The organism is Pseudomonas sp. GD04158 (assembly GCF_029834875.1).
In the GTDB taxonomy this organism is placed as follows: domain Bacteria; phylum Pseudomonadota; class Gammaproteobacteria; order Pseudomonadales; family Pseudomonadaceae; genus Aquipseudomonas; species Aquipseudomonas hydrolytica.
Window position 1 is genome coordinate 1 of the sequence record NZ_JAODYT010000022.1, and the last position, 57446, is coordinate 57446.

The window sequence follows — 57446 nt, forward strand, 5'->3', positions numbered from 1 at the left end:
TATTGAGCACGGCCATCAGCATGGGTTTGCCGGGGAACGCCAGGGCATCGAACGCACGCGCCAGCGACTGTCCGGCCGCCACCCGCGGCGCCAGGTTGGCGAAATCCCGCCGCAGGCGGGCATTGCTCTGCGCCGCGCAGGCACGCGGCAGCGCGTCGAGCACCGGCATGCCGGCCTCCAGCAACAGGCCCAGGCTGTCGCAGAAATTGCGCAGGTCGGCCCGCCGCTGCAGGCTGCCCAGCAGCGGCATGGCCAGGATCAGATCATCCAGCGCAGTGGGCTGCGCCGCGGCACGCAGCTGCCAACGGCGCCACAGCCAGCGCACACCGAAATACAGGCCGAGCAGCCAGAGTACCGGCAACGCCACCTGCGCCAGATAGCCGCCCAGGCCGAGGGCACCGCCCACCAATGCCGGCAGAGGCTTGACCGCCAGCGCCAGCAGCAGAATGCCGGCGGGCAGAAGCAGGCGGGACTTCAGGGCAGCGGCATGGTTGGCCTGCTCGGCGTAACGCTGGGCCAACTGTTCATGAATATGCGCCAGTCCGCCGGCCTCCTGCGCGGCCCGTACCAGGGTGCTCTCCAATGGCGTGAATACGCCACTGAGCTGGCCGGAACTCGCCAGGTCGCGCCCGCCGCCGACCATCTGCCGCAGGCGCCTGACGGCCGGCTCATGGCGGGCGCCAAGCATCAGCCCGGCCAGTGCCTGGTCGATCGGCACACCGGCCCGCTCCATCGCCGCCAGGTGGGCAAATAGCTGGGCGCGGCTGTTCAGGTCGAGAGGCTTGGAAGTACGGGGCATCAGTGCGCTCGTCACAGGGGAAAGTCACAGGTTAACCAGCCTGCCGCGCGCACCTCCAGTCCGAGGTCAGCAAGGCGCGATTCAATCGACACGCAACAGCTCGGCCAGCGCCTCGTCATCGGCGCTGGGAAACCACTGCCGGTAGATGCGCTCCAGGCTGCCGTCCCGGCGCATCTCGTCCAGGGCACGCTGCCAACGCGCCACGCGTTCGAGATCGGTCTGCCGCGAGAAGGCGATGTAGGAGTCGTTGGGCATCAGGTCGAACTGTTCCTGCAACTGGCTGGCGTGCATGCCCTGCTCGGCCAACATGCCATCGAGGGTGAGGTTGTTGGCGAGCAGCAGCTTGACCCGGCCATGGCGGAACATGCGCAACATGTCCTGCGGGGTCGGCACCCCGTAGAGATTCTCCATCTGCTGTTCGCGCAACAGCTCGTAGCTGTACCACTGCTTGGGCACGGCAAGGGTGCCGAGCTGACGCACATCGTCCAGGTTGGCCACGCGCACGCCGGACTCCTTGAGGCTGTAGAAGCGCGTATGACCGCGGGCAATCGGCCCGACCCAGTGGAACAGGGGCTCGCGCGCCGGCGTGCGCACGGTGGAGAACAGGGCGGTATCGGCCTGCTGCCGAACCTGGTGGTAGCCGCGGGTCCAGGGCACCAGCTCGATGCGCGCCACCTCGCCGGTACGGCGGATCAGCTCTTCGACCACCGCCACCGCCATGCCGCTCGGCCGCCCCTCTTCGAGATAGCTGAACGGCCGGTAATCCTCGGTGTACAGCCTCAGCTCGGCAGCCGCCGCGCTCAGGCAGCAGAGCAGCACAAGAACACCGGCCATGCAATTCCGAATCATCGTTCGCCACCGTCTAGGGCGCGCCCTACAGCCAATTCAGGGCGACCAGGCGAAGGATGATAAACGCCCGTCTCGTGCATCACCAAGGCTGTTCTGGCGAGGCCATCTCGGCCAGCTTGTCGGCGGTGAGTACGCGGGGCTCGAGCAGCAGACGCAGACGCGCGGCAGCCGGTTCGCCACGCAAGGCGCGCTGCACCAGGCGCACCGCATGATCGCCGATGGCCTGCGGCTGTTGCAGCAACAATGCCTGGATCTCGCCCTGGCGCACGGCATCGAACAGCAGATCGCCGCCATCGAAACCGACGAAGCGCACCTGCCCGGCCTTGCCCAGCTGGCGCAGGGCCGCCAGGGTCGCGCGAGTGCTGCTGCCATTGGGGCTGAACAGGCCATCGAGCCGGGGCAGGTGTTCGCTCAGGGCGGCGACGATGCCTTCCCGGTCGTCGCCCAGATAGGCGTCAAAGGCCACCTCCAGACCGGCCGCCTGCGCCGCCAGCAGGAAGCCGCGTTCGCGCTCGCGGGTCGACTGCAAATCCTGACGCAGGCGCAGCAGGGCGACCCGGCCACGACCGCCCAGCAGTTCGGCCAGCTGTTGCCCGGCCAGCTGCCCAGCGAGGAAGTTGTCGGTGGCGACCAGGCCGTAGGCACCCTCTCCGGCGATATCACGATCGATGTACACCGTGGGGATGCCCTGCGCGCGCAGGGCCGCGACGCGCGACTCGATGGCCTGCCCGGTCGGGGCGATGATCAGCCCCCTGCAGCCGCGCGCCACCACCCGCTCGATGAGCTGCAACTGCACCTCCACATCGCCATCGTGACTGAGGCCACGGGTGTACAAGTCCAGCTCAAGCTCGTCGGCACTTTGCCGTGCACCGGCCTCCACCGCGCTCCAGAAGGTGGAGCTGCCGGCTGGCACCATGCCGATGCAGTCACGCGCCCAGCTGGCGCCGGGCAACAGAACGGCAGCACTGATCAGCAGATGGCATAGGCAGGCGATTCTCGGCATGACGTGAACTCCCAGGCTGTGCCATCACTTTAGCATCGCAAGGCGCCTGTTCTCGCCTGTCGGCAGGCTGTCGACTCATACTTTTTCACACTCCAAACCGACAGTCGGGCTGGCCCTGGCGCGCCGGGCAGGCGATCATCGGGCCTCCTAAGCAGACTCCAGCTACCATGACCGCAACTACCGACAGCCGTACCCCGACACACAAGCCCCGTCCGCTGATCGATCTGGCCATCAGTATCCTGATTCCCTCCTTCATCCTGATGAAGCTGAGCGGCGAGCATCGCCTGGGAGCCGACGGTGCGCTGCTGCTGGCACTGGCCTTCCCGCTGGGCTGGGGCGCGTTCGAGCTGATCAAGTACCGCAAATTCAACTTCATCGCCCTGCTCGGTCTGATCAGCGTCGCGTTGACCGGCGGTATCGGCCTGCTCAAGCTCGACACCCAGTGGCTGGCGGTCAAGGAAGCGCTGATTCCCGGGCTGATCGGCATCGCCGTGCTGGTTTCCACCCGCACCCGCTACCCGCTGATCCGCACCCTGCTGTTCAACAAGACGGTGCTCAACGTCGACAAGATCCACGAGCGCCTGGAACAGGGCGGCCACGTCGAGCATTTCGAAACGCGGCTGATGCGCGCCACCTACTGGCTCAGCGGCACCTTCTTCTTCTCCTCGTTCATGAACTACGTGCTGGCCAAGTGGATCGTCAACAGCCCGGCCGGCACCGAGGCGTTCAACGACGAACTGGGGCGCATGACTCTGCTCAGCTATCCGATGATCGCCATCCCCTCGATGATCATGCTGATGGCCATCTTCTACTACCTGTGGAAGACCATCCATGGCCTGACCGGCCTGAGCCTGGAAGAGATCATGGCCAACAGCGGCCAGGAATCGCAGTCCTGAACCTCGCCGGCCCAGCGGCCGGCGCGCTCCTGCCATGCTGACGCTGTCCGTCTATCCGGCGCTGTTTCTCTCGGCCTTCGGCGCGGCGACGTTGCTGCCGCTGCAGTCCGAAGCCGTTCTGGTCGCCCTGCTGCTGGCCGGCCAGCACCCGCTCTGGGCCCTGCTGCTGGTGGCCACCCTGGGCAACGTGCTGGGCTCCTGGGTCAACTGGCTGCTGGGCCGCTCCCTCGAACGCTATCGCGAGCGCCGCTGGTTTCCGGTCAGCCCGGCGCGGCTGCAGCAGGCGCAGGCCTGGTACGCACGCTATGGTCGCTGGTCGCTGCTGCTGAGCTGGATGCCGGTGATCGGCGACCCGCTGACCCTGGTCGCCGGGGTGATGCGCGAGCGCCTGTGGGTATTTCTGGCTATCGTCACCCTGGCCAAGGCCGGTCGTTATGCGGTGCTGGCCGCCCTTACCCTGGCCTGGATCTGAAGACGCCGACACGGCGATACGCGCTTGCCTGTTGAGCGAAAGCAGTGCCTCCCTGATACTGCGCAGCGCGCCGCGAAGGGCACCATCTGCCCGCGGCCATCGCGAGCCGACCTACAAGGTCGCTGAACATTAGCCTCGACAGCCCCCTGGCCGGCAAGATCGCCTGACGGGGCTGCCGAGCGAGGAGTCGCAGTGTCCGTTGTCGAAGCCAAACCCAAGCTGAAACGCAGCGATCTGATCTGGACGCTGATCGGTCTGAGCGCCGTGGTCGCCTCCTGCTTCCTGCTCTACCGCGAGCTGCGCACCATCTCCCTCGACGAGATCGCCGACAGCCTGCGCGCCATCAGCCACCTGAACTGGCTCATGGCCGCCGGCGCCACACTCGGTGCCTACTGGGCGCTGGCCTGGTACGACCGCATCGCCATCGCCCACCTGGGCAAGCAGATTCCCTGGCGCTTCATCACCCTGTGCTCCTTCACCACCTACGCCCTGGCTCACAACATCGGCGCCTCGGTGTTCTCCGGCGCGGTGGTGCGCTATCGCGCCTATCGCAGCAAGGGCCTGACGCCGCAGGAAATCGGCATCCTCATCGTCTTCTGCTCCTTCACCTTCGCCCTCGGCACCCTGCTGGCCAGCGGCTGCGTGCTGATCGCCCAGCCCGACCTGATCCACCGCGTCGCCGACATCACGCCGCTGGTCTCGGTGGGCATCGGCACGCTGCTGCTGACGCTGGTCGGCCTCTACGTACTCGGCGCCTGGCGCCAGTTCAAGCCCTGGACGCTGGGCAAGCTGCACGTGGAGTACCCGCGTCTGCCCATCGTCGCTCGCCAGTTGCTGGCCGGCCCGCTGGAGCTGTTGTGCGCGGCGGCGATCATCTATTTCGCCCTGCCGGCCGACAATCACCCCGGTTACCTGGTGGTGCTCGGCGTGTTCCTCGCGTCCTTCTCCCTGGCCCTGCTGTCCCACGCGCCGGGCGGCCTGGGCGTGCTGGAGGTCACCTTCCTCGCCGCCATGCCGGAAATCCGCCCGGCCGACGTACTGGCGGCGCTGATCGTGTTCCGCGTGTTCTACCTGCTGCTGCCGTTCGCCCTGTCGCTGCTGGTGGTGCTGGGCTTCGAGTGGAGCCAGTGGCAGAGCAGGCGGCACAGCGCCAACCTGCCGTCCTGACAGGCGGCTCGCCGTCGCCGCGCCCCTGACATAGAATGCGCGGCCATTTTTTCGGCCCTGCGTTTCCATGTCCTTCTCCACGCCTGCCCGCGCCTGCGGCATCGACTTCGGCACCTCCAACTCCACCGTCGGCTGGCTGCGCCCCGGCCAGGACAGCCTGCTGCTCCTGGAAGACGGCAAGATCACCCTGCCCTCGGTGATTTTCTTCAACACCGAGGAGCGCCGCCCGGTCTATGGCCGCCTGGCCCTGCACGAGTACCTGGAAGGCTACGAAGGGCGCCTGATGCGCTCGCTGAAGAGCCTGCTGGGCTCCAAGCTGCTGAAAAGCGAAACCACCGTGCTGGGCAGTGCCCTGCCGTTCAAGGACCTGCTCGGCTTCTTTATCGGCGAGCTGAAAAAACGTGCCGAAGCCCAGGCCGGGCGTGCCTTCGAGGAAGTGGTGCTGGGCCGCCCAGTATTCTTCGTCGACGACGACCCGGGCGCCGACCAGGAGGCGCAGAACACCCTGGTGAGCGTGGCGCACAAGCTCGGCTTCAGGGAGGTGTCGTTCCAGTACGAACCCATCGCCGCGGCCTTCGACTACGAGTCGAGCCTGGCGCGCGAGGAGCTGGTGCTGATCGTCGATATCGGCGGCGGCACCTCGGACTTCTCCCTAGTGCGTCTGGCCCCTGAGCGCCACCACCTGGCCGAGCGTCAGGACGACATCCTAGCCACTGGCGGCGTGCATATCGGCGGCACCGACTTCGACAAGCAGCTGTCGCTGGCCGGGGTGATGCCGCTGTTCGGCTACGGCAGCCGGATGAAGAGCGACGCCTTCATGCCCACCAGCTACCACCTCAACCTGGCCACCTGGCACACCATCAACGCGCTGTACGCGCAGAAGACCCAGCTGGCCCTGCAGAACATGCGTTACGACATCGTCGACGCCACCGGTATCGACCGCCTGTTCGGCCTGATCGAACAGCGCGCCGGGCACTGGCTGGCGATGCAGGTGGAAGAGAGCAAGATCGCCCTCAGCGAGCAGGATGCACGCCCTATCGACCTGTCGCGCGTCGAGCCGGGCCTGGTCGCCGAGCTGACCCGGCCGCTGTTCGAGAACGCCATCGAGCCGCTGCTCGAGCGCATTCGCGCCAGCCTCACGCAGCTGCTGGCCGATGCCGGCATCACTGCTGAGCAGGTCGACACGCTGTTCTTCACCGGTGGTTCCAGCGGCGTACCGGCGCTGCGCCAGAGCGTGGCGGCGATGCTGCCCAATGCGCGCAGCGTGGAAGGCAACACCTTCGGCAGCATCGGCAGCGGCCTGGCCATCGAAGCGAAGAAGCGCTACGGCTGAGGCAGCGGCGCGCGCCCATTCTGTTTCCAAATGTGCCCATGCGCCGCAGCGCCGGTCAGAGGGTCTAGGTTTACCCGGTGTTCAACCAGCCCACCGGGTGACCCGTCATGCTGAAGAAACTGCTGCTTCTCACCGCCACGCTTGGCTTGCTGCTCAGCGCCGCCCTTGCCCAGGCTCATCACGGCTGGAGCTCCTACGACGCGGACCAGCTCCTGACCCTGGAAGTGCCGCTGCAGAGCGTCAACTATCGCAACCCCCACGCCGATGTGAGCATCGAACACGACGGGCGCACCTGGCAGGTGATCCTCGCCCCGATCAGTCGCCTGCAAGCGCGTGGCCTGCCGGAGGCCGACCTCACAGCGGGCAAGACCGTGACCATAGTCGGCTACCCGCGCAAGGACGGCACCGCGGAAATCCGTGCCGAGCGCATCATCGTCGACGGTCGCACCATCGAACTGCGCTAGATGGACAGCCTGATCGCCTGGGCCGCCTGGCTGGAAGCCTCGGCGCTGGGCGAGCAGATGCGCAGCTCGGCACTGCTCTACCCGGCGTTCAACCTGCTGCATCTGCTGGGCTTGGTGCTGCTGCTTGGGCCCATGCTGCTGCTCGATGCGCGCCTGCTGGGCGCCGGCCGCGGCTTCCCGCTGACAGCGGTGTCGCGCACGCTGACGCCGCTGGCGGTAGCCGGCCTGTTGCTCCTGCTGGGCAGCGGCATCTGTCTGTTCGCCGCCGACGCCGGGCCGCTGGCAGTCGACCGTCTGCTGCAGCTCAAGCTGCTGCTGATCATGCTGGGCGTCGCCAATGCTCTGCTGTTTCGTCATCTGTGGAGTGCCCGGTTGAGCGACTGGGATACGCATGCGCCACTGTTCGGTCGACTACAGGCGGCGCTGTCGCTGCTGGCGTGGATACTGGTGATGAGCCTCGGCCGCCTCCTGGCTTACTTCTAGCGCGGCGTGCTTTGCCTTATCCTGCGCGCCTTCGCCCTCGAACAGGAATGCCCCGATGAAAGCCCAGCTGGAAGAACTGATCGCCAAGATAAGCTCCGGGTGCCTGGCCGAGGACGAGATCGCGCGTATCGCCGACGAGGCCGCGCAAGCCTATGCCGACCCGGCCGCCTTCCTCGCCGCCAATCCGGACGTCAACTACGACGATGAATTCCCCATCCCGCTGGGCGAGTGGGTGGTGGTCGGCAGCCTGCCGGATACCGTGCTGTTTCAGGCCGACAGCTATGAAGAGCTGTTCCAGCGCATCACCGAGTCCTTCGGCCCGCAGGTGCAGTTCGTGCTCAAGCCCAAGCAACTGGCCAAGACCGAGCCGCTCAAGGCGCTCAACCGCATTCAGGTGCAGCTCTCGGCGCTGTCGCCGGAAACCGGCGGCTATGTGCTGGTGGACTTCAGCGAACCGCTGGACGACGAGCTGCAGGCGGTACTGGTGTACGCCAGCGACCTGCCGCGGGTGATGGAGCTGGCGGTGGAAGTGGGCATCTATGCCGCGCCGGCGCTGGAAGCTCTGCAGGCAGAGCAGGCTGGAGAATAAGCCCGCATAACCTGTAGGAGCCCGCTTGCGGGCGATCCGCGATGATCGCCGGCAAGCCGGCTCCTACAAGATCTACGGCAAAGCAGGTCGACAGCTCGCGGATTGCATCCGGGCTACAAGGCCCCGCGCAGCGCTTTCTCGAACAAGGCGCTGTACTGCGCGGCGCTGAAGGCGATGGGGTTGGTGCCCGCCGAAGGGTCCACCTCGGCCATGCGCCCGACCTGCTCGATGCGTGCATCGTCGATGCCGATCTCGCCCAGGCTGTGGGCGATACCCACTTCGCTGCGCAGCGCCAGCACCCAGTCCAGTACCGCCTCGAAGCCGCTGCCCGGCAGCGCCAGATAGCGCGCCATCTTCTCCATCTGCGGCTCGATGGCGCCGCGGTTGGCCACCAGCACGTAAGGCATCAGCACTGCGTTGAGCAGGCCGTGATGGGCGTCGTACAGCGCCCCCAGCGGATGGGCCAGCGCGTGCATGGCGCCGAGGCCGCGCTGGAAGGCGGTGGCGCCCATGCTCGAGGCCACCAGCATCTGCAACCGCGCCTCGACGTCGGTGCCCTGACTGACCGCACGCGGCAGGTACTGCTGCACCAGGCGCATGCCCTCCAGCGCGATGCCCTCGGCCATGGGATGGAAGAGCGGCGAGCAGAAGGCCTCCAGGCTGTGCGACAGCGCGTCCATGCCGGTGGCGGCGGTGAGCTTCGCCGGCAGGCCGACCGTCAGCTCCGGGTCGAGAATCACCAGCGCCGGCAGCATCCGCGCGTGGAAGATGATGCGTTTGATATGCGCCGCGTCGTCGGTGATCACCGAGGCGCGGCCGACTTCCGAGCCGGTGCCGGCGGTGGTCGGCACCGCCACCACCGGCGCCATGCCGGCGACATTGACCCGGCTGGCGTTATCGCCGACGTCCTCGAAATCCCACAGCGGTCGATCCTGGCCGACCATCAGGGCGATGGCCTTGCCGGCATCCAGCGCCGAGCCGCCGCCAAAGGCGATCACCCCGTCATGCCCGCCGGCCTTGAACGCCGCCACACCGTCCATCACGTTGGCGCCGGTGGGGTTGCCCTTGATCGCCGAGAACAGTCCTGCGTTCAAGCCTGCATCGCGACACTGGCGCAGCGCCGCGTCGATCATCGGTAGCGCGGCCAGGCCGGGGTCGGTACACAGCAGCGGCGCGCGCATGCCGAGCTGGCGGCAGGCCTCGGCCAGCTCGCTGATGCGGCCGACGCCGACGCGCATCGAGGTGGGGTAATTCCAGTTCATGCGGTACTGATCGAGAATCATTGCGCGCCTCACAGCTGAGTCTTGAAGTGGAAGGATTTCGGCCGGGTCAGCTGCTCGTAGCCGACCCTTGAGAGGGTGCAGCCACGTCCGGAGTGCTTCACCCCGGTCCAGGCCAGCCCAGGGTCGAGGTAGTCGCAGCGGTTGAGAAACACCGTGCCGGCCTCCACCCGATCGGCCAGGGCCATGGCGGCATCGACGTCGCGGCTGAAGATCGCCGCGGTCAGGCCAAACTCGCTGTCGTTCATCAGCGCCAGCGCCTCCTCGTCGCTGGCGACCTTCTGGATACCCACCACCGGGCCGAAGGATTCCTCGGTCATCACGCGCATTTCATGGTTGACGTTGGTCAGCACCTGCGGCGCCAGGTAGGGCGTACCCGGCGCATCCAGGGGAAACTCGGCCGGGTCGATATGCGCCCTGGCGCCCTGCGCGACCGCCTCGGCGATCTGCGCGCGGACGAAATCGGCGGCGTCGGCCCGCACCAAGGGGCCCAGGGTGATCTGCGGGTCATCCGAGCGCCCCAGCTTGTACTGGCGCACCAGCGCCACCGCCTGCTCGACGAAGGCGTCGTACAGCGACTCGTGCACGTAGATGCGCTCGATACCGCAGCACGATTGGCCGGAGTTGAAGAAGGCGCCGTCGATGGCGGTTTCCACCGCATGGGCCAGGTCGGCGTCGGCGCGCACATAGGCCGGATCCTTGCCGCCCAGCTCCAGGCCGACGCTGATGAAGCGCCCGGCCGCCGCCCGCTCGACCATGGCCCCGCCCGGCACCGAACCGGTGAAGGCGACGTGGTTGATGGTCGGCGCGCGAATCAGCGCTTCGGTCTCGCCGTGGCTCAGGTGCAGGTACTGGAACACGCCTTCGGGCAGGCCGGCCTCGGCAAAGGCCTCGACCATGCGCTCGGCGCACAGCGGGGTCTGCGCCGAGTGTTTGAGCAATACCGCGTTGCCCGCCAGCAGTGCCGGCATCACCGCATTCACGGCGGTCAGGTAGGGGTAGTTCCAGGGCGCGATGACCAGTGCCACACCCAACGGCTCGCGGCGGATGAAGCGGGTGAAGCCGGGCTTGTCCGGCAGGCGGATATCGGCCAGCGAACCCTCGGCGATATCGGCCATATGCGTGGCGCGCTCGACGAAGCCGCGGATCTCGCCGGCGGCGTAGCGGATCGGCCGGCCCATCATCCAGCACAGCTCCTCGGCCAGCTGGCTTTCGCGTGCGGCGAAGGCGTCGATGGCGCGCCGACCGATGGCGATGCGCTCACGCAGCGGTGTGCGTTTCCAGGTCTGCTGCGCCAGCTCGGCACGGGCAAGCGCGGCCTGGATCTCGGGGTTGGAGGCCAGGTGACGTTCGACGTAGACCGAACCGTCGATGGGGGAAATGCATTGCAGTTTGCTCATTAGGTGCTCCACGAATCTTGCCTTCGTAGCCCGGATGCACTCCGGGGACACTCGACGAAAAGCCGCCCCGGATTGCATCCGGGCTACGGGAATGGGGAATCAGATGATTTCGAAGTAGCGATCCAGCTCCCAGTCGCTGACATGGCGGCGGTACTCGCGCTCTTCCCATTCGCGGCTGGCGGCGAAGTGCTCGACGAAGGCGTCGCCGAACAGCTCGCGCGCCGCCTGCGAGCCCTTCAGGCGCTGCGCCGCATCCCACAGCGTGCGCGGCAGCGCCAGCTCCTCGGGGTGCTTGACCGCATAGGCGTTGCCGCTGACCGGCGCGGTCGGCTCCCACTGCTGCATGATTCCGTACAGCCCCGAGCCGATGGCCACCGACAAGGCCAGGAAGGGATTGCCGTCGGCGGCGCCGAGGCGGTACTCCTGGCGCTGCGACTTGTCGCTGCCGGGGATCACCCGCAGCGCCGCGGTGCGGTTCTCCACGCCCCAGGTGGCGTCGGTGGGTGCCCAGAAGCCGGGAATCAGACGCCGGTAGCTGTTCAGGGTCGGCGCCACCATGCACAGGAATTCCGGCATCAGGCGCTGCTGGCCGGCGAGGAAATGCCGCTGCAGCTTGCTCATGTTGTGCGCCTGATCGGGATCAAAGAAGGCCGACTTGTCGCTCGCACGGTCGCGCAGGGACACGTGGATATGCCCGCTCTGCCCGGGGTACTTGCCCGACCACTTGGCCATGAAGGTGGCCATCAGGCCGTTGCGCTGGGCCAGCACCTTCATGAAGGTCTTGAACAGCGCGCCCTTGTCCGCCGCCGCCTCGGCGCGGTCATAGGCGATGGCCGCCTCCAGCACACCGGGGCCGGTCTCGGTATGCAGGCCCTCGATGGGAAAATCCATCGCCTCGCCCATCTCGAGGATCTGGTGATAGAGCTCGGCGTGCACCGAGTTGCGGATCATCGAGTAGCCGAACCAGTCCGGGGTGAACGGCTTGAGATCGCGAAAGCCCTTGGCCCGCGCCGACTCCGGCGTTTCGTCGAACATGAAGAATTCGTACTCCAGCGCCGCATAGGGCTCGAAGCCCATGGCCTGGCAGCGCTCGATCACCCGGCGCAGGGTGCCGCGCGGGCACACCGCCTCGGCCTGCTGATCGAACTCGGCGAGAAACAGCAACATGCCGTTTTCGAAGGGAATCTCGCGACAGGTGTGCGGCAGGATGCGCACCGGCGCATCGGGGTAGCCGCTGTGCCAGCCGGTGTACTGGGCGTTGTCGTAGAGCTGGTCCTTGACGTCCCAGCCGAGCACCACGTCGCAGAAGGCGAAGCCGTGCTCCAGGGCGGAGAAGAACTTGCTGCGGCTCATGTACTTGCCGCGCATCACCCCATCGTTGTCGAACAGACCGACCTTCACGTGGCTCAGGCCACGTTCCTCGACGATGCGCCGGGCATCGCCCAGGGTCTTTACATCCCGTGGTTTGAACATGCTAACCCCTGTGTCTTGTTGTTATCGCGGGCGGGTTCGGCGCACGGCTGGGCATTCATGACCGGCCTGGCAGGGCCGACAGCGCATGGGCACAGCACGACGCCTATGACAGCGTCCGTTTCAGGCCCATTGAGTGTGGTACAGGATTGCCGGGATGGCAGGTCGAGGCGGGAAAAATCTGCCTGCGCGGCGCCAGGCCGGCAGGACTAACCGTAGGGTGCGCCGTGCGCACCAGACAACCGAGGCCGGCCGCGCACCAAACAGACCTGGGGCCTCGCCAATAGAACCGCGCCCGTACCTAGGGGTACGGGCGCATGGTTTCGCCTGACGCTGCGCAGGCTCAACCGCGATAAGGCGCCCCCGCCTTGGCCATCAGCGCGTTGTACTTCTTGAAGATGTCCACCACCTTGGCGCAGCGCGGGCTGGTCTTGGCGATCTCGTCCCAGAACTTCAGCGCCTCGGCTTCCACCGTGGCCCACTCCTCGGCGGGGATGGAGGTCAGCTGCAGCTTGCCGCCCTCCACGCGCAGCTGCGCCTCGCCGCCCCAGTACCAGTGCTGGCGGTAGTAGTTGGAGCTGTCCATGCACAGCTTGAACAGGGTCTTGAGGTGTTCGGGCACCTCGGCCCATTTGTCCGAGTTGGCGAAGTAGGAGCCGATCCAGGCGCCGGAGATGTTGTTGGTGAGGAAGTACTTGGTGACGTTGGCCCAGCCCACCGTGTAGTCCTCGGTGATGCCGGACCAGGCGATGCCGTCCAGCTCGCCGGTCTGCACCGCCACCTCGACGTCTTCCCAGGGCAGGGTCACCGGAATCACGCCGAAGCGGGCGAGGAACTTGCCGGCAGTAGGAAAGGTAAAGATGCGCTTGCCCTTGAGGTCAGCCAGTTTGGTGATCGGCTGCACCGTGGCGAAGTGGCAGGGGTCCCATGCGCCGGCGCCGAGCCAGGTGACGCCCTTGACCTCGCCGTAGGCCTCGGCCCAGATCTCGTTGAGGCCGTACTGCTCGAACAGCACCGGCACGTCGAGGCTGTAGCGGGTGGCGAAGGGGAAGTAACCGCCGAACACCGAGACGTCCACCGGTGCGGCGATGGAGTCGTCGTCGCTCTGCACCGCGTCGATGGTGCCGCGCTGCATGGCGCGAAACAGCTCGCCGGTGGGCACCAGCTGGTCGGCGAAGTACAGCTGGATCTCCATCTGGCCGTTGGCCGCCTTGTTGAAGGCATCGATGGACGGCTTGATCACGTGCTCGGCCAGCGCTGGGCCGGCGTAGGTCTGCAGGCGCCAGGTGATCTTCTTCGGCTCGGCGGCGTAGATGTGCGCCGAGCCAAGGGCAGCGGTGCCGACCGCGGCGGTTTTCAGGAAATCGCGTCTCGTACTCATGCTGGTCTCTCCAATAGTGTCGATGCAGATGCAATACAACCGCTCATTGCCGCCGCGTGCACCGCGGCGGCCTTGCCAGTGACCGGCGGGCGCCGGCTCGACTGTTGGCGCGCCAGGCGCGCCGATTTCCGTGAATCAGCCGCCGTAGTGCAGTTGCGGCAGCCACAGCGCCAGCTGCGGGAAGGCCATCACCAGCACCAGGGCCAGCGCCATGATCAGCACGAAGGGGGTGACCGAGACATAGATGTCGCGCAGGCTCACCTCGGGCGGGGCCATGGCGCGCATGAGGAACAGGTTGTAGCCGAACGGCGGGGTCATGTAGGCGATCTGGCAGGTGATGGTGTAGAGCACGCCGTACCAGATCAGGTCGAAGCCCAGCGCCCCCACCAGCGGCACGTAGAGCGGCGCGACGATGACCAGCATGGCGGTGTCGTCGAGGAACATGCCCATCAGGATGAACGACAGCTGCATGATGATCAGGATCTGCCAGGGCCCCAGGTGCAGGCTGTCGACGAAGAACTGCTCGATCGCCCTGACCGCACCGAGGCCGTCGAACACCGCGCCGAAGCACAACGCGGCGAGGATGATCCACATGAACATGCAGCTGATGGCCAGCGTCTTGCGCAACGTTTCCTCCATCACCTTGCCGTTCAGCCGGCCCTTGAACAGCGCCGCCAGGGTGGCTGCGCAGGCGCCCACCGCCGAGCTTTCCACCAGGCTGGTGTAGCCCAGCAGGAACAAGCCGGTCATGGAGAAGAAGATGAACAGCGGCACCAGCCCGGCGCTGAGCAGGCGCAGCTTCTCGCTCCAGGAGATCTGCTCGCGCTCGGCCTTGGCCAGCGGCGGGCCCATGTGCGGCTGCAGGCGGCAGCGAATGGCGATATAGAGCATGAACATGCCGGCCATCATCAGCCCGGGAATGGCCCCGGCCAGCCACAGCTGGCCCACCGGCTGGCGCGCGATCATGCCGTAGAGCACCAGCACCACGCTGGGCGGAATCAGAATCCCCAGCGAGCTGCCGGCCTGGATCACCCCGGTGATCATGATCTTGTCGTAGCCACGCCTGAGCAGCTCGGGCAAGGCGATGCTGGCGCCGATGGCCATGCCGGCCACGCTCAGGCCGTTCATCGCCGAGATCGCCACCATCAGGAAGATGGTGCCCACCGCCAGGCCCCCCGGCAGCGGGCCCATCCACACGTGGAACATGCGGTAGAGGTCTTCGGCGATGCCCGACTCGGAGAGCATGTAGCCCATGAACACGAACATCGGCAGGGTCAGCAGCGGGTACCACTTCATCAGTTTCATCGCCGCGCTGAAGGCCATCTCCGAGCCACCGTCGCCCCACAGCAGCAGCGCTGCCGCTGCGGCGACGAAGCCGATGGCGCCGAACACGCGCTTGCCGGTGAGCAGCAGCAGCATCATCGAGGAGAACATCAACAGCGCGATCAGCTCGTAGCTCATCACAGGGTCTCCCCACGGGCGGCGTAGAAATCCTTGAAGAAGGTGGCGATGGCCTGCAGCAGCATCAGGGCGATGCCGAAGCACATGACGATCTTGATCGGCGCCATGTAGGGCGACCAGGCCGAATAGCTGGTCTCCTTGTATTCGATGGCGTATTCGGTGGAGGAGATGCCGCCGATCAGCAGCATCACCAGATAGAAGATCAGCATGAACACGGTGATGGCATCGACGACGGCGCGGGTGCGCGGCGACCAGTGGCTGTAGGCCAGGTCCATGCGCACATGGGCGTCGAGCTGCATCGAGTAGGCGCCGCCGAGCAGGAAGTAGGCGACCATGAGGAACTGGGCGCTTTCCAGGGTCCAGATCGACGGGGTGAAGAAGGTCTTGCTGATCGAGGAGTACAGGAGCACCGCCAGCATGGCGAAGATCAGGTACATGGCGAAACGCCCGACCCTCCGGTTGAACGCGTCCACGACCCGGACGAAAACTCGAATGCCCTTGCGCATGCAGTTTCCTGCTGTTCTTGTTCGTTATCCCGTCAGCCTAGACGAAGATTCGCCAAAGCCAACCGCCCCGCGAGGCCATAGCAGGAAACGCGCCAGCCGCCGCCGAAGGATGTCTCCCCGAACAAAATCAATGGCTTGGAAAGTACCGCGCTAGAGCCCTAGCGAGCCAGGAAGGCGAGCAGCACCGCAACGGTGCGCTGCGGGTCCTCTTCCTGGGGCACGTGGCCGAGGTCGTCGAACAGCACCAGCTGGCTGCCGGCGATGTCGGCGGCGAAATGTTCGGCATTGTCCGGCGGAATCAGGCGATCACGCCCGCCCCAGATGATCAGCGTCGGCAATTGCAGTTCGCCGATGCGCTCGTGCAGCTCGCCGCTGGGCGCCTGGGCGAAGCGCTGACGCAGCGCCTGGCGGTTGCCCTCGCGCAGCGTCAGCTGGTAGTAGCGCTCGACCAGTTCGTCATCGACTTTGTCTGGATCGCCATAAACGTTGCGCAGGCTCGACTCGATCATCGCGCGCGGCAACAAACGGCTCATCACCGGCGCCAGGGCCGGGACGCCCGCCAGGCGAAAGCCGATCGGCACCGATTCGGCGTTGCGCGGATAGCCGGCGGCGTGCACCAGCACCAGCCGCGCGCTGCGCTCGGGATGGGCCAGAGCGAAGCGCCAGGCCAGCTGGCCGCCGAAGCTGTTGCCCACCAGCACCGCACGGGGCACCTGCAGCCTGTCCAGCAGGGTGAGGAGAAAGCCGGTATAGCGCTCGAGGCGATAATCGCAATCGGGGAATGGCCCGGTCAGACCGAAGCCGGGCAGATCCAGGCTGATCACCCGGCGCTGCTTGGCCAGCTCCGTCACCCAACCTTCCCAGGTGTGCAGACTGGCCGAGGTGCCGTGCAGCAGGACGATGGGCTCGGGATCGTCGCGCCGGCCCTGGTCACGCAGGTGCACGGACAGGCCATCGAGCTCGACGAACTGCGAAGGCGGTGGCGCCCAGCGCGCCTTGAGCTCGTCCAGAGGACGATCCGGCGCCCAGTTGAGCGCGACGAAGCCGGCAAGGGTCAGCCCGAACACCAGCAACAGGCCGAGCAGCACGTGGGCGAGTCGTTTCATCGATGCAGTCCTCAGCGGAGCGAGAGGCGCGATGCTAGCCAGACACCGCAAACACGCCTATCGCCCGGAAGAGGGAATCGCCTGGCGCAGCGCTCAGAACCCCACCAGCAGCATCCACGCCGGCAGGGAAACCGCCGCCAGCAGTGTGGACAGGGAAATCGCCGCGCTGACGCTGCGGCTGTCTTCGGCGCTACGGGCAAAGGCCATCACGTTGACCCCGCTGGGACAGGCCGCGAGCAGCACCAGCACGCTGCGCGCGGTGTCGTTCAGGCCAGGCAGCTGGCCGCTGAGCCACCAGACCAGCGCCGGGAACAGCAGCAGCTTGGCCAACGCCACGCCCCAGGCCTCGCCGGTCGGGCGCAGGCGGTAACGCGACAGGCTGGCGCCAAGCACGATCAGCGCGCAGGGCAAGGCGGCCTGGCCGAGCCAGGTCACCGCCCGCCACAGGCTCTCCGGCACGACCAGCCCGGACAGATTGAGCAACGCCCCCAATGCCAGGCCGATGATCATCGGGTTGGCCAGGTTCTTCAGCAGCGCGCGCGTATCGACCCGCTCCTGGCTGCCGAAAGCGGCGTAGAAGCTGTGCAGGGAAAACAGCGTGAGGCTGTGAAACACCAGGATGGCGAAGACGTAGAGCAGGCCGTCGTTGCCCATCAGGCTGGCGATCAGCGGAATGCCCACCAGCACGTTGTTGGAGAAGGCCGCCACCAGGCCCAGCGGCGTCGCCGTACCGCGCCGCCAGTGCGCCAGCGCATTGACCGCGGCGAACACCAGCAGCACCGGCAGGTAATAGGCCAGCAGCAGCATCGGCGACAGGCCTTCGGCCAGCGACGCCTTGGCGATACCGGCGAACAGCAGCGTGGGCATGAACAGCTTGAAGGTGATATTGGCCAGGCCAGCGGCCGACTCGCTGGTGAGCCACTGGCGCCAGCCAAGCAGGTAGCCGAGAACGATCAGGGCGAAGATCGGCAAAATTGCCTGTACCGCAAGCATGGCTGCACCCGCCTCTAGAGAACTGCAGAAGGGGCCGATTCGACCGTGCCCCGCAAAAGTCGCCAAGCATACGCGTGCCCGACGGCCAGCGCGATGCCTTGCGAAGCATCCGCCAAGCGCCCTGACGCCAGGCCATAAGTGCCGAGATAGAGCCTCCCAATCAAGTATTGAGGGGATCGATGTTCACTATCAGGTCAGTCAAGTTCTTATCCGTGTCCATGTTCCCAACAATTGACTCCGACGCCACTTATTACTCCCCTACGGAGACATCGACATGAAAACTCAACTGACTCTCGCCGCACTGGCCCTTAGCCTGATAACCACCAGCACATTCGCCGCGCCGAGCAGCGCGCCCTTCCCTCTGGTGGGCGAAGCCAAGGACAGCCAGGTACAACAGCAACCCCTCGCACCGCTGGCCGAGAACGGCTCGGAGCGCACCCCGGGCGTACAACGCATTCAACTGGCCGAAGACGGTTCCGACCGCACTCCGGGCAGCCAGCGCATCCAGCTGGTAGAAGGCGGCTATGAACGTACTCCGGGCGCTCAGCGCGTTCAGCTGGCCGAAGGCGGTTATGACCGCACTCCCGGCGCGCAACGCCTGCAGCTGGCCGAAGACGGCTCCGACCGTACCCCGGGTGCTCAGCGCATCCAGCTGGTAGAAGGCGGCTATGAACGTACTCCGGGCGCTCAGCGCGTTCAGCTGGCCGAAGGCGGTTATGACCGCACTCCCGGCGCGCAGCGCATCCAGCTGGCCGAAGACGGCTCCGAGCGCACCCCTGGTGCCCAGCGCATTCAACTGGCCGAGGGCGGTTCCGATCGCCTGATCAAGCAGCGTGGCCACACGGCCTGAACCCTTGGCGTCCCCCCAAAGCCCGGCGCATGCCGGGCTTTTTTATGCCTTTCACGCGAGTCACGCCGTTCCTGTCGCGGGCAAGCGGTAGATCCAGATGCGCCGCAGCACGGTCGCGAACTGCCCCCACAGGGTGCCGCAGTTGTAATGCTGGCCATAGCGCTGGGCAATCAGGCGCACCTCACGCGCCAGCTCGGCATAGCGCCGCGCCGGTAGATCGGGGAACAGGTGATGCTCGATCTGGTGGCTGAGGTTGCCGGTGAGGATATGCAGCAGCGACCCACCGGACAGGTTGCTGGAACCGCGCAGCTGACGCAGGTACCAGTGCCCACGGGTCTCCCCCTCCAGTATTTCGGGTGCAAATACCGCCGCCTTCTCGGTGAAGTGACCGCAGAAGATCACCAGAAAGGTCCACAGATTGCGCAGCAGATTGGCCGCCAGGTTGCCGCTCAGTACGGCCAGTACGTTGGCGCCGAGCAACAGCGCCAGCAGCGGAAACGCCAGATAGTCCTTGCCCCATTGCCGCACCAGCTTGGCGCCGAACCGACGTGCCAGCGGCTTCACTTCCTCCTTGCTGATACGCCCCTTGACCAGCTTGTCCAGGCGCAGGTGCTGAATGGCCACGGCGTACTGGAACAGCAGCGCCTGAATCGTTACCCACAGCGGCTGCCAGCGATAGAACGGCTTCCAGCGCTGCTCCGGGAACAGGCGCACCACGCCGTAGCCGACGTCATCGTCCATACCCAGCACGTTGGTGTAGGTGTGGTGCACGTGGTTGTGGGTGTGCCGCCAGAAATCGGCCGGCCCGACGATGTCCCACTCGTACTGGCGACCGGCGAATTCCGGGTCGTTCATCCAGTCGTACTGGCCGTGCATCACGTTGTGGCCCAGCTCCATGTTCTCCAGGATCTTGCCCAGGCCCAGCAGCAGGGTGCCGAGCAGCCAGGTCGGCGGGAACCAACCGAGCACCAGCAGCGCGCGACCAGTCCAGCAGCACCCGCGCACGGCCGCGCGTACACGGCGAATGTAGCGCGCATCGGCCTCGCCCAGATCGGCCAGGGTGCGTTGGCGCAGGGCATCCAGTTCCTGGCCGAAGGCTTCGAGTTCGGCGAGGCTCAGTTCACGGTCCAGGCGGGTCGTCACAGGTCGATCTCCACATCCCCATGCGGGGCGCTGACGCACAAGCGAATGGGTTGATTGGGTTCGGCGAACAGCTCGCCGCTGCGCAGATCGCGCACCGTGCCGGCCAGCAGAAGACAGGTGCAGCTGGTGCAGATGCCCTGACGACAGCCATGAGCCGGGCGCAGCCCGCTGGCCTCGGCCTGCTCCAGCAGACTGGCATTGCCGTTGCCCGAAACCTGCTGGCCGCTGCGCGCGAAGCGCAGACGAACCTCGCCGGTATCGGCCTCGGCCAGCACTGGCAGCGGGCTGAAGCTTTCCGCCTGCAGGCTGCCCCCGCGCCCGGCGTCGCACCACCAGCCGCACGCCTGCTCGACGAAACCACGCGGGCCGCATAGCAACAGGTGCTCGCCCGGCAGCGCCGCCAGCTGTGCGGCCGTCAGGCGGCCACCCACCTCACCACTGAAGGCCCAGCGCACCTGCAAGTTGGCATGACGCGCCGCCAGCGCCTGCAACTCCTCGGCAAAGGCCTGCTGCCCCTGGCGACGCACCTGATGCAGCAGCGTCACCGGTGCGGCGAAGCCCCGCGCCAGCGCGTCACGCAGCAGGCCGAGCAAGGGCGTGAGGCCGCTGCCGGCCGCCAGCAACAGCACGGCGCCCTGCTCCTGCGGCCAGGCGAAATCGCCGAAGGCCTGGCCCAGCTCGATCACCTCGCCAACCGCCAGGCGATCGAGCAGCCGATTGGACAGGCGCCCGCCCGGCTGGCGCTTGATCGCCAGTTCGATGCGCCCGTCGGTTGTCACCCTGGTCAGGCTGTAACTGCGCCCGTGGCGCACGCCGTCCTGCTCCAGATAGAGCTGAACGTGTTGCCCGGCTCGCCAGTCTCGGGCATTGCCGTTGCAGCGCAACTCGATTGCCAGCATGTCGTCGGCCACCCAACGACGCGCCTCGACCTGGGCGAACACGCGATTGAGGCGCAGCGCCGGGTGCAGCAGACGCAGGCACAGGTCGACGTCCGCCTCGCGCAGCCAGCCGGATGCACAGAGCCGGCGCAGCGGTTGCAGGCCGCGCGCGACATGCCGCGCCAGCGCCAGGGAAAGCAGAGCCATAAATCGATTCCAGTGAACACTTGTGCACAAGGCTGACAGACCACCTTATTTCAGTCAACAGTTGTTCACTGAAAGCTGCCGACCATGGTTCGACGCTGGCGCCGCGCATTTGCTAGAGTGCGGCATCGCTCAATGACCCGATCTCGCATGACGCCACGCGCCGAACAGAAGCAGCAGACCCGCCAGGCCCTGATGGAAGCCGCCCTCACCCTGATGGAGAGCGGCCGCGGCTTTGGCAGCCTGAGCCTGCGCGAGGTGACCCGCGTCGCCGGCATCGTCCCCACCGGTTTCTATCGCCATTTCACCGACATGGACGAGCTGGGCCTGGCGCTGGTGGCGGAGGTGGGCGAAACCTTCCGCGCGGCGATCCGCCAGGTGCGCCGTCACGAGTTCGAGATGCGCGGCATGATCGACGCCTCGGTGCGCATCTTCCTCGCCGAAGTGGCCGCCAACCATGGCCAGTTCCTGTTTCTCGCCCGCGAGCAGTACGGCGGTTCGCAGCCGGTGCGCCAGGCCATCGCCGCCCTGCGCGAACGCATCACCAGCGATCTGGCCGCCGACCTCAAGCTGATGAACCGCATGCCGCAGCTCGACGATGCCGGCCTCGACGTGGTGTCGGATCTGGTGGTGAAGACGGTGTTCGCCACCCTGCCCGAACTGATCGACCCGCCGGCGGAGAATCTGCCGGCGCACCTCAGCGCCGAAGCCAAGATCATCCAGCAGCTGCGCTTCATCATGATCGGCGGCAAGCACTGGCTGGGCCTGGGCAAGCCCTCCGAGTAGCGCGCACCACAAGCGTGCGCACGCAGCGAAAACGCACCAAATAAATCCTGACCGCTTCGCCAAGTTATCCACAGAGCGCCTGAACGCCCCGTCCAGCGCCGCTTCTCGGCCTTGGCAAGCCACTTGCACTATTTCCGGGCACATTGCCCCGGAATAGATACGCATGCTGGTGATCCACACCCGAATCGCGCCGCAGGCTGCTGCGGACGCCGAACTGGAACTGACCTTCGAAGCCCGCAGCAAAAGTCGCCTGCGCTGCTTCACCACCGCGGGCGAGGAAGTCGGCCTGTTCCTCGAACGCGGCCAACCGGCACTGGCCGATGGTGAGTTTCTGCAGGCCAAGGACGGACGCATCGTGCGCGTGCGCGCCAAACCCGAGCCGCTGCTGCACGTCACCTGCGCCAGCCCCTTCGAGCTGATGCGCGCCGCCTATCACCTGGGTAACCGCCATGTCGCCCTGCAACTGGGCGACGGCTGGCTGCGCCTGCCCGACGACTACGTGCTCAAGGCCATGCTGGAGCAGCTCGGCGCCACGGTCGAGGCCGTCCAGGCGCCCTATCAGCCCGAGCAGGGCGCCTACGGTGGCGGTCATCATCACTCCCATCATGGCGACGAAGAGTTCAACTACGGCCCGCGCCTGCACCAGTTCGGTGTGCGCAAGTGAGCCAAGCGACATCGCCCACGCATATCGGGGTCAGCTTATGAAACCGGCCTGGGCCCTATTGCGCTTGGCCAGCCCGCAGCTACCCATCGGCGGTTACAGCTACTCGCAAGGCCTGGAGTGGGCCATCGACAGCGGCCTGATCCAGGATGCCGACGCCGCCGAACGCTGGCTGGCCGATCAGTTGACGCTCAACCTCGCCCGCTTCGAAGCGCCGCTGCTGCTGGCACATTGTCGCGCCGCGCACGAGGGCGACTGGCCGCGCCTGCAGGAACTGGCCGAACGGCACCGCGCCAGCCGCGAAACCCGCGAGCTGGCTCTGGAAAGCCGGCAGATGGGCTACTCGCTGCGACAACTGCTCGAAGGCCTGCCCGAGCTGGACGAAGCCGCGCGCGAACTTCTCGCAAGCCATCACGAACCGGGCCTGGCCCTGGCCTGGGCGCTGGCTGCCCGTGCCTGGCAGATCACCCCGGACGATGCCCTGGCCGCCTGGCTCTGGGGCTGGCTGGAAAATCAGCTGGCCGTACTGATGAAGGTGCTGCCGCTGGGCCAGCAGGCCGCCCAGCGCCTGACCAGCCGCCTGCTGCCAACGCTCGAGGCCGCCCAGCAGCAGACCGCCAGCCTTTCCCCCGAACACTGGGGCAGCGCCGCCTTCGGCCTGGCCCTGGCGAGCATGGCGCACGAGCGCCAGTACTCGCGTCTCTTCCGCTCCTGACGAGGAACATCAGCACATGAACAGCCAACCTCTGCGTGTCGGTATCGGCGGCCCGGTCGGTTCCGGCAAGACCGCCCTCACCCTGGCCCTGTGCCGCGCCCTGCGCGAGCGCTACAACATCGCCGTGGTCACCAACGACATCTACACCCAGGAAGACGCCCAGTTCCTGGTGCGCAACGAGGCCCTGGAGCCCGAGCGCATCATCGGCGTGGAAACCGGCGGCTGCCCGCACACCGCCATCCGCGAAGACGCCTCGATCAACCTGGAAGCGGTCGAGCAGCTCAACCGCCGATTCCCGGGCCTGGACCTGATCATCGTCGAGTCCGGCGGCGACAACCTGTCGGCCACCTTCAGCCCCGAGCTGTCCGACCTGACCCTCTACGTGATCGACGTGTCGGCCGGCGACAAGCTGCCGCGCAAGGGCGGTCCGGGCATCTGCAAATCCGACCTGCTGGTGATCAACAAGGTCGACTTGGCGCCCATGGTCGGCGCCTCGCTGGAGGTGATGGAGCGCGACACCCTGAAGATGCGCGGCGACAAGCCCTTCGTCTTCAGCAATCAGAAAATCGGCCAGGGTCTCGACGAGATCATCGCCTTCATCGAACGCCAGGGCATGCTCACGGCGGCCTGATTCCACTTCAAGGAGATCCACATGAATCTGCGCAAAACCCTCTACGCCATCGCCCTGTTCTGCACCCCGGCGCTGGCATTCGCCCATCCCGGGCATGGCGACTCGGGCATCATGGCCGGCCTGGCCCACCCGGTGTTCGGCCTCGATCACCTGCTGGCGATGTTCGCCGTCGGCCTGTGGGCCGCGCAGCAAAGCGGCGCGGCGCGCTGGGCGCTGCCGCTGACCTTCGTCGGCAGCATGCTGATCGGCGGCCTGCTGGGTTTCGCCGGCGTGGAAATCCCGCTGATGGAAACCGGTATCGCCGGTTCGGTGCTGGCTTTCGGTCTGCTGGTGGCCGTGGCGGCGCGCCTGCCGGTGGCCGTCTCCATGACCCTGACCGCAGTATTCGCCCTGACCCACGGCGTCGCCCACGGCCTGGAGCTGCCGGACCTGGCCAGCCCCTTTGGCTACGCCATCGGATTCGTCGTCGCCACGGCCGCGCTGCACGCCGTCGGCTTCGCCCTGGTGCGCTTCCTGCCGCAAGCCGCGGCACCGCTGGTACGCATCGCCGGCGCTGCGTCGGCCGCCACCGGTGTCTGGCTGCTGGCCAGTTAAGCGCCGATAGCTCCTGAGGTACAGATCACCCATGGCGGGTGCCCGCGGTGCGCACAGCGCACCCTACCGGCCGCGGCATTGGCGCTTGCCAATGCCGCTGCGCTGGGGCACAAAGTCCCGAACCCTTGTCGAGACCCGGCCCATGTTGCGCTTCGCCCGCTTCCTGCTCGCCCCCCTGCTGCTGCTCGCCATCGCCCTGCTGGTGCTGGCGCTGACCAGCCGCCCGGCCACGGTGCCCGAAGTGCTGGCCGACCTGGGCGAGCGCCCGCTGGTGATCGCCCATCGCGGCGGCAAGGGGCTGTGGCCGGAGAACACCCTGTTCGCCTTCGAGCGCGCGGTGGCACTCGGCGTCGACATGCTGGAAATGGACCTGCACCTGAGCCAGGACGCCGAGCTGGTGGTCATCCATGACGATACCCTCGAGCGCACCACCAATGGCCGAGGCCCGGTGGCCCATTACAGCCTGGCCGAACTGCAGGCGCTCGACGCCGGCTACCACTGGACGGCCGATGGCGGCCAGAGCTATCCCTACCGCGGCCAGGGCACCCGCATCGCCAGCCTGCGCGAGGTGCTGGAACGGTTTCCCCTGATACCCAAGGTGGTCGAGATCAAGGTCCCCGATGTGGGCATGGAAGCGTTGCTGTGCGAAACCCTGGCCAGCTACGACCAGCTCGACCGGGTGCTGGTCGGCAGCTTTCACGAACGCAGCCTGAAACGCTTCCGCGAACTCTGTCCGGAAGTCGCCACCTCCGCCGGACCGGTTTCGGTGCGCCTGCTGCTGGCACTGAACTGGCTGGGCCTGAGCGATCTGCTGTCGCCCTCCTACCCGGTGCTGCAGATTCCGCCCCAACACAGCGGCCTGACCCTGGCCACCCCGCGCCTGGTGCGCAATGCCCAGGCGCGCGGCCTGCACGTGCAGCTGTGGACGATCAACGAGCAGCCCGACATGCGACGGCTGCTGGAAATGGGCGCCAACGGCCTGATCACCGACTATCCGGACCGCGCCCTGCAACTGCTCGGCCGCTCCACGCAGCTTGGCGCGCTGGAGCCACGATGAAGGCGATGAACTCATCGCCTGCCTCATGAGCAAGCCCGACACGGGCCTCAAGGCTTTGCCACCAGCTTATCCACAAAACTGCCAACAGAATCCGGGGATAACCCTGTCTTGTGCAGAGAATCCCCTGCGAAAACGCTGGACATCCTGCCCCGTTTCCGCCCTCGCCCGATGCCTACGAGGCGCTGATCAAAAAACCGGCAAAGTGCTGAAGACCTCGAAAATCATCGCCTGCGGCAATGCTTACAGGCCTTACCAACAAAATTATCCACAGCTATCGTGGACAATCCTGAGATACCTGGAAAACACCCTGAGAGATTGTCAAGCCCCTGTGCACAAAGGAAAAATTGCCTTGCTCAAATATTCGTCAGCTTGCGCTGAACGGCGCATAACGAGGCCGTCAGACAAAGGCCACCAGCTTGTGCACAGAGATACACACAGAGCCCGTGGAAAACTTTCTGTAATTCGCTGGCACGCCATCTGCTAAGAACCTCTGACTTTTTTGCCTGCCGTGTAAGGACACTCCATGTTCAGCTTCTTCCTCGCCGCCATGCTCCTGGGCTTCGTGTTCAACGCCGCGCCGGGTGCCGTGTTCAGCGAAACCCTGCGCCGCGGCTTGCGTGACGGCTACAAACCCGCCCTGCTGGTACAGATCGGCTCACTGGTCGGCGACGCCACCTGGGCCGCTCTCGGTCTCACCGGCCTGGCCCTGCTGCTCGACAGCGCGCAGATCCGTTATCCCCTGACCCTGGCCAGCGCTTTGTATCTGGCCTGGCTCGGCTACCAGTCGCTGCGCGACGCCCATCGTCCGCCGCAACCCAGCGACGACGGCCAGATCGCGGCCGGAGGCGCATTCGCCGCCGGCGCGGCGTTGTCGCTGACCAACCCGCAGAACATCGTCTACTGGGCCGCCATGGGCGGGGCGATGGCGGCCATCGGCGTTGCCCAGCCAACGCCGACGCACCTGGCGGTGTTCTTCGCCGGCTTCATGGTGTCCTCACTGCTCTGGTGCTTCATCTGCGCCGGTCTGGTGGACTGGTTCCGCCGCACCGCCTCGCTGCTCTGGCACCGCCTGACCTACGCGGCCTGTGGCGTGGTGCTGCTGGGCCTGGCCGGCATGAGCGCGATGGAGCTGATGTGATGGAGTGACGGCTATCGCCCTCATCGAAACAATCTAACGGCGCGGCGCCAGCAGCGGGACTAGCCTGAATGACATGTCCCCGCGTCAGGAAGCCGCGTCATGCACCTCAACGACCTGCTCAAGCAACTGCTCGCCAGCTACGCCTGCGCCACCTGCGGCATTGATACGCGGCACTGACCCTTGGTGGCAGCGCAGCGGCTGGTTACCCTTGGCACATTCAGCCAAGGAGCCCGTACATGTCCCTGCGTAGCGTCTGTGTCTTCTGTGGTGCCAGCCCCGGCGCCAGTCCCGTCTATCGTCAGGCTGCCGAAGCGCTTGGCCAGCACCTGGCCCAACGCGGCCTGCGCCTGATCTACGGCGGCGGCGCCGTCGGCCTGATGGGTGTGGTCGCCGACGCGGCGCTGAATGCCGGCGGCGAGGTGATCGGCATCATCCCGCAGAGCCTGGAGCGCGCCGAGATTGGCCACCGCGGCCTGACCTGCCTGGAGGTGGTGGACGGCATGCACGCACGCAAGGCGCGCATGGCCGAACTGGCCGACGCCTTCATCGCCCTGCCCGGCGGCCTCGGCACCCTGGAAGAGCTGTTCGAGGTGTGGACCTGGGGCCAGCTCGGCTACCACGCCAAACCGCTGGGGCTGCTGGAAGTGAACGGTTTCTACAGCAAGCTGGGGGATTTTCTCGATCATCTGGTGGCCGAGCGCTTCGTGCGTCCGCAGCACCGCGAGATGCTGCAGATCGCAGACAGCCCGCAGGACCTGCTCGACGCCCTGAGCGAATGGCGCCCCAGCGTAGCGCCGAAGTGGGTGGATCGCTCGCCCATCTGAGCCTGTACGCAGACATGTAACACGATGCTACGATCTGCGGCCTCTTTTCTCATGGAAGCCGCAACATGGCCGGAAGCAGCCTGCTCGCCCTGATCGACGATATCAGCAGCGTCCTCGACGACGTCGCCACCATGACCAAGATCGCCGCGCGCAAGACCGCCGGCGTGCTGGGCGACGACCTCGCCCTCAATGCCCAGCAGGTCACCGGGGTCAAGGCGGATCGCGAACTGCCGGTGGTCTGGGCGGTGGCCAAGGGCTCGCTGGTGAACAAGGCGATCCTGGTGCCGGCCGCGCTGCTGATCAGCGCCGTGGCGCCCTGGCTGGTGGTGCCCTTGTTGATGCTCGGCGGTCTGTTCCTCTGCTACGAAGGGGCCGAGAAACTGATCCATAAGTTGCTGCACCGGCATGAGGGCGACGAGCAGCAGCCGCTGCTGGAGGCCATCGCCGATCCGCAGGTGGACCTGGTGGCCTTCGAGCGCGACAAGATCCGCGGCGCGGTGCGTACCGACTTCGTGCTGTCGGCCGAGATCATCGCCATCACCCTGGGCACCGTCGCCACTGCCAGTTTCCTCAATCAGGTGCTGGTGCTCAGCGGTATCGCCCTGCTGATGACCGTCGGCGTCTACGGCCTGGTGGCCGGCATCGTCAAACTGGACGACGCCGGGCTCTACCTCAGCCAGCGCGCCAGCGCCTTCGCCCGGGCCTGCGGCCGCGGCATCCTGCGCCTGGCCCCCTGGCTGATGAAGTCGTTGTCGGTGATCGGCACCGCGGCCATGTTCATGGTTGGCGGCGGCATTCTCAGCCATGGCCTGCCGCCGGTGGAAAGCGCCGTGCATCATGCCGCCGAATGGGTCGCCCGCGATGCCGGGCAGCTGCTCTCGGCGCTGGTACCGACCCTGCTCAATGCCTTGCTGGGCGTGGTCGCCGGGGTGCTCAGCGTCCCCCTGGTGAGCCTCGCGGCGCGTCTGTGGCAGGCGCTGCGCAAACCCCACAGTCGTTAACCGCGGCGATTTTCTGGCCAGTTCCCTGCGCCCCTTGCCGGGCGCAGTCGCGAGCGGCTTTCCCCAAGCTTATCCACAGCTTGCTCCACCGCTTTCGGGGATAACCGGCAAACCATTCTCGAGCCGCATGGACAAGTGCCAGCTCTCGCCTCAAGCAATTCATTACAAAGCATTTTTTGTTGCAAACCGGTGATCTGCGCAAAAGCTGACCAGCTACCCAGAAAGCCCGCAGGCACAGGGCCTGGAGAACCCGCTGCAGAGCTTCCTCACAGAGTTATCCACAGATTTGCTGAATAACCAGACGTGGCGTTCGGTCGCATGCATAAGCGCAGGCAGCTGTGCCAGTCTCTACTGACCTGACCGGGTTATCAGAAACTGGAGGAATCAAGATGTTGCGTAACGCTGCTCTAATCGCTCTGCTCGGCCTGGCCAGCACCCCGCTCCTGGCTGCCGAATGCGCAGTGGATGTCGAGTCGACCGACCAGATGACCTTCAACACCCAGGCCATCTCCGTCAGCAAGAGCTGCAAGACCTTCACCGTCAACCTCAAGCACACAGGCAGCCTGCCCAAGACCGCCATGGGCCACAACTGGGTGCTGAGCAAGACTGCCGACATGCCCGGCATCGCCACCGACGGCATTCCCGCCGGCCCAGACGCCAGCTACCTCAAGGCCGGTGACGAGCGCGTCATCGCTCATACCGACCTGATCGGCGGTGGCGAGAGCACCTCGGTGACCTTCGATGTCAGCAAACTGGCCGCTGGCGAGGACTACAGCTTCTTCTGCTCCTTCCCCGGCCACTACTCGCTGATGAAAGGCAGCCTGACCCTGGCCGACTGAGTCACCCCAAGGGCCTCAGGCGAGGCCCTTCATCCCGCCTATCCCAGCGGCAGCACCGTGACCTGCACTTCCGGGTCGTGGCTGCCGCCTCCCAGAATCACTCCACGCAGCGGCGACACATCGGAGAAATCCCGGCCCCAGGCCAGGGTGATGTGCTCCAGCGCCGGGCGCACGTTGTTGGTCGGGTCGAAATCCACCCAGCCCTGCCGCGGACAGTACAGCGATACCCAGGCATGCGACGCGTCGGCGCCGATCAGCCGCGGCTGGCCGGGCGGCGGCTGGGTCAGCAGGTAGCCGCTGACGTAGCGCGCCGCCAGACCGCGCGAACGCAGGCAGGCCAACATCAGGTGGGCGAAGTCCTGGCAGACGCCGCGCTTTTCCTCCAGCACCTGCAGCAAGGGTGTGGCCACCTGGGTGGCGCCGGCATCGAAGCTGAACTCCTCGAAGATCTTCTGCATCAGCGCCTGACCGGCCTGCAACAGGGGACGGCCCGGCGTGAAACAGTCATCGGCGTACTCGGCGAAGACCTGCTTGAGGCGCACGTAGGGCGATTCGAAGCGGTAGCGCGCCGCCTCCAGCAGGGCCGGCGCCATGGGCCGGCCGCCATAGCTGAGCGCCGCGCAGGCCGCCTCCCAGCTCGGCGAATCATCCAGATCCAGCGGCGCGCGCGCCAGCACCTCGACGCGCAAGCGCGCGCTGACGCTGAGCTGCTCGTGCGGGCGCTCGAACACCAGGCGCGTCAGCGGGTTGCCGAACACGTCCAGGCCGTCGCGGCGCTGGCAGGGCTGCGGGTCGATGCGCAGCTCCTGCTCGTGACAGCGCTGCCAAGGGCATTCGCGCGGCCACAGGTGCGCCAGCTGCTGCGCCAGGGAAACCGGCGCCGAGTAGCGGTAGTGAGTATCGTGGAGAACCTGATACAGCGCGCTGCTCATGAGGATTGCGTCCGCTGGCTGACATCGACATGGGCGAAGAAACGCAGCCCGAGGTGATCGGAAACCGCACCTGCGGCTTCACTGATGGCCACCAGCAGGTCGGCCAGGCCTTCGAGCACCGCGCGGGTACTGCCGGGGCCGAACAGCGGGTTCTCCAGGCTGGCCAGGCTGAAGGCGCTCAACTGTTGTTCCAGATAGACCAGGTAGCGCTCGGCCGGTAGCTCGAAGCGCTCGTTGAGCCCCTCCAGCGAGCGCAGCAGGGTGCGCATCTGGAAGATCACCGCATGCGGGTTCTGCTCGTCCAGCAGCAGCAGGTCCAGCACCGGGATCAACTGCGCCGAGGCCAGGTAACGGGTGCGGTAGGTGATGCTGCTGTTGCCCAGCTCCAGCAGCCACTCCAGCGCCGACTGGTCGGTGGCCGAGCCGCTGCGCAGGAAGCCGGCGAAGCTGTCGCAGAGAAACTGCAGGCGCTCGATATAGCGGCCGAGCATGAGAAAGCGCCAGCCGTCGTCGCGGGTCATGTCGTCGAGGGCAAAACCCGACAGCGCCGCCAGCGACATCAGCAGGCGGTTGAGAAAGTCCAGCAGTTCGCCGAAGTCGGCCGGCTGGCCTTCAAGCAGTTGCGCCTCGCGCTGCAACTCCACCAGCGCCTGCCAGTTGGCCTGGGACAGCTTGCCGCGCACGCTACCGGCCGACCATTGCAGGCGCTGCAGATTGGCGCGCAGGCTGGCCGGCCAGTCGCTGCCCAGTAGTGCCTGCAGCAGGCGCGCCTCCAGCTCGCCTTCATCCGCGCCGGCCAGCAGCCCCAGCTCCTGCGCCAGTGCCAGGGCACTCTGCAGCGCCTGCGGGTCGTCGTCATCGTCGACGTAGCGCGCCAGCATGATGCGCAGCAGGCGCGCACCGTCTTCGCAGCGCTCGGCGTACCGACCGAACCAGTACAGGTTCTCCACCACCCGCGAAGGCAGGAAGGGGTCGCTGCGTACCAGATCGGCGCTGCCCAGGGTGCGCTGCGTCTGCCACGGCTCGCCCGCGCTCTGCCGGGTGCCGAGCACCCAGGTGTCCTTGCTCGCGCCGCCGCGCTGCATCGACACCACCTCGGCATCGGCCTCGCCGGCCACGCGGGTCAGGCCGCCGGGCATCACCCGGTAGCCATCGGCGCTGGCCACGGCGAACACACGCATGCCGATGGCGCGTGGCTGCAGGCCGCTGCCGTCCCACACCGGCGCCTGCGACAGCTTGGCCCGCGCCTGCGCCACGTAGGCGTAGGGGCGCTGCCTGAGGCGTGCGGCCAGCTTGGCGCGCTGCGCCTCGTCCAGATCACGGCCAAACACCGGGGCGAAGCTTTGCGAGGGAAAGGCCGGGCGCACCAGCAGTTCGTCGAGCTTATCCAGCGCCTCGTCCAGCACCGGCGGCTCGCCGCACCACCAGCTGGCGATGGACGGCAGCAGCAGCTCCTCACCCAGCAGGTGCTCGCTGATGGCAGGCAGGAAACCGGGCAGGCCGGGCGATTCCAGCACGCCGCTGCCCAGGGCATTGGCCACCAGCACGCGACCACGGCGCACCGCCTCGAGCAGGCCGGGCACGCCAAGGGCGGAATCGGTGCGCAGCTCCAGCGGGTCGCAGTAGTCGTCGTCGAGGCGGCGCAGCACCGCGTGCACGCGGCGCAGGCCGGCCAGGGTCTTGAGGTAGAGGGTGGCGTCGCGCACGGTCAGGTCGCTGCCCTCGACCAGCGGGTAGCCGAGCTGGCGCGCCAGGTACAGGTGCTCGAAATAGCTTTCGTTGAAGCGCCCCGGCGTCAGCAGCACCACCAGCGGCGTCTCGCCGCCACTGGGGGCCTGGCGCGCCAGAGTGTCCTGCAGGGTACGGAAGAAACTGGCCAGGTACTGCACGCGCAGGTCGCGGTACAGCTCGGGGAAGGCGCGCGAGACGATCTGCCGGTTCTCCAGCGCATAGCCGGCGCCGGAGGGCGCCTGAGTACGGTCGGCGGTAACCCACCAGCGCCCGTCCGGCGCGCGGGCCAGGTCCACGGCATACAGGTGCAGCCAGGTACCGCCCGGCGCCTGCATGCCCTGGCACGGCCAGAGGAAGTTGTTGTGGCCGAACACCAGCTCGGTGGGCAGCAGGCCTTCGGCGATCAGCTTCTGCGGGCCATACAGATCGGCCAGCACGCGGTTGAGCAGGGTCGCGCGCTGCGCCACGCCGGCGGCGATCTGCTGCCACTCGTCAGCCGGGATCAGGTTGGGCAGCAGGTCCAGTTCCCACGGGCGGTCGGCGCCATCCGGGTCGGCGTAAACGTTATAGGTGACGCCGTTTTCCTGAATCTGCCGCGCCAGCATGGCCTCGCGCTGCGCCAGGTGCTCCGGGCGGCTGCGCGCCAGCTGCTCGTACAGGCGGCGCCAGTGCGGACGCACGTTGCCCTTGGCGTCGAGCAGTTCGTGGTAGGCGCCGTTGGGCGGCGGGTAATCGGCTAGCAGGTCGTGCATGGCAGGCTCAAAAGGTTTGACGCAGGACGTTCCCAGTAGGAGCCCGCTTGCGGGCGATCCGACGCGACAATCGAAGCATCGCCGGCAAGCCGGCTCCTACGGGGCGCTGGATCAACTACGACGCAGATCCAGGGTCATCGGCAGTTCATTATTGTCTATCGGCTGCATGACGGGGCGCTTGCCCGGGCTGTGGCCCAGGCGGAAGAAGCGCGCCAGGCGCCGGCTCTCGGCCTCGTAGGCGTTGACCGGCAGGCTGTCGTAGTTGCGCCCGCCCGGATGCGCCACGTGGTACTGGCAACCGCCCAGCGAGCGCTGCATCCAGGTATCGACGAGGTCGAACACCAGCGGCGCGTGCACGCCGATGGTCGGCTGCAGACAGCTGGCCGGCTGCCAGGCACGGAAGCGCACGCCGCCGACGAACTCGCCGACCTTGCCGGTCGGTCGCAGCGGCACCGGCACGCCGTTGCAGGTCAGCACGTAGCGATCCGGCGCCATGCCGTTCACCTTCACCTGCATACGCTCCAGCGACGAGTCGACGTAACGCACAGTACCGCCGATGGCGCCCTCCTCGCCCAGCACGTGCCAGGGTTCCAGGGCCTGGCGCAGCTCCAGGTCGATGCCCTTGACCGCGAAGTCGCCGGCCTTGGGAAAACGGAACTCCAGGTGCGGGGCGAACCACTCGGCGCGCAGCGGATAGCCGAAGGCCGACAGCTCCTGCAGCACATCGGCGAAGTCCTGCTCGACGAAGTGCGGCAGGAGGAAGCGATCGTGCAGCTCGGTGCCCCAGCGCACCAGCCTGGCCGGGCGGTAGGGTTCCTGCCAGAACCGCGCGATCAGCGCGCGCAGCAGCAGTTGCTGAGCCAGGCTCATCTGCGCGTGCGGCGGCATCTCGAAGGCGCGCAGTTCGAGCAGGCCGAGGCGACCGCTGGCCGAGTCCGGCGAGTACAGCTTGTCGATGCAGAACTCGGCGCGGTGAGTGTTGCCGGTGACGTCCACCAGCAGGTTGCGCAGCAATCGGTCGACCAGCCAGGGCGGGCAGTCGCGGCCCGGCTCGGGCATCTGCGCGAAGGCGATTTCCAGCTCGTACAGGGCGTCGTTACGCGCCTCGTCCACGCGTGGCGCCTGCGAGGTCGGGCCGATAAACAGGCCGCTGAACAGGTAGGACAGCGACGGGTGGTTGTGCCAGTAGCTGATCAGACTGCGCAGCAGGTCGGGGCGGCGCAGGAAAGGCGAGTCGCCCGGTGTCGCACCGCCGAGGACGAAATGGTTGCCGCCGCCGGTGCCGGTGTGACGCCCGTCGATCATGAATTTCTCGCTGGACAGGCGCGACTGACGCGCCGCCTCGTAGAGGAATTCGCAGCGCTCGACCAGCTCGTCCCAGCTGGCGGCCGGGTGGATGTTCATCTCGATCACGCCGGGGTCGGGGGTGACGCGAAAGTGCAGCAGGCGCGGGTCCAGCGGTGGCTCGTAGCCTTCCAGCAGCACCGGGCAGTTCAGCTCGGCAGCCACGGCCTCGATGGCCGCGACCAGCTCCAGGTAGTCCTCCAGATGCGCCAGCGGCGGCATGAACAGGTACAAGCGGCCCTCGCGCGGCTCGGCGCACAGCGCGGTGCGCACGATGCCGGCAGCCGACTGCCCGCAGGCCGGACGCACGCTTTGCGGGCCGGCACTGGCGCCGCGCCAGACGCCGCGCAACTGGCGCTGGATCTGCGCCGGGCTGGGCAACGGCGGCAACGCCTGACTGGGATCGAGCGGATTGATGTAGGGGTAGTCGGCCTGGCTCACCCAGGGCAGCGAATCCAGCGGCAGACGGTAGCCCAGCGGCGAGTCGCCTGGCAGCAGGCGGCAATGCTCGTCGCGCAGGAACCAGCGCCCGCTCTGCCAGCCCTCGCCCACCACCTGGCGCGCCAGCGGCAGGACGTGGCCGACCACGGCGTCGAGGCCCTGATCGAACACCTTGCGCAGGCGCTCGCGCTCCAGCGGGTCGCTCAGACGCGGGTCGTCCGGGGTGACGTTGTCCGGCAGCTTGCGCTCGCGCCACAGGTAGTAGAACCAGTCCTCATAGGCCGGGAAGACGTTGCCGGCGTCCACATCCAGACGCGCCGCCAGCGCGGCGAGAAAACGCGCGGCGGTGTCGGCGCTGGCACCGTAGCCGCGCTTCTCGTCGGCTAGCAGCTTGGGGTCATGCCACAGCGGCTCGCCGTCGCGGCGCCAGAAGCAGTTCAGCGACCAGCGCGGCAACTGCTCGCCCGGGTACCACTTGCCCTGACCGAAATGCACCAGCGCATTGGGGGCGTAGTGCTCGCGCAGGCGATGGAACAGGTCGGCGGCCAGGCGGCGCTTGTTCGGCCCCAGCGCGGCGGTATTCCACTCGTCGTCATCGGGATAGTCGAGGGCGACGAAGGTCGGCTCGCCGCCCATGGTCAGGCGCACGTCGTGCTTGCTCAGGTCATCGTCGATGCGTCGCCCCAGCGCCTGGATCGCCTGCCACTGCGCCTCGCTGTAGGGCTTGGTGACGCGCGGCGCCTCCCACACGCGCTCCACGCTCATCAGGTGCTCGAACGTCACCTCGCACTCGTCCAGCCCGCCGGTGATCGGCGCCGCTGAAGACGGCTCCGGGCTGCAGGCCAAGGGGATATGGCCTTCACCGGCGAACAGGCCGCTGGTCGGGTCGAGGCCGATCCAGCCGGCGCCGGGCAGATACACCTCGCACCAGGCGTGCAGGTCGGTGAAGTCCTTGTCGGTGCCGCTGGGGCCGTCGAGGGATTTGACGTCAGCAGTGAGCTGGATCAGGTAGCCGGAAACGAAGCGCGCCGCCAGTCCCAGATGACGCAGCAGCTGCACCAGCAGCCAGGCCGAATCGCGGCAGGAACCGGAGGCCAGCTGCAGCGACTGCTCCGGCGTCTGCACGCCCGGCTCCATGCGGATCAGGTAGCGGATGTCGGCCGACAGGCGCTGGTTCAGCTCCACCAGGAAATCGACGCTGGGCCTGGGCGTGCGCTCGATGCCGGCCAGGTACTCGGCGAACAGCGGCGTGGCCGGCAGCTTGACCAGGTACGGCGCCAGCTCGCGCTGCTCGCCCTCGGTGTAGGCGAAGGGAATGCGCTCGGCATAGGGTTCGAGGAAGAAATCGAAGGGGTTGAACACCGCCATCTCGGCGACCAGGTCCACCTCGACCTTGAATTCGCGGGTCTTCTCGGGAAACACCAGGCGCGCCAGGTAGTTGCCCTGCGGGTCCTGTTGCCAGTTGATGAAGTGCTGGCCCGGCTCCACCTTCAGGGCGTAGGAGAGGATGCGCGTGCGGCTGTGCGGTGCCGGGCGCAGGCGCACGACCTGCGGCCCGAGGTTGACCGCGCGGTCGTAGCGGTAGTGGGTGACGTGATGCAGCGCGACATGAATCGACACGGCGGCCTCCTGCTAGCCTGGACGATACCCTGTGCCGCGCAAGACTTATGCCAGAGACAACCCGCTGGTTCTCCAGCGTGCCGCGCCCGGCAGGCCCCTTATCGGGGCACAGCCCGCACCAGGGTCAAATGGACGCACAACTATAGAGCAGGCGCCAGCGACCCTGATGACTATATGCGTGCGGACTTCAACATTCGCCGTCGAGACTGGCGATCCAGCGATCGATCACCTCCAGGCCTTCGCGGTGGGAGGTGGAGCGGCCCAGTTCGGGCATCATGATGCTGGGGTCGGTGCTGTGCAGACGGAAGCTCAGCACCGACTTTTCCGGCGCGCCGGGGTGAATGTCCACCAGGCGGTCGCCGGAGCCCTTGCCCGCGGCCACCGGCTGCTTGCAGAGCCCATAGGCGATGCCAAGGGGCGTAGCCGGGTCGAGATACAGCCCGGAGGTGCGCCCAGGCCCCTCAGGGTTGTGACAGTGCGAGCAGTTGGCGTCCAGATAGCTGCGCGCCTGATGTTCCAGGCCCTCCCCTTCACGCGGTGCGCCCCACAGTGCATTGCGCGGTACCCCGGCCAGGTCGGCCGGCACGCCCTGCAGCAGCCCGTCGGCCTGCCAGCGCTGCAGCTGATTGACCGTGCCATCGGCATAGGCGTAATCCTTGTTCAGGTGCCGCGCCTTCGGCCCCAGCGGCTGCACGCCCTTGCCCGCCTGCTGTTCATGGCAACCGGCGCACTGGTTGGCGTCCGGCACCTGATAGTCCACCGCCAGTACCTCGCCAGTCGCATCCTGCAGCTGCAGGTCGAAACTGGTGCCGGCCCAGTCCAGGGTGGCGTCGCCCTGGGCCTCGTCCCAGACGTAGGGCAAGGCCACCCAGCCCTGCTCCTGGCGCAGCAGGATACGCGTCTCCAGCAGCCGTACCCGATCGAGCTGCAGCGCCTCGACGCCGTGCTGCTCGCTGCGCAGCAGCCGGCCCTGGGCATCGCGCGGGTAGTAGAAGGTCTTGCTCAGCACGGTGCCGACGGGGTAGTCGAATTGCGCCTCGGCGTATTGCGCACTGCGGCCCGCGGGCAGCCAGACGGTGCGCAGCTTGTGCGCGTAGTCGGTGAACAGTGGCGTGTTGAGGTCGTAGGGCAGCACGCCGGCGGCCGGCTGCAGCTGGCCGCCGCGTTGCTGCAATACACCCCAGGCGCTGAGCTTGTCGGGATAGTCCTCGCCACTGGGCAGGTACAGGGGCGCGCGCTGCTGCTCGCAGGCGCCGAGCAACAGGGTGGCGAGCAACAGCCAGCCGGCTCTCATGCCTCCTCACCCGCCTCGGCCAGCGCCGCCTGCAGTTCGACCGCGGGCAGGCGCGGCAACTCGCAGCGATGCGGCGTCATGTCGGTGCTGATGTTCTTGTAGCCGCCGGGACCGTCGACGTTGACGATGCCGGCCTCGCCATTGTCGATGCAGATCGCCAGTTCGGCCGGCAGCCTGCCATCCACCAGCTTGTCCGGGTTGACGTAGCCATCCCAGAGGATGTCGGGCAGGCGGCCGTTGAGCCCGAACTTGGCCAGTTTCAGCGCCTTCAGTTCGAGGTTGTCGGGGCTGTCGCCACCCGGGCCGAAACGGTTGCCATGGATATGAATGGCCTCCGGGTAGGGATCGAAATCCGCCTCGGTGGAGAGATCGGTGTAGCCGGTACTGAAGTAACTGCTGACGATGACGTTGGCGGTGCGGTGCTCGCCGATGTCGTTGTCGAAGATCTCCACCTTGTCGTTGGAGTTGATCACCACGCCGGAGCCGGCCGGGATGCTCGCCACCGGCGTGCCCTTGTGCCCGAAGTTCTTGTGGTTGTTGCCCTCGACCCTGTTGCGGTAGACCCGCGTGGTGTGCCCCGGCTGCGGCAGGTTGGGCATGTTGAACACCAGGATGCCGCCGGTATTGCCGGTGGCGACGTTGTCGTAGACGTCGGCACCGATGGTGTTCTCGATCTCGATGCCGGCGACGTTGCGCTCGGCACGGCTGTTGCGCACCACCACGTTGCGCGACTGACCGACGTAGATACCGGCGTCCGAGGCGCCTATGGCCACCACGCCATCGACCAGCACGTTCTCGGTCTGCACCGGGTAGATGCCGTAGGCACCGTTCTCGGTGGCCGGACCGTTGGTCCACTCGGTGCGCACGCGGCGGATGATGATGTTCCTGCCGCCGACCACCTTGAGCGCATCGCCCTTGGTGTCCTCCAGCGCCAGGTCCTCGATGGTGAAGTCGGACGCGTCCACCAGCAGGCCTTCGGCACCGGACTTCTGGCCCTTGAAGTTGAGGATGGTCTTGTCCATCCCGGCGCCCTTGAGGGTCACCCCGCTGACCTTGAGGCTGAGACTGCGGTCGAGCTGCCAGGTCCCGGCAGGAATTTCGATCACCTCACCGGGCTTGGCCTTGATCAGCTGGGTCTGCAGCTGTTTCTGAAAATCGAGGTTGGCGACGGGCGGCGCTTCGGAATCCCCGCATGCGGTCAGCAGCAGGGGCAGCGCGAGCAGAGAGAGGACGGCGGTGCGCATGGCGGGCTCCAGTATTCTTGTTTAATTGGCACCTTAGTACCAATTAAGACAAAAACCAAGAGCTGCCCGAATCGACCGCCAGACAAGAAAACGCCAGCACTAGGCTGGCGTTCTCCTTCAGCGCGGCGCGACCGGCCTGGGCTTCTTCTTCCCGCCGCCCGGCTTGCCGCCCTTCTTCTGCTCCTGCAGCTTGGCGAAAGCCGCCGCCTTGGCCTGCTCGCGCTTGTCCCAGGGTTTGCCCCCATCGCTGGCACGCGGTGGCAGGCCGTTGTGCTGGGTCAGCACCTTGCCCACCTTCTTGCTGCCGGCCGGCGTCGAGTTCTTGCGCCGAGCGCTCTGATACTCGTCGGTCTGCGGCTGGTAGGTGGGAATCAGATGGTGCTTGCCATTGCCGATCAGATCACTGCGGCCCATGCGCTCCAGCGCCTCACGCAGCATTGGCCAGCCTTTCGGGTCGTGATAACGCAGGAAGGCCTTGTGCAGGCGGCGCTGCTGCTCGCTCTTGACGATGGTCACGCCATCGCTCTTGTAAGTGACCTTGCGCAGCGGGTTCTTGCCCGAGTGATACATGGCCGTGGCGGTGGCCATCGGCGAGGGGTAGAAGGCCTGCACCTGGTCGGCGCGGAAACCGTTGCGCTTGAGCCACAGGGCGAGGTTCATCATGTCCTCGTCGGTGGTGCCCGGGTGCGCGGCGATGAAGTACGGGATCAGGTACTGCTCCTTGCCCGCCTCCTTCGAGTACTTCTCGAACATCTGCTTGAAGCGGTCGTAGCTGCCGATGCCCGGCTTCATCATCTTGTCCAACGGGCCACGCTCGGTGTGCTCCGGCGCGATCTTGAGATAACCGCCGACGTGGTGGGTAACCAGTTCCTTGACGTACTCCGGCGACTCCACCGCCAGGTCATAGCGCAGACCGGAAGCGATCAGGATCTTCTTCACCCCTGGCAGCGCACGCGCCTTGCGGTACAGCTCGATCAGGGAGGAGTGATCGGTATTGAGGTTCTCGCAGATACCGGGGAACACGCACGACGGCTTGCGGCAGTGTTTCTCGATCTCCGGGTCCTTGCAGGCGATGCGGTACATGTTGGCGGTCGGCCCGCCGAGGTCGGAGACCACGCCGGTGAAGCCCGGCACCTTGTCGCGCATTTCCTCGATCTCGCGGATGATCGACTCGTGCGAACGGTTCTGGATGATGCGGCCCTCGTGCTCGGTGATCGAGCAGAAGGTGCAGCCGCCGAAGCAGCCACGCATGATGTTCACCGAGAAACGGATCATCTCGTAGGCCGGGATCTTCTCCTTGCCATACGCCGGGTGCGGCACGCGCGCGTAGGGCATGCCGAACACGTAGTCCATTTCCTCGGTGGTCATGGGAATGGGTGGCGGGTTGAACCACACGTCCACCTCGCCATGCTTCTGCACCAGCGCGCGGGCGTTGCCCGGGTTGGTTTCCAGGTGCAGCACGCGGTTGGCGTGGGCGTAGAGCACCGGGTCGTTGCGCACCTTTTCGAACGACGGCAGACGGATCACCGTCTTGTCGCGGGTCATGCGCGGGCTTTCGAGAATCTGCACCACCTTGGCTTCGTTGGGGTCTTCGACCGGCCCCTTGGCCTGCTCGATGGCGCAGGCTTCCATGTCCTGGGTGTTGACGTAGGGGTTGATGATCTTGTCGACGCGGCCGGGGCGGTCGATACGGGTCGAGTCGACCTCGAACCAGCCCTCGGGAGTGTCGCGGCGAATGAACGCGGTGCCGCGTACATCGGTGATGGCTTCGACCTTCTCGCCCCGCGACAGACGCTGGGCGATTTCCACCACGGCGCGCTCGGCGTTGCCGTAGAGCAGGATGTCGGCGGTGGCGTCCATCAGGATCGAACGGCGCACCTTGTCCTGCCAGTAGTCGTAGTGGGCGATACGGCGCAGGGAGGCCTCGATGCCGCCGAGGATTACCGGCACGTGGGTATAGGCCTCCTTGCAGCGCTGGCTGTAGACCAGGCTGGCGCGGTCGGGGCGCTTGCCGGCCAGACCGCCGGGAGTGTAGGCGTCGTCGGAACGGATCTTCTTGTCCGCGGTGTAGCGGTTGATCATCGAGTCCATGTTGCCGGCCGCCACGCCGAAGAACAGGTTCGGCTCGCCGAGCTTCATGAAGTCGTCTTTGCTGCGCCAGTCCGGCTGGGCAATGATGCCGACCCGGAAGCCCTGAGCCTCGAGCAGGCGACCGATGATGGCCATGCCGAACGAGGGGTGATCGACGTAGGCATCACCGGTAACGATGATGATGTCGCAGCTGTCCCAGCCGAGCTGATCCATCTCTTCCCGACTCATCGGCAGGAAGGGCGCAGGCCCGAAACACTCGGCCCAGTACTTGGGATAGTCGAACAGCGGCTTGGCGGCTTGCATATTTTTTGATCAACGGGCTTTCTCGAGGGGCGCGGATAGTAGCATAAAAAGTGATCAACTCGCGCCAGCCAAAATCCCCGCCTTTGTGATCACATAGCTAGCAAATAGCTATACTGCCGCCGATAAGCCAATCTAGGCCGCTACCAGACGGCTTGATACAAGGGGTGAGCAGGTGGGGCGTTCTCTTTGTAAGGGACTGATGGTCTTGTTCCTGACCTGCTGCTGCAGTTGGGTCTTTGCCGCCTCCATAACACTGCGTGCAGACAGCAGCGGTATGCTGCTGAACGACAGCGTAGAGCTTCTGGAAGACGTAGGCGGCAGGCTGCAAATCGGCGACATGGCCGACCCTGCTGTGCAGGCTCTCTTCAAGCCGGCCGAAGGCCGCGCCACCGTTGGCCAGAGCCGTCACCCCTGGTGGATCAAGGTCACCCTGCAACGCGGCAGCGATGCGCCCGCGCAGTGGTGGCTGGAGAATGCAGGGATCACGATTTATCGCCTGCATCTCTACCTCCCTGATGGGCAGGGTGGCTGGGTAGAGCGCCCAACCGGCACCGCGGTGCCCTATGCACAAGGTCGCGACCATCCGTACCGGCGCATGCTGTTCAAGCTGCCGGAGCTGACCGAGCAACCACTGACGCTCTACTTCCGCAGCCTTGACCCGGCGGGCAATTCATTTCCGCTCAAGGTTTGGCAACTTGCCGATCTGCAACAGCTGGCAAGCCACGAGAATCTGGGCTACGGCCTGATCTATGGCGTCATCTTTGCGCTGTTGCTGTACAACCTGTTCATCCTGATCGCACTGCGCGACAAAGCCTACCTGTGGTACGTCCTAGCCACCGGCAGCGTGCTGGTGTTCATCCTCAGCATGACCGGCCACGGCTTTCAGTACCTCTGGCCCGGCAGTCCAGTACCTTTCTGGCTGGATCGCATTACCCTGCCATCGCTGTGGGGGATCTTCGTCATGCGCTTCACCCAGGAGCTGCTGTTCACCCGGCACGGCCTGATCTGGCCACATCGCCTGCTCAACGCCGGCTGCATCCTGTACGTGATCGCCATCGTCATCAACGCCCTAGGCCATCGCGCCGAAGGCGCCATGATCATTGCACTGACGCCTATCGTTACCGTCCCTTCTGCACTGTTCAGCGCCATTGTTCGCGTGCGCCAGGGCTTCTTCCCGGCCCGCTTCTACCTGCTCGGCTACGGCGCGGTACTCGCCAGTACGCTGGTTCTGGTAATGCGGGCTGCTGGCCTGATCGAACCGAACAACTTCACCGCCTACCTATTCCCTATCTCGGTCGCGGCAGAAACCATTCTGTTTTCGTTCGCCCTCGCCTATCGAATTCAAATGCTCAAACAGGAAAAGGCGGAAGCCTTGCTCCAGGCTGATCGAGAGAAAACGGCACGTCTTGCCCAGATTCAGGCCAGCGCCGACGAACTGCAGGCAGCGGTCAACTTACGCACCGCCGAACTGGCGGCCGCGAACGAGCGCCTGTGCCAGCGCGAACGCGAGCTGGAGCATGCGGCCTTCAATGACCCGCTTACCGAGCTGCCCAACCGGCGCTATCTGGTCGAGCGCTGCGAATCGGCCCTGGCGCATGCCGAACGCCACGGCGAGAGCGTGGCGCTGCTGCTGATCGATCTGGATCATTTCAAACCGATCAACGACCGCTTTGGCCACGCCGCTGGCGACATGATGCTGCAGGTGATCGCCAAGCGCCTGCGCGAGCACGTGCGCGCTGGCGATGCGGTTGCGCGCCTGGGCGGCGACGAGTTCGCCGCCCTGATTGGCGGCAGCGATGCCGAAACCCAGGCCCGCGAGATCGCCGCGCGCCTGCTGGCCGAGCTGTCCGAACCGGTGCACTACGGCGCCGAGCGCCTGCGCGTGACCATCAGCATCGGTGCAGCGCTCTATCCGCGCCATGCCAAAAACTTCACCGGGCTGTACAAGGCCGCCGATCAGGCGCTGTACCGGGTCAAGGAGCTGGGGCGCTCCGGCTCACGCGTGCACGGCGAAGACGGCGAGCTGAGCGAGCAGGCCTGCCTGCAGCTCGATGTACTGAAGGTACCCAGCGGGCTGGCGTGATCCCCGCCGGGCCAACGCGGCGCTAGCCGATATAGCGCCGCGGCACGCGCGCGGTGACCTTGGTCAGCAGCTCGTAGCCGATGGTGCCGCTGGCATGCGCCACCTCGTCCACCGGCAGTTGCGCGCCCCACAGCTCCACCGACGAATCGATACCCACCTCGGGCAGATCGGTGATATCCACCGTCAGCATGTCCATCGATACTCTGCCGGCCAACGGCGCGCGCTGCCCGTCGACCAGCACCGGCGTGCCGCTGGGTGCGTGGCGCGGATAGCCGTCGGCATAGCCGCAACTGACCGTGGCGATACGCGAGGGCCGCTCGGCTACCCAGGCCGCGCCGTAACCGACACTTTCTCCGACCGCCACCTCGCGCACGGCGATCACCCGCGCCGCCAGGGTCATGGCCGGCTTCAGGCCAAGCTCGCGCGCACTGAAGTCGGCGAAAGGCGTGGCGCCGTAGAGCATGATGCCGGGGCGCAGCCAGTCCATGTGGGCGGCCGGAATGGTCAGCACCGCAGCCGAGTTGGCCAGCGAGCGATGATTGAAATCCAGATCCAGCAGATCGAGAAAGCGTTCGACCTGTAGTTCCGTGAGCGGATGACCGCGCTCGTCGGCGCAGGCGAAGTGGCTGAGCAGATTGAGCTCGGCCACCTGCTCGGCCATCTCGAGCCGTGCATGCCACTGGCGCAGACTGGCCGCGTCGAAACCCAGGCGATGCATGCCGGAGTCCAGCTTGAGCCAGACGTTGAGCGGGCGCGCCGGCTCACTGGCGAGCAACGCGTCTGCCTGCGCCGCGCTCTGCACCACCAGATCCAGGCCAAGCTGCGCGGCGATGGCGTACTCGCTGGCCTCGAAGCAACCCTCGAGCAGCAGGATGCGCGCTTCGCCGTGCATGGCGCGCACCTCGGCGGCTTCCTCCAGGCTGGCCACGGCAAAGCCGTCGGCTACCTCGTGCAACGCGGTGACCACCTCGCGTACGCCATGCCCGTAGGCATTGGCCTTGACCACTGCGAACGCCTGGCGCCCCGGCGCGCAGCGCTTGGCCACGGCGTAGTTGTGGGCGATGGCGGAGAGATCGACGATGGCGGCAAGCGGACGCATGAGGGAAGCCTGAACGAAAAACGGGCGCCCATCTTAACCGCTGGGCGCCCGTTTTCATTGAGCAGGATCAGCTGCCGTTATTCGTCCTCGAACTGATAGCTGCCCGGCGCCAGGTTCTCGAAACGCGAATACTTGCCGAGGAAGGCCAGACGCACGGTGCCGATGGGGCCGTTACGCTGCTTGCCGATGATGATCTCGGCCACGCCCTTGTACTCGGTCTCCGGGTGATAGACCTCGTCGCGGTAGACGAACATGATGATGTCGGCGTCCTGCTCGATCGCTCCGGATTCACGCAGGTCCGAGTTCACCGGGCGCTTGTTGGGGCGCTGCTCCAGCGAGCGGTTGAGCTGCGACAGCGCGATGACCGGGCAGTTGAATTCCTTGGCCAGGGCCTTGAGCGAGCGCGAGATCTCGGAAATCTCGTTGACCCGGCTGTCGCCGCTGGAGCCGGGAATCTGCATCAGCTGCAGGTAGTCGACCATGATCAGGCCGATCTCGCCATGCTCGCGCGCCAGGCGCCGCGTACGCGCGCGCATCTCGCTCGGCGAGATGCCCGCGGTATCGTCGATAAACAGCTTGCGGTCGTTGAGCAGGTTGACCGCGCTGGTCAGACGCGGCCAGTCGTCGTCGTCGAGCTGACCGGCACGCACCTTGGTCTGGTCGATGCGCCCCAGGGACGCCAGCATACGAATCACGATGGATTCCGAGGGCATTTCCAGCGAGTAGACGAGGATCGCCTTGTCGCTGCGCATCAGGGCGTTTTCCACCAGGTTCATGGCGAAGGTGGTCTTACCCATCGACGGACGACCGGCGACGATCACCAGATCGGCCGGCTGCAGGCCGCTGGTCTTGCCATCCAGATCATCGAAGCCGGTGGACAGACCGGTGATCGCGTCACCGTTGTTGAACAGCTGGTCGATACGGTCGATGGCCTTGACCAGGATGTCGTTGATGCCCACCGGGCCGCCTGTCTTGGGGCGCGCCTCGGCGATCTCGAAAATCTTGCGCTCGGCCTCGTCGAGGATTTCCTCGCCGGTACGGCCTTCCGGCGCATAGGCGCTGTCGGCGATCTCGTTGCTGATGCCGATCAGCTGGCGCAGCGTGGCGCGCTCGCGAATGATCTGCGCATAGGCCTTGATGTTGGCTACCGACGGCGTGTTCTTGGCCAGCTCGCCCAGATAGGCCAGGCCGCCGACCTGCGAAAGCTGCCCTTCCTTGTCCAGCTGTTCGGACAGGGTGACGACGTCGAACGGCGCGTTGCGTTCGGCCAGCTTGTAGATGGCGCGAAAGATCAGGCGATGGTCATGGCGATAAAAATCGCCATCGGATACGGCGTCGAGCACGCGTTCCCAGGCGTTGTTGTCCAGCATCAGGCCACCCAGCACCGCCTGCTCCGCCTCGATGGAGTGCGGCGGCACTTTCAGGGCAGCGGTCTGCAGGTCGTATTGCTCGGGGATGCTGATGTCGTTCATAGGCTCGGGGAATTATTACTGCAGTAGAAAAAACAACGGGCACGGATCGCCGAAGCGATGCCGTGCCCGATTGTCAGCAGACCCGCACCTGAGCGCAAGTCCGCTTGGCGGCTGCGAGTTAGGCAGCGACCACGATCACCTTGACGGTGGCTTCGACGTCGGTGTGCAGGTGCAGTGCAACGTCGTACTCGCCGACCTGACGGATAGTACCGTTGGGCAGACGAACTTCGGCCTTGGCCACTTCAACGCCGGAGGCGGTCAGGGCGTCAGCGATGTCGTGGGTACCGATCGAACCGAACAGCTTGCCTTCATCGCCAGCGGTGGCGGTGATGGTGACTTCCAGCTCAGCCAGTTGGGCAGCGCGAGCTTCGGCGGAAGCTTTCTTCTCGGCAGCCAGTTTTTCCAGCTCGGCGCGGCGGGCTTCGAACGCAGCTACGTTTTCAGCGGTAGCAGCGGTGGCCTTGCCCTGCGGCAGCAGGAAGTTACGGCCGTAACCGGCCTTGACGTTCACTTTGTCGCCCAGGTTGCCCAGATTGGCGATTTTTTCCAGCAGGATGACTTCCATTTGGGTCTTACCTCTTAACTTTTAACCTTCACCGTTCGCAGAGCCCGGGCCGTTCTTGCGCGCCAGGCGACCGCGAAAATCAAACAGACTGTCGACGATGGCCAGGACCACCAGTAGCGGATAGATCAGCTGCATGAACAGCAGGAGCGTGATGTACATGCCCACCAGCCAGAAGCGAGCGAGCCCTCCCTTTTCCACCAGGCCGTGCACCAGGGCGATCCCGGCGAACAGCAAAGGCACACTGCACAGCGGCGTGAGCATGGCCAACTGCGGCCCCAGATTGGGGCCTAGCATCATGCCCGCCAGCAGCAACAAGGCCTGCGGCAGCGACAGTCTCAGGGCGCGAAACTCGCGACCGAAACCGCCTGGGTTGTACAACACGGCCTGCCAGTAACGCCCAAGAATCAGGCTCAGCAAGCTCAGGATCTGCAGCAAGGCCGCCAGCAATCCGGTCAGCACCGGTGCGATCAGGGCCTCGAGACGCTCGCGTTCACCCACCGACAACTGCTGGTGAGCCCCATCGAACATGGTCGGCAAGAGCTTCTGCAGCTCGCCGGCCATGGCCGCGATGGGTTCGCGGAACACCGCCCCGAGGACCACTCCATACACCAGGCCCAGCGCCACACTGCACAGCAGTATGCGGTTCCAGGTCCAACTGGCGCGCAACAACAACGCCAGGCTCAGCGCACCGACCAGCACCAGCAGGGTGCGCGGTTCGCCGAAGTACCACCAGGCTATCGCCGGCAGCATGGCCCAGGCCAGGATGCCCATGGCATCGCTGGCTCCGCGCCGCAACAGCACCAGGCTGCCGGCGGCGGCACTCAACCAGAACAACAGCGGCATCGCTGCCGATCCCACCACCACGAGGGTGGCCTGCATACGGCCGCGCATGATGTATTCAGCCAGGGCGCGCATGCGATCTATTCCTTAACGCTTGTCGACTATCCGATCTCAGCGGCCGTGGCTGTCGGTGTAGGGCAGCAGGGCCAGGAAGCGGGCGCGCTTGATAGCGGTGGCCAGCTGACGCTGATAACGAGCCTTGGTACCGGTGATACGGCTGGGAACGATCTTGCCGGTTTCCGAGATGTAGGCTTTCAGGGTGTTGAGATCTTTGAAATCGATCTCTTTCACGTCTTCAGCGGTGAAGCGGCAGAATTTACGACGACGGAAGAAACGTGCCATGTGATTGGCTCCTCAATAGATCCGTGGATTACTCGTCAGCGTTGTCGCTGTCGTTGCTGTCGCTGTCATCGCCGTCGTTGGACTCGGCGTTTTCAGGACGTTCACGACGCTCGCGGCGCTCACTGCGGTTTTCTTCGGCCTTCAGCATCTCGGACTGGCCAGTGACGGCCTCGTCGCGACGGATGACCAGGTTACGGATCACGGCGTCGTTGTAGCGGAAGTTGTCTTCCAGCTCGGCCAGGGCCTTGCCGGTGCACTCTACGTTGAGCATCACGTAGTGGGCTTTGTGGACGTTGTTGATGGCGTAAGCCAGCTGACGACGGCCCCAGTCTTCCAGGCGGTGAATCTTGCCACCGTCTTCTTCGATCAGCTTGGTGTAACGCTCGACCATGCCGCCGACTTGCTCGCTCTGGTCCGGGTGAACCAGGAAGATGATTTCGTAATGACGCATAAATGCTCCTTACGGGTTGTAGCCTGCCAACTAAGGTGGTCAGGCAAGGAGTGGGTTTTTCTCGTGATGAGCTTGCCGGGCGGTAGGCGCAAAAAGGCCTGCCGTTACGGCAAGGGGCGCCATTCTAGAGAAGCCCCCTGCCGCACGCAAGGCGAATTGGCGATTATTTGAGCAGTCAGCCCTTGCCCCTGGCCTGACGCTGACGCACCGCCTCGAACAGGCAGACGCCGGTGGCGACCGAGACGTTGAGGCTGCTGACGCTGCCGCCCATGGGCAGCTTGACCAGGTAATCGCAATGCTCGCGGGTCAGGCGACGCATGCCCTTGCCCTCCGCGCCCATGACCAGCACCGTCGGGCCGGTCATGTCGAGCTGGTACAGCTCCTGCTCGGCCTCACCAGCGGTGCCGACCACCCACAGGCCCTTCTTCTGCAGCTTTTCCAGGGTGCGTGCCAGGTTGGTCACCGCCACCAGCGGAATCACCTCCGCCGCGCCGCACGCCACCTTGCGTACGGTGGCGTTGAGGGTGGCGGATTTGTCCTTGGGCACGATGACCGCCTGCGCCCCCGCGGCATCGGCAGTGCGCAGACAGGCGCCGAGGTTGTGCGGATCGGTCACGCCGTCCAGCACCAGCAGCAGGGGTACGCCCTCGCTGCGCTCGAGCAGCTCGTCGAGCATGTTCTCACCCCAGACCTGGCTCGGGCTGACCTCGGCGACCACGCCCTGGTGCACGCCCTCGGCCCATTCGTCCAGCTCCTGGCGTTCCTTGTGCCCGACCGGCACGCGGTGCTGCGCCGCCAGCTCCAGCATCGGCTGGATACGCGGCGCCTGACGGCTCTCGGCCAGCCACAGCTGCTTGACCCGCTTGGGATGGTGGCGCAGCAACGCCTCCACGGCATGCACACCGTAGACCTTTTCCAACTGACTCATCGTTTCGCCTTACGCTTGCTCGGCTTGCTACCGCTTGTCTCGGCCTTGGCCTTGGGCGCAGGCGCGCCCTTGCGATGGCTGGACGTTTTCTTCGCCGGCGCCTTGCCGCCGCTCTTCTTGGCGCTGTCGAGCAGGGCCTTCTTCACCTCACGGCTTTTCTGCACGTCGGTATTGCCCATGCCGCTCGGCTTGCCGCCACGGCGCGCATCATCGCCCTTGTCGGTCTTGCCCTGGCTCAGTTCGAAGTCGATCTTGCGCTCGTCCAGATCGACGCGCATCACCTTGACCTCGACGCTGTCGCCAAGGCGGAAGCTGCGGCCGCTGCGCTCGCCGGACAGGCGATGATGGACCGGATCGAAGTGGTAGTAATCGGCCGGCAGCGCGGTGACATGCACCAGGCCCTCGACGTAGATGTCGCGCAGCTCGACGAAGATGCCGAAGCCGGTCACTGCGGTGATCACACCGGCGAAGGTCTCGCCGACGCGATCCTGCATGAACTCGCACTTGAGCCAGTTGACCACGTCGCGCGTCGCTTCGTCGGCGCGGCGCTCGGTCATCGAGCATTGCTCGCCGAGTTTTTCCAGGGTCGCCTCGTCGTACGGATAGATGCGCGCCTTGGGCATGCTCGCCGCGCCAGCGCGCTCCACGTGCTTGGTTTCACGCTTGGAGCGGATCACGCTGCGAATGGCGCGGTGCACCAGCAGGTCGGGGTAGCGACGGATCGGCGAGGTGAAGTGGGTATAGGCCTCGTAGTTGAGACCGAAGTGGCCCTCGTTCTGCGCGCTGTATACCGCCTGGCTCAGCGAGCGCAGCATCACGGTCTGGATCAGGTGGAAATCCGGGCGTTCGCGGATGCTTTCCAGCAGGCGCTGGTAATCCTTGGGCGTCGGACCGTCCTTGGACTTGCCACGCTGCAGCGACAGCCCCAGCTCACCGAGGAAGGCCTTGAGCTTCTCCAGACGCTCCGGCGGCGGACCATCATGCACGCGATACAGCGACGGAATGTCGTGATCCTGCATGAAGCGCGCGGTGGCGACGTTGGCCGCCAGCATGCATTCCTCGATCAGCTTGTGCGCATCGTTGCGCTGGGTCGGGCGGATCTCGTCGATCTTGCGATCGGTGCCGAAGATGATGCGCGTCTCCTGCGTCTCGAAGTCGATGGCGCCACGCTCGTGACGAGCGGCCACCAGCACCTGGTAAAGCGCATAGAGCTGGTTGAGGTGCGGCAGAACCTCCTTGTACTCGCTGCGCAGGGACTTGCCCTCGCTGCTCTTGGGATCTTCCAGCATCAGGCTGACCTTGTTGTAGGTCAGGCGCGCGTGGGAATGGATCACCGCCTCGTAGAACTTGTAGTCGACCATCTGGCCGCTCTTGGACATGGTCATTTCACAGACCATGGCCAGCCGATCGACGTGCGGGTTGAGCGAGCACAGACCGTTGGACAACTCCTCCGGCAGCATCGGCACGACGCGCTCGGGGAAGTACACCGAGTTGCCGCGTTCGGTGGCTTCGGCATCCAGGGCGGAGCCGGCCTTGACGTAGTGCGACACGTCGGCGATGGCCACGTAGAGTTTCCAGCCACCGGAGAACAGCTTCCAGCGACTGCTGTTCTTCTCGCAGTACACGGCGTCGTCGAAGTCGCGAGCGTCCTCGCCATCGATGGTGACGAAAGGCAGGTGCCGCAGGTCGATGCGCTTCTCCTTGTCCTTCTCCTCCACCTCGGGCTTGAGCTTGCGCGCCTCCTTGATCACCGCCTCGGGCCAGACATGCGGAATGTCGTAGCTGCGCAGCGCCACGTCGATCTCCATGCCCGGCGCCATGTAGTTGCCGATCACCTCGACGATGTCGCCCTGCGGCTGGAAGCGCTGGGTCGGCCAGTGGGTGATCTTGATCTCGACGAACTGGCCGATGCGCGCGCCGGCGGTGCGTCCCGGCGTGACCAGCACTTCCTGCTGGATCTTCGGGTTGTCGGCCACCACGAAGCCGATACCGCTTTCCTCGTAGTAGCGGCCGACGATGCTCTCGTGGGCACGGCTGATCACTTCGACGATGCCGCCTTCACGGCGGCCGCGACGGTCGAGACCGGCCACACGCACCAGGGCGCGGTCGCCATCGAATACCAGGCGCATCTGCGCCGGGCTGAGGAACAGATCGTCGCTGCCGTCATCCGGCACGAGGAAGCCGAAGCCGTCGCGGTGACCGCTGATGCGACCGCAGATCAGGTCGAGCTTGTCCACCGGCGCGTAGGTGCCGCGGCGGGTATAGATCAGTTGGCCATCGCGCTCCATGGCGCGCAGACGGCGGCGCAGCGCCTCGAGCTGGTCCTCGGTGTCGAGGCCGAATTCCTCGACCAGCTGCTCGCGGCTGGCGGGCGAACCCCGTTCGGCCAGGTGGGCCAGAATCAGTTCGCGGCTAGGGATGGGGTTGTCGTATTTTTCCGCCTCGCGGGCGGCCTCGGGATCGAGGGATTGCCAATCGGCCATGTAAAAGGGATTACCTATGCTTATGTATAAAGGTTGTATGCCATACGTCTATTGAAGCGCGAAAAAGGCATTCGCGGCAGCTTTTCCCGTGACAATAATTTTTTTGGGGTCAGGGGTTTACAAGGTAAATGCCCGCCCGTATAGTTCGCGCCCACAGCGTCGAGCAGACGTTGTAACACGAAGCCGATGATGATTCATCGTTTTCAGTGCCCAGGTGGCGGAATTGGTAGACGCGCTGGTTTCAGGTATCAGTGGTGGCAACACCGTGGAAGTTCGAGTCTTCTCCTGGGCACCAAATTTCGTGAAGTGGCTTGATAACCCGCTTTGCAAATAACGGATGCAACGCTCCGTGTCGGCAACGACGAACATTGCAGTGTGCCCAGGTGGCGGAATTGGTAGACGCGCTGGTTTCAGGTATCAGTGGTGGCAACACCGTGGAAGTTCGAGTCTTCTCCTGGGCACCAAATTTCAAAAAACCGAGTCAGATGACTCGGTTTTTTATTGCCTGCAAAACGCCGGTGCGCCGTGCGCACCATGAGCTCAGCAGCAGGCCAGCGAGGTGCGCACGGCGCACCCTACACCCGGAACTGCCCCAGACTGGCCTTGAGTTGCGCCGCCAGCTCGTCCAGGGCCCGCGCATTGCCGGCAATCGCCGCCACCGCTTCGGCGGCATGCTGCGCTTCGGCATGGATGATCTCCACACGCCCGCGCACCGCTCCCGCGCCCTCGGCCTGATGCGCCGCGGCCTGAGTCGCGGCGTTGATTGCGCCATGCACCTCGTCCACCGATAGCTGCACCGACTGCTGCAGGCGCGCACTGTCGCGCAGCACCTCCAGCCCCTCACTGCCCTGCGCACCGGCCTGGGCGATGGCCGCCACGGCCTCCTGCGCGCCACGCTGCAATGCCGCAATATGGGTCTGGATATCCCCGGTCGATTGCTGGGTCTTGCTCGCCAAGGCTCGAACCTCATCAGCCACCACGGCGAAACCACGACCGCTCTCGCCGGCGCGCGCCGCCTCGATGGCGGCATTGAGCGCGAGCAGGTTGGTCTGCTCGGCAATCGACTGGATCACCGTCAGCACCACTTCGATCTGCTCGCTCTGCTTGGCCAGCCGCTCGATCACCGCCGAGCCGTCCGCCACTCGCGCCACCAGCCCCTCGATCAGAGCCGACAGGCGCTGGGCGATGACCGCATTCTCGTGCGCCGCCTGGCGAATGGTATCGACACGCTGCAGCGCCTCCTGCATGGCCTGGCTTTCCGCCTGCGCCTCGTCGGCCATCTGCTCCAGCGCCTGCAGACTGCCGGCCACCTCGTCACGCTGGCGCCCAGCAGCCGCCTCGGCCGCCACACCGCGCTGGGTCAGGCTGCGAATCTGCTCACTGGTGCGCAGCGCCACCTCACCGGACTCACGCACGATCGGCTGCAGCTTGGCGATGAAGCGATTGACCGCATCGGCCATCTCGCCCACTTCGTCCTGGCTGTCGATACTCACGCGCCGGGTCAGATCACCCTCACCCGCCGCCAGGTCGTTGAGCGCCGCACTGAGCAGGCGCAGGCGACTGAGCACGCGCCAACCCAGCACCAGGGCCACCGCTACCAGCGCCAACGCACCGACCAGCAGCAACCCCAGGGCGATGTTCCAGCGCAGCGAATCGGCCGCCACGCGCACCGACTCACCGCCATTGCGTGCCATTTCCTGGGTGTAGCGCTCGGCCGACTGCAGGCGCTCACGCAGCGCCCGCGTCGCCTCCTCGGAAGCGCCGGCCAGACTGCTGTCCACCAACTCGCCCGCGCCATTGACCAAGGCCCCGAAGCGCCCGTCCAGCGCCGCCAGCTCGCGCTCGACCACATCCAGGGAAAGGCCCATCTGCACCTTGCCGATTTGCGCCCCCATGGGGTTGATGTCGGCCTCGACCAGATAGACCCGCGGACTGCGCGAGGCGGCATCGACCAGTTTGTCGAGTGGCGAATCCCCCTCCCCGGCCGCGATCAGCTCACGTACCTGCGCGCTGCTGCGATTGAAATTGCGCGTCAGACGCTTGCCCTCGGCGTCATAGATGATGGCGAAGAGCACCGCCGGATCCTGCTGGGCGATACGAGTCAGGGCGGTGAGCGCCGGGATATCGAGATCCCAGATGGACTTGGGCGCAACACCGGCGAGCAGTTGCGCCAGGGCCTGGCCGGATTGCTTGAGATTGCCTTCGAGCACCACGCGCAATTGCGCCTGCTCACTCTTCAGCTGGCTGGAAAGCCCCTCGCCCAGTCGCGAGCGCGTGCTGCTGGCCAGCGCGGACAATCCCTGACTCATCTCACGCTCGGCAGCGCCCAGCTCCTCACCCAGACGGCGACTTTCACCACCCAGGCGCTGCGCCAGATCCTCGACCATGCCATCGACCGAGGCGCGCATCAGCCATACGGCCAGGCCGACCTGCACCAACATGGCCAGACCAAGGGCAACGAACACCGGGCGCAGCAGACGGCTGCGCAGCATGGAAACGATGGCGAACACTGGGAACACTCCTCAACGACCGTAACAGCTATAACGGCGACTTCCGGGATTTATTGAGCACAAGCAAGGCGCATGCCCAACGCCGAGGCGAAAAACAGCGATCAGCCAAACGAGCAATCCGCAGCATGGATGCAAACGGCTCTCCTGGCTCCGCCAAGCGCAGGCCACAAAAAAGCCGCCCGAAGGCGGCTTTTCAGCACGGTGGCGATCAGGCAAACGGATGACGCAGCACGATGGTCTCGTTGCGGTCCGGGCCGGTGGAGATGATGTCGATCGGCGCACCGACCAGCTCTTCCACGCGCTTGATGTAGGCGCGAGCCGCCGCCGGCAGGTCTTCCAGGGTCTTGGCGCCCAGGGTGGACTCGCTCCAGCCCGGCATTTCCTCGTACACCGGCTGCAGACCGAGGTAGCTGTCGGCATCGGTCGGCGCATCGACCAGCACCTGGCCGTTGGCGTCCTTGTAACCGGTGCAAATGCGGATGGTTTCCAGGCCGTCGAGTACATCCAGCTTGGTCAGGCACAGGCCGGAGATGCTGTTGATCTCGATGGCGCGACGCAGGATCACGGCATCGAACCAGCCACAACGACGGGCACGACCGGTGGTGGCACCGAACTCGTGACCACGCTTGGCCAGGAAGGCGCCGACGTCATCGAACAGCTCGGTGGGGAACGGGCCGGAGCCGACGCGGGTGGTGTAGGCCTTGGTGATACCGAGGATGTAGTTCAGGTACAGCGGACCGAAACCCGAACCGGTGGCGATACCGCCGGCAGTGGTGTTGGAGCTGGTGACGTAGGGGTAGGTGCCATGGTCGATGTCCAGCAGCGAGCCCTGGGCGCCTTCGAACATGATGTCCTTGCCTTCACGACGCAGGTCATGCAGCACGGCAGTGACATCGGCCATCATCGGCTTGAGCAGCTCGGCGTACTCCATGCACTCGTCCAGAGTCTTCTGGAAGTCGATGGCCGGTTCCTTGTAGAAGTTGACCAGCTGGAAGTTGTGATAGTCCAGCAGCTCGCCGAGCTTGGCGGCAAAACGCTCGCGGTGGAACAGGTCACCGACGCGCAGGCCGCGACGCGCGACCTTGTCTTCGTAGGCCGGGCCGATACCACGGCCGGTGGTGCCGATCTTGGCATCGCCACGGGCCTTCTCGCGCGCCTGGTCCAGCGCCACGTGGTAGGACAGGATCAGCGGGCAGGCAGGGCTGATGCGCAGGCGCTGACGCACCGGCACGCCCTTCTCTTCCAGCTTGGTGATCTCGCGCAGCAGGGCGTCGGGCGCGACGACCACGCCGTTGCCGATCAGGCACTCGACACCCTCACGCAGGATGCCGGACGGAATCAGGTGCAGCACGGTCTTTTCACCGTCGATCACCAGGGTGTGGCCGGCGTTGTGGCCACCCTGATAACGCACTACGGCAGCGGCCTGCTCGGTGAGCAGGTCGACGATCTTGCCCTTGCCCTCATCACCCCACTGGGTGCCCAGGACGACGACATTCTTACCCATAAACTTGTCCTCTTCGCGCAAGCTTCGATGCCGGCCGCGGGCCGGCGAAAATGAATTCAGGACGCCAGGGGCGCCACCTGCCAACGTCCATCGCGCAGGGCCAGCAGACGGTCACAGCCTGCTTCGCGCGCATCCGCCTCGCTCTGTCCGGGCAGCGCCTGTACCACGCGCTCACCCTCACTGCGCAGGCGACGCACGGCCTGCCACAGATAGAGATCATGATTGTCCGGCGCCCACACGCCGCGGACCGCCTCGTCCAGGCGCATGTCGCCCAGCGTCACCAGGGTCTTCAGGTCGGTGGAGAAACCGGTTGCCGGGCGCGCCCGGCCGAATACCGCGCCGGTATCGTCGTAACGACCGCCCTGAGCGATGGCACCGCCCTCGCCCGGGACGAACGCGGCGAATACCACACCGGTGTGATAGTTGTAGCCGCGCAGCTCGCCCAGGTCGAAATACAGCGGCAGCTCGGGGTAACGCAGCTCCAGCGCATCGGCGATGGCCACCAGCTCATCGAGCGCGGCGTGCACCGCATCCGGCGCCTCGACCAGCGCGGCCTGAGCCAGATCCAGCACTTCACGACCGCCGCACAGCTCGGCCAGCGAGCGCAGCATGTTGCCCAGCCCGGCCGGCAACGCCGCAGTCAGCGCCTCGATCTCGTCCATGGCCTTGCGCTGCAGCGCATCGAACAGCTGCTGTTCGACCTCGCCGGACAGCCCGGCGGCCCGCGCCAGGCCACGGTAGATGCCGACATGACCGAGGTCCATGTGCACGTCCGGTACCGCGGCCAGCTCCAGGGTCTCGACCAGCAGGCTGATCACCTCGATGTCACTGGCCGGGCTGGCGTCGCCGTATAGCTCGGCGCCGAGCTGGATCGGGCTGCGCGAAGTGGTCAGTGCACGCGGCTGGGCATGCAGCACGCTGCCGGCGTAGCACAGGCGGTTCGGCCCTTCGCGGCGCAGGGTGTGGGCGTCGATGCGCGCCACCTGCGGCGTGATGTCGGCGCGAAAGCCCATCTGCCGACCGGACAGCGGATCGGTGACCTTGAACGTACGCAGGTCGAGATCCTGACCGGCACCGGTCAGCAGGGATTCCAGGTATTCGATATGCGGGGTGACGACGAACTCGTACCCCCAGCGTTGAAACAGGTCCAGCACCTGACGGCGGGCTGCCTCGATGCGCGCCGCCTCCGGCGGCAGTACTTCTTCGATGCCATCTGGCAGCAGCCAGCGGTCTACCGTTGCCATTTCGCCATTCCCCTCTTGATCCGGGCGGCACAAGCCTTCAGTGAAGCAGATATAGAAGGGCAGTACCCAGCAGCATGCTGGCCAGCCCCATCAGGCGCAGTCGGCGGTCGGGCAGGCGAGCTGCCAGCAAGACCGCTCCGCGCCAGTGGCGCGGATAGAGGAAGGGCAGGATGCCTTCCAGCACCAGTACCAGACACAGTGCGATGCCGAGTTCCTGCCACATGATTCCCACAGACGCAAAAAAGCCGGGATTTTCCCGGCTGCCGCATGATACCACGCTAAAAGGCTCAAGCCACAAGCTTCAAGCGACAAGTGAGCGCCAGGCTTGAACTTGTGGCTTGCAGCTCGCGGCTTGCAGCGGTTTTAAGGCTTGGATTTCTCCAGGTAGCGGAAGAAATCGCTGCCCGGGTCCAGCACCAGCACGTCGCGCTTGTCCGCGAAGCTTTCGCGGTAGGCCTGCAGGCTGCGGTAGAAGGAGTAGAACTCCTGATCCTGGCCGAAGGCACGGGCGTAAATGGCGGCAGCCTGGGCATCACCGTCACCGCGCAGCTCTTCGGCTTCACGGTAGGCTTCGGCCAGCAGTACGCGGCGCTGACGGTCGGCATCGGCGCGGATACCTTCGGCCAGCTCACGCCCCTTGGCGCGGTGCTCGCGCGCCTCACGCTCACGCTCGGTGCTCATGCGCTCGAACACGCTGCGGTTCACTTCACGCGGCAGGTCGATGGCCTTGACCCGCACGTCGACCACCTCGATACCCAGTTCACGCTCGGCGGCGCGATTGAGGGTCGCGGTCACGTCGGCCATCAGCGCATCACGCTCGCCGGACACCGACTCGTGCAGGGTGCGCTTACCGAACTGGTCACGCAGCGAGGCTTCCAGACGACGCGCCAGGCGCTCGTCGGCGACCTGCTTCATGCCGGAGGTGGACTGATAGAAACGCTCGGCATCCTTCACCCGCCACTTGGCGTAGGCGTCGACCATCAGCGCCTTCTTCTCCAGGGTCAGGAAGCGCGAGGAGGTCGAATCCAGCGTCAGCAGGCGACCATCGAAGATGCGCACCTGGTTGACGTAAGGAATCTTCACATGCAGACCAGGCGGCACATCGGGATTGACCACACGACCGAACTGCAGCATGACCGCGCGCTCGGTCTGCGCCACGATGTAGAAACTGTTCCACGCCACCAGGGCCAGAACCACGGC

51 protein-coding genes and 2 tRNA genes (1 of these 53 running past the window's edge) are annotated in these 57446 nt (G+C 65.9%); 21 read left to right on the plus strand and 32 right to left on the minus strand.

The genetic code is table 11. The annotated features are described in order from the left end of the window. The 3 genes from N7333_RS10790 to N7333_RS10800 all read right to left on the minus strand — a co-directional run. Positions 1-799: type II secretion system F family protein (locus N7333_RS10790; RefSeq protein WP_279858823.1), on the minus strand; the 799-nt coding region annotated here is incomplete at its 3' end. Positions 800-880: 81 nt separating this feature from the next. Beyond that, on the minus strand, positions 881-1633 hold the full coding sequence (locus tag N7333_RS10795; RefSeq protein WP_252576725.1) for a transporter substrate-binding domain-containing protein: 753 nt from the start codon (positions 1631-1633) through the stop codon (positions 881-883). A 94-nt stretch (positions 1634-1727) separates the two neighbouring features. After that, entirely contained in the window at positions 1728-2651 is a 924-nt protein-coding gene (locus tag N7333_RS10800) for a substrate-binding domain-containing protein (RefSeq protein WP_003246887.1), read from the minus strand. 167 nt (positions 2652-2818) lie between these two features. Here N7333_RS10800 and N7333_RS10805 point away from each other — a divergent pair, with 167 nt between their 5' ends. From N7333_RS10805 to N7333_RS10835, 7 genes are all read left to right on the plus strand, one after another. After that, on the plus strand, positions 2819-3547 hold the full coding sequence (locus tag N7333_RS10805) for a VC0807 family protein (protein ID WP_003246886.1): 729 nt from the start codon (positions 2819-2821) through the stop codon (positions 3545-3547). Positions 3548-3581: 34 nt separating this feature from the next. Further along, positions 3582-4019, plus strand: a complete 438-nt coding sequence (locus N7333_RS10810) for a YqaA family protein (RefSeq protein WP_011920871.1) — start codon at positions 3582-3584, stop codon at positions 4017-4019. Between the two features lie 192 nt (positions 4020-4211). Then, a complete protein-coding gene (locus tag N7333_RS10815) occupies positions 4212-5186 on the plus strand; it encodes a lysylphosphatidylglycerol synthase domain-containing protein (protein ID WP_003246884.1) in 975 nt (324 codons plus the stop codon). 67 nt (positions 5187-5253) lie between these two features. Further along, complete coding sequence (locus N7333_RS10820; protein ID WP_129482805.1) at positions 5254-6519, plus strand: Hsp70 family protein; 1266 nt, start codon at positions 5254-5256, stop codon at positions 6517-6519. 107 nt (positions 6520-6626) lie between these two features. Continuing rightward, positions 6627-6983 (plus strand): DUF6152 family protein, encoded by a 357-nt coding sequence (locus N7333_RS10825; RefSeq protein WP_003246882.1) that lies wholly within the window; start codon positions 6627-6629, stop codon positions 6981-6983. Further along, positions 6984-7466: a hypothetical protein gene (locus tag N7333_RS10830; protein WP_003246881.1), complete on the plus strand. Its 483-nt coding sequence runs from the start codon at positions 6984-6986 to the stop codon at positions 7464-7466. A gap of 55 nt (positions 7467-7521) precedes the next feature. Beyond that, positions 7522-8055, plus strand: coding sequence for a hypothetical protein (locus N7333_RS10835; RefSeq protein WP_129482804.1), 534 nt, complete (start codon positions 7522-7524; stop codon positions 8053-8055). A gap of 113 nt (positions 8056-8168) precedes the next feature. Here N7333_RS10835 and N7333_RS10840 read toward each other — a convergent pair whose 3' ends face one another. From N7333_RS10840 to N7333_RS10875, 8 genes are all read right to left on the minus strand, one after another. After that, the gene (locus tag N7333_RS10840; RefSeq protein ID WP_129482803.1) at positions 8169-9338 is read right to left on the minus strand and encodes an iron-containing alcohol dehydrogenase; all 1170 of its coding nucleotides are present in this window, start codon (positions 9336-9338) and stop codon (positions 8169-8171) included. A gap of 8 nt (positions 9339-9346) precedes the next feature. Further along, entirely contained in the window at positions 9347-10735 is a 1389-nt protein-coding gene (locus N7333_RS10845; RefSeq protein WP_129482802.1) for an aldehyde dehydrogenase family protein, read from the minus strand. Between the two features lie 99 nt (positions 10736-10834). Continuing rightward, positions 10835-12208 (minus strand): glutamine synthetase, encoded by a 1374-nt coding sequence (locus N7333_RS10850; RefSeq protein ID WP_011920867.1) that lies wholly within the window; start codon positions 12206-12208, stop codon positions 10835-10837. Positions 12209-12548: 340 nt separating this feature from the next. Beyond that, positions 12549-13586, minus strand: a complete 1038-nt coding sequence (locus N7333_RS10855; protein ID WP_003246876.1) for a TRAP transporter substrate-binding protein — start codon at positions 13584-13586, stop codon at positions 12549-12551. Positions 13587-13721: 135 nt separating this feature from the next. Beyond that, on the minus strand, positions 13722-15047 hold the full coding sequence (locus N7333_RS10860) for a TRAP transporter large permease subunit (protein WP_003246875.1): 1326 nt from the start codon (positions 15045-15047) through the stop codon (positions 13722-13724). Then, positions 15047-15553 carry a TRAP transporter small permease subunit gene (locus N7333_RS10865; RefSeq protein ID WP_011920866.1) on the minus strand — a complete coding sequence of 169 codons (507 nt, stop codon included), beginning with the start codon at positions 15551-15553 and terminating at the stop codon, positions 15047-15049. Before N7333_RS10865 ends, N7333_RS10860 begins: the two co-directional genes overlap by 1 nt. A gap of 158 nt (positions 15554-15711) precedes the next feature. Beyond that, entirely contained in the window at positions 15712-16659 is a 948-nt protein-coding gene (locus N7333_RS10870) for an alpha/beta fold hydrolase (protein ID WP_279858824.1), read from the minus strand. Between the two features lie 93 nt (positions 16660-16752). Further along, positions 16753-17652, minus strand: a complete 900-nt coding sequence (locus tag N7333_RS10875; RefSeq protein WP_011920864.1) for an AEC family transporter — start codon at positions 17650-17652, stop codon at positions 16753-16755. Positions 17653-17926: 274 nt separating this feature from the next. On the opposite strand from N7333_RS10875, the gene N7333_RS10880 reads away from it, so the two are divergent. Continuing rightward, on the plus strand, positions 17927-18502 hold the full coding sequence (locus tag N7333_RS10880; RefSeq protein ID WP_129482800.1) for a hypothetical protein: 576 nt from the start codon (positions 17927-17929) through the stop codon (positions 18500-18502). A 60-nt stretch (positions 18503-18562) separates the two neighbouring features. On the opposite strand, the gene N7333_RS10885 is transcribed toward N7333_RS10880, so the two are convergent. Next, positions 18563-19684 carry a fatty acid desaturase gene (locus tag N7333_RS10885; protein WP_177491146.1) on the minus strand — a complete coding sequence of 374 codons (1122 nt, stop codon included), beginning with the start codon at positions 19682-19684 and terminating at the stop codon, positions 18563-18565. Continuing rightward, positions 19642-20730: a ferredoxin reductase gene (locus N7333_RS10890; protein ID WP_129482798.1), complete on the minus strand. Its 1089-nt coding sequence runs from the start codon at positions 20728-20730 to the stop codon at positions 19642-19644. Before N7333_RS10890 ends, N7333_RS10885 begins: the two co-directional genes overlap by 43 nt. 147 nt (positions 20731-20877) lie before the next feature. On the opposite strand from N7333_RS10890, the gene N7333_RS10895 reads away from it, so the two are divergent. The 10 genes from N7333_RS10895 (at position 20878) to azu (ending at position 28973) form a co-directional block, all read left to right on the plus strand. Beyond that, entirely contained in the window at positions 20878-21513 is a 636-nt protein-coding gene (locus tag N7333_RS10895; RefSeq protein WP_129482918.1) for a TetR family transcriptional regulator, read from the plus strand. Positions 21514-21676: 163 nt separating this feature from the next. Continuing rightward, positions 21677-22177 carry an urease accessory protein UreE gene (gene ureE / locus N7333_RS10900; protein WP_129482797.1) on the plus strand — a complete coding sequence of 167 codons (501 nt, stop codon included), beginning with the start codon at positions 21677-21679 and terminating at the stop codon, positions 22175-22177. Positions 22178-22214: 37 nt separating this feature from the next. Continuing rightward, positions 22215-22889, plus strand: coding sequence for an urease accessory protein UreF (locus N7333_RS10905; RefSeq protein WP_129482796.1), 675 nt, complete (start codon positions 22215-22217; stop codon positions 22887-22889). A 16-nt stretch (positions 22890-22905) separates the two neighbouring features. Continuing rightward, complete coding sequence (ureG, locus tag N7333_RS10910) at positions 22906-23520, plus strand: urease accessory protein UreG (RefSeq protein WP_003246865.1); 615 nt, start codon at positions 22906-22908, stop codon at positions 23518-23520. Positions 23521-23541: 21 nt separating this feature from the next. Then, positions 23542-24114 carry a HupE/UreJ family protein gene (locus tag N7333_RS10915; RefSeq protein ID WP_003246864.1) on the plus strand — a complete coding sequence of 191 codons (573 nt, stop codon included), beginning with the start codon at positions 23542-23544 and terminating at the stop codon, positions 24112-24114. Between the two features lie 142 nt (positions 24115-24256). Continuing rightward, positions 24257-25171 (plus strand): glycerophosphodiester phosphodiesterase, encoded by a 915-nt coding sequence (locus N7333_RS10920; protein WP_129482795.1) that lies wholly within the window; start codon positions 24257-24259, stop codon positions 25169-25171. Between the two features lie 523 nt (positions 25172-25694). Continuing rightward, positions 25695-26309 carry a LysE family transporter gene (locus N7333_RS10925; RefSeq protein WP_129482794.1) on the plus strand — a complete coding sequence of 205 codons (615 nt, stop codon included), beginning with the start codon at positions 25695-25697 and terminating at the stop codon, positions 26307-26309. A 236-nt stretch (positions 26310-26545) separates the two neighbouring features. Continuing rightward, positions 26546-27133 (plus strand): TIGR00730 family Rossman fold protein, encoded by a 588-nt coding sequence (locus N7333_RS10930; protein ID WP_096827462.1) that lies wholly within the window; start codon positions 26546-26548, stop codon positions 27131-27133. Positions 27134-27198: 65 nt separating this feature from the next. Beyond that, entirely contained in the window at positions 27199-28134 is a 936-nt protein-coding gene (locus N7333_RS10935; protein ID WP_129482793.1) for a DUF808 domain-containing protein, read from the plus strand. 389 nt (positions 28135-28523) lie between these two features. Then, on the plus strand, positions 28524-28973 hold the full coding sequence (gene azu, locus N7333_RS10940) for an azurin (RefSeq protein WP_003246859.1): 450 nt from the start codon (positions 28524-28526) through the stop codon (positions 28971-28973). A gap of 38 nt (positions 28974-29011) precedes the next feature. Here the strand turns inward: azu and N7333_RS10945 are convergent, their stop codons facing one another. From N7333_RS10945 to N7333_RS10970, 6 genes are all read right to left on the minus strand, one after another. Then, complete coding sequence (locus N7333_RS10945; RefSeq protein WP_129482792.1) at positions 29012-29905, minus strand: transglutaminase family protein; 894 nt, start codon at positions 29903-29905, stop codon at positions 29012-29014. Continuing rightward, positions 29902-32388: a circularly permuted type 2 ATP-grasp protein gene (locus tag N7333_RS10950; protein ID WP_129482791.1), complete on the minus strand. Its 2487-nt coding sequence runs from the start codon at positions 32386-32388 to the stop codon at positions 29902-29904. Before N7333_RS10950 ends, N7333_RS10945 begins: the two co-directional genes overlap by 4 nt. A gap of 111 nt (positions 32389-32499) precedes the next feature. After that, complete coding sequence (locus N7333_RS10955) at positions 32500-35793, minus strand: transglutaminase family protein (RefSeq protein WP_129482790.1); 3294 nt, start codon at positions 35791-35793, stop codon at positions 32500-32502. Between the two features lie 187 nt (positions 35794-35980). Continuing rightward, positions 35981-37087 (minus strand): SO2930 family diheme c-type cytochrome, encoded by a 1107-nt coding sequence (locus N7333_RS10960; RefSeq protein WP_129482789.1) that lies wholly within the window; start codon positions 37085-37087, stop codon positions 35981-35983. Beyond that, on the minus strand, positions 37084-38331 hold the full coding sequence (locus tag N7333_RS10965; RefSeq protein WP_011920849.1) for a parallel beta-helix domain-containing protein: 1248 nt from the start codon (positions 38329-38331) through the stop codon (positions 37084-37086). The genes N7333_RS10960 and N7333_RS10965 overlap by 4 nt, the downstream gene beginning before the upstream one ends. Positions 38332-38448: 117 nt before the next feature. Continuing rightward, positions 38449-40725 (minus strand): YgiQ family radical SAM protein, encoded by a 2277-nt coding sequence (locus N7333_RS10970; RefSeq protein WP_003246853.1) that lies wholly within the window; start codon positions 40723-40725, stop codon positions 38449-38451. Positions 40726-40924: 199 nt separating this feature from the next. Here N7333_RS10970 and N7333_RS10975 point away from each other — a divergent pair, with 199 nt between their 5' ends. Then, positions 40925-42808: a diguanylate cyclase gene (locus tag N7333_RS10975; RefSeq protein ID WP_129482788.1), complete on the plus strand. Its 1884-nt coding sequence runs from the start codon at positions 40925-40927 to the stop codon at positions 42806-42808. A gap of 22 nt (positions 42809-42830) precedes the next feature. On the opposite strand, the gene alr is transcribed toward N7333_RS10975, so the two are convergent. The 8 genes from alr to rnr form a co-directional block, all read right to left on the minus strand. Next, complete coding sequence (gene alr / locus N7333_RS10980; RefSeq protein ID WP_129482787.1) at positions 42831-43907, minus strand: alanine racemase; 1077 nt, start codon at positions 43905-43907, stop codon at positions 42831-42833. Positions 43908-43984: 77 nt separating this feature from the next. Further along, positions 43985-45379 (minus strand): replicative DNA helicase, encoded by a 1395-nt coding sequence (dnaB, locus tag N7333_RS10985; RefSeq protein WP_003246850.1) that lies wholly within the window; start codon positions 45377-45379, stop codon positions 43985-43987. Between the two features lie 118 nt (positions 45380-45497). Continuing rightward, complete coding sequence (rplI, locus tag N7333_RS10990; RefSeq protein WP_003246849.1) at positions 45498-45944, minus strand: 50S ribosomal protein L9; 447 nt, start codon at positions 45942-45944, stop codon at positions 45498-45500. Between the two features lie 21 nt (positions 45945-45965). Continuing rightward, the gene (locus N7333_RS10995) at positions 45966-46859 is read right to left on the minus strand and encodes a hypothetical protein (protein ID WP_003246848.1); all 894 of its coding nucleotides are present in this window, start codon (positions 46857-46859) and stop codon (positions 45966-45968) included. A 36-nt stretch (positions 46860-46895) separates the two neighbouring features. Next, the gene (rpsR, locus tag N7333_RS11000) at positions 46896-47126 is read right to left on the minus strand and encodes a 30S ribosomal protein S18 (protein ID WP_003246847.1); all 231 of its coding nucleotides are present in this window, start codon (positions 47124-47126) and stop codon (positions 46896-46898) included. A 28-nt stretch (positions 47127-47154) separates the two neighbouring features. After that, positions 47155-47577: a 30S ribosomal protein S6 gene (rpsF, locus tag N7333_RS11005; protein ID WP_003246846.1), complete on the minus strand. Its 423-nt coding sequence runs from the start codon at positions 47575-47577 to the stop codon at positions 47155-47157. Between the two features lie 175 nt (positions 47578-47752). Next, positions 47753-48505: a 23S rRNA (guanosine(2251)-2'-O)-methyltransferase RlmB gene (rlmB, locus tag N7333_RS11010; RefSeq protein WP_129484218.1), complete on the minus strand. Its 753-nt coding sequence runs from the start codon at positions 48503-48505 to the stop codon at positions 47753-47755. Next, on the minus strand, positions 48502-50988 hold the full coding sequence (rnr, locus tag N7333_RS11015) for a ribonuclease R (protein ID WP_011920844.1): 2487 nt from the start codon (positions 50986-50988) through the stop codon (positions 48502-48504). Before rnr ends, rlmB begins: the two co-directional genes overlap by 4 nt. Before the next feature lie 208 nt (positions 50989-51196). Between rnr and N7333_RS11020 the strand changes: the two genes are divergently transcribed. Then, a tRNA-Leu gene (locus N7333_RS11020) sits at positions 51197-51283 on the plus strand. Positions 51284-51365: 82 nt separating this feature from the next. After that, positions 51366-51452: transfer RNA gene (locus N7333_RS11025), tRNA-Leu, on the plus strand. A gap of 111 nt (positions 51453-51563) precedes the next feature. Here the strand turns inward: N7333_RS11025 and N7333_RS11030 are convergent. The 5 genes from N7333_RS11030 to hflC form a co-directional block, all read right to left on the minus strand. Continuing rightward, on the minus strand, positions 51564-53498 hold the full coding sequence (locus tag N7333_RS11030) for a methyl-accepting chemotaxis protein (RefSeq protein ID WP_011920843.1): 1935 nt from the start codon (positions 53496-53498) through the stop codon (positions 51564-51566). Positions 53499-53706: 208 nt separating this feature from the next. Next, the gene (locus tag N7333_RS11035) at positions 53707-55002 is read right to left on the minus strand and encodes an adenylosuccinate synthase (RefSeq protein ID WP_011920842.1); all 1296 of its coding nucleotides are present in this window, start codon (positions 55000-55002) and stop codon (positions 53707-53709) included. A gap of 56 nt (positions 55003-55058) precedes the next feature. Beyond that, positions 55059-56246 (minus strand): ATP phosphoribosyltransferase regulatory subunit, encoded by a 1188-nt coding sequence (locus N7333_RS11040; protein ID WP_003246505.1) that lies wholly within the window; start codon positions 56244-56246, stop codon positions 55059-55061. 37 nt (positions 56247-56283) lie between these two features. Continuing rightward, positions 56284-56469, minus strand: coding sequence for a DUF2065 family protein (locus N7333_RS11045; RefSeq protein ID WP_011920841.1), 186 nt, complete (start codon positions 56467-56469; stop codon positions 56284-56286). A gap of 140 nt (positions 56470-56609) precedes the next feature. Further along, positions 56610-57446: the 3' portion of a protease modulator HflC gene (gene hflC, locus N7333_RS11050; RefSeq protein WP_003246507.1), read on the minus strand. The gene runs 33 nt beyond the window's last position; 837 of the gene's 870 nt are visible here — the last part of the coding sequence; the start codon falls outside the window, past its right edge; the stop codon is at positions 56610-56612.

Excerpts from the sequence above, each read along its gene's own strand:
- dnaB (WP_003246850.1), bottom strand. The coding sequence starts at position 45,379 with ATGAACGACATCAGCATCCCCGAGCAATACGACCTGCAGACCGCTGCC.
- N7333_RS10905 (WP_129482796.1), top strand. The coding sequence starts at position 22,215 with ATGAAACCGGCCTGGGCCCTATTGCGCTTGGCCAGCCCGCAGCTACCC.
- azu (WP_003246859.1), top strand. The coding sequence starts at position 28,524 with ATGTTGCGTAACGCTGCTCTAATCGCTCTGCTCGGCCTGGCCAGCACC.
- rpsR (WP_003246847.1), bottom strand. The coding sequence starts at position 47,126 with ATGGCACGTTTCTTCCGTCGTCGTAAATTCTGCCGCTTCACCGCTGAA.
- N7333_RS10880 (WP_129482800.1), top strand. The coding sequence starts at position 17,927 with ATGAAAACTCAACTGACTCTCGCCGCACTGGCCCTTAGCCTGATAACC.
- N7333_RS10840 (WP_129482803.1), bottom strand. The coding sequence starts at position 9,338 with ATGATTCTCGATCAGTACCGCATGAACTGGAATTACCCCACCTCGATG.
- rplI (WP_003246849.1), bottom strand. The coding sequence starts at position 45,944 with ATGGAAGTCATCCTGCTGGAAAAAATCGCCAATCTGGGCAACCTGGGC.
- N7333_RS10875 (WP_011920864.1), bottom strand. The coding sequence starts at position 17,652 with ATGCTTGCGGTACAGGCAATTTTGCCGATCTTCGCCCTGATCGTTCTC.
- N7333_RS10860 (WP_003246875.1), bottom strand. The coding sequence starts at position 15,047 with ATGAGCTACGAGCTGATCGCGCTGTTGATGTTCTCCTCGATGATGCTG.
- N7333_RS10895 (WP_129482918.1), top strand. The coding sequence starts at position 20,878 with ATGACGCCACGCGCCGAACAGAAGCAGCAGACCCGCCAGGCCCTGATG.
- N7333_RS10945 (WP_129482792.1), bottom strand. The coding sequence starts at position 29,905 with ATGAGCAGCGCGCTGTATCAGGTTCTCCACGATACTCACTACCGCTAC.
- N7333_RS10965 (WP_011920849.1), bottom strand. The coding sequence starts at position 38,331 with ATGCGCACCGCCGTCCTCTCTCTGCTCGCGCTGCCCCTGCTGCTGACC.
- N7333_RS10915 (WP_003246864.1), top strand. The coding sequence starts at position 23,542 with ATGAATCTGCGCAAAACCCTCTACGCCATCGCCCTGTTCTGCACCCCG.
- N7333_RS10935 (WP_129482793.1), top strand. The coding sequence starts at position 27,199 with ATGGCCGGAAGCAGCCTGCTCGCCCTGATCGACGATATCAGCAGCGTC.
- N7333_RS10960 (WP_129482789.1), bottom strand. The coding sequence starts at position 37,087 with ATGAGAGCCGGCTGGCTGTTGCTCGCCACCCTGTTGCTCGGCGCCTGC.
- N7333_RS11040 (WP_003246505.1), bottom strand. The coding sequence starts at position 56,246 with ATGGCAACGGTAGACCGCTGGCTGCTGCCAGATGGCATCGAAGAAGTA.
- rnr (WP_011920844.1), bottom strand. The coding sequence starts at position 50,988 with ATGGCCGATTGGCAATCCCTCGATCCCGAGGCCGCCCGCGAGGCGGAA.
- N7333_RS10950 (WP_129482791.1), bottom strand. The coding sequence starts at position 32,388 with ATGCACGACCTGCTAGCCGATTACCCGCCGCCCAACGGCGCCTACCAC.
- rpsF (WP_003246846.1), bottom strand. The coding sequence starts at position 47,577 with ATGCGTCATTACGAAATCATCTTCCTGGTTCACCCGGACCAGAGCGAG.
- N7333_RS10975 (WP_129482788.1), top strand. The coding sequence starts at position 40,925 with ATGGTCTTGTTCCTGACCTGCTGCTGCAGTTGGGTCTTTGCCGCCTCC.
- N7333_RS10995 (WP_003246848.1), bottom strand. The coding sequence starts at position 46,859 with ATGCGCGCCCTGGCTGAATACATCATGCGCGGCCGTATGCAGGCCACC.
- N7333_RS10830 (WP_003246881.1), top strand. The coding sequence starts at position 6,984 with ATGGACAGCCTGATCGCCTGGGCCGCCTGGCTGGAAGCCTCGGCGCTG.
- N7333_RS10870 (WP_279858824.1), bottom strand. The coding sequence starts at position 16,659 with ATGAAACGACTCGCCCACGTGCTGCTCGGCCTGTTGCTGGTGTTCGGG.
- N7333_RS10845 (WP_129482802.1), bottom strand. The coding sequence starts at position 10,735 with ATGAGCAAACTGCAATGCATTTCCCCCATCGACGGTTCGGTCTACGTC.
- N7333_RS10800 (WP_003246887.1), bottom strand. The coding sequence starts at position 2,651 with ATGCCGAGAATCGCCTGCCTATGCCATCTGCTGATCAGTGCTGCCGTT.
- N7333_RS10805 (WP_003246886.1), top strand. The coding sequence starts at position 2,819 with ATGACCGCAACTACCGACAGCCGTACCCCGACACACAAGCCCCGTCCG.
- N7333_RS10925 (WP_129482794.1), top strand. The coding sequence starts at position 25,695 with ATGTTCAGCTTCTTCCTCGCCGCCATGCTCCTGGGCTTCGTGTTCAAC.
- N7333_RS10865 (WP_011920866.1), bottom strand. The coding sequence starts at position 15,553 with ATGCGCAAGGGCATTCGAGTTTTCGTCCGGGTCGTGGACGCGTTCAAC.
- N7333_RS10825 (WP_003246882.1), top strand. The coding sequence starts at position 6,627 with ATGCTGAAGAAACTGCTGCTTCTCACCGCCACGCTTGGCTTGCTGCTC.
- N7333_RS10890 (WP_129482798.1), bottom strand. The coding sequence starts at position 20,730 with ATGGCTCTGCTTTCCCTGGCGCTGGCGCGGCATGTCGCGCGCGGCCTG.
- N7333_RS11045 (WP_011920841.1), bottom strand. The coding sequence starts at position 56,469 with ATGTGGCAGGAACTCGGCATCGCACTGTGTCTGGTACTGGTGCTGGAA.
- N7333_RS10920 (WP_129482795.1), top strand. The coding sequence starts at position 24,257 with ATGTTGCGCTTCGCCCGCTTCCTGCTCGCCCCCCTGCTGCTGCTCGCC.
- N7333_RS10850 (WP_011920867.1), bottom strand. The coding sequence starts at position 12,208 with ATGTTCAAACCACGGGATGTAAAGACCCTGGGCGATGCCCGGCGCATC.
- rlmB (WP_129484218.1), bottom strand. The coding sequence starts at position 48,505 with ATGAGTCAGTTGGAAAAGGTCTACGGTGTGCATGCCGTGGAGGCGTTG.
- alr (WP_129482787.1), bottom strand. The coding sequence starts at position 43,907 with ATGCGTCCGCTTGCCGCCATCGTCGATCTCTCCGCCATCGCCCACAAC.
- N7333_RS10930 (WP_096827462.1), top strand. The coding sequence starts at position 26,546 with ATGTCCCTGCGTAGCGTCTGTGTCTTCTGTGGTGCCAGCCCCGGCGCC.
- N7333_RS10795 (WP_252576725.1), bottom strand. The coding sequence starts at position 1,633 with ATGGCCGGTGTTCTTGTGCTGCTCTGCTGCCTGAGCGCGGCGGCTGCC.
- ureE (WP_129482797.1), top strand. The coding sequence starts at position 21,677 with ATGCTGGTGATCCACACCCGAATCGCGCCGCAGGCTGCTGCGGACGCC.
- N7333_RS11035 (WP_011920842.1), bottom strand. The coding sequence starts at position 55,002 with ATGGGTAAGAATGTCGTCGTCCTGGGCACCCAGTGGGGTGATGAGGGC.
- N7333_RS10835 (WP_129482804.1), top strand. The coding sequence starts at position 7,522 with ATGAAAGCCCAGCTGGAAGAACTGATCGCCAAGATAAGCTCCGGGTGC.
- N7333_RS10970 (WP_003246853.1), bottom strand. The coding sequence starts at position 40,725 with ATGCAAGCCGCCAAGCCGCTGTTCGACTATCCCAAGTACTGGGCCGAG.
- ureG (WP_003246865.1), top strand. The coding sequence starts at position 22,906 with ATGAACAGCCAACCTCTGCGTGTCGGTATCGGCGGCCCGGTCGGTTCC.
- N7333_RS10820 (WP_129482805.1), top strand. The coding sequence starts at position 5,254 with ATGTCCTTCTCCACGCCTGCCCGCGCCTGCGGCATCGACTTCGGCACC.
- N7333_RS10855 (WP_003246876.1), bottom strand. The coding sequence starts at position 13,586 with ATGAGTACGAGACGCGATTTCCTGAAAACCGCCGCGGTCGGCACCGCT.
- N7333_RS10810 (WP_011920871.1), top strand. The coding sequence starts at position 3,582 with ATGCTGACGCTGTCCGTCTATCCGGCGCTGTTTCTCTCGGCCTTCGGC.